Origin of the sequence: Paenibacillus sp. R14(2021), assembly GCF_019431355.1 — a bacterium.
GTDB lineage: Bacteria > Bacillota > Bacilli > Paenibacillales > Paenibacillaceae > Paenibacillus_Z.
The window spans coordinates 3087266-3144936 of the sequence record NZ_CP080269.1 but is presented as its reverse complement, the minus strand read 5'-3'; the positions used below and the strand labels follow the sequence as shown (position 1 = coordinate 3144936).

Annotated in this window: 52 protein-coding genes and 1 riboswitch (1 of these 53 cut by a window edge); of the genes, 40 read left to right on the top strand and 12 right to left on the bottom strand. The window is 55.0% G+C overall.

The window, feature by feature from the left end; genetic code table 11:
• Window positions 1-893, bottom strand: partial view of a ParB/RepB/Spo0J family partition protein gene (locus KXU80_RS14680; protein ID WP_219834021.1) — the 5' portion only. Its footprint begins 343 nt before the window's first position; the window shows 893 of its 1236 coding nt (coding positions 1-893); it begins with the start codon at window positions 891-893; the stop codon falls past the left edge of the window.
• Window positions 894-1081: 188 nt separating this feature from the next.
• Between KXU80_RS14680 and KXU80_RS14675 the strand changes: the two genes are divergently transcribed.
• The 4 genes from KXU80_RS14675 (at window position 1082) to KXU80_RS14660 (ending at window position 6620) form a co-directional block, all read left to right on the top strand.
• Window positions 1082-1954, top strand: a complete 873-nt coding sequence (locus tag KXU80_RS14675) for a VOC family protein (protein ID WP_219834020.1) — start codon at window positions 1082-1084, stop codon at window positions 1952-1954.
• Window positions 1955-2100: 146 nt separating this feature from the next.
• Complete coding sequence (locus KXU80_RS14670; RefSeq protein ID WP_219834019.1) at window positions 2101-3849, top strand: ABC transporter ATP-binding protein; 1749 nt, start codon at window positions 2101-2103, stop codon at window positions 3847-3849.
• Window positions 3842-5680, top strand: coding sequence for an ABC transporter ATP-binding protein (locus KXU80_RS14665; RefSeq protein WP_258171015.1), 1839 nt, complete (start codon window positions 3842-3844; stop codon window positions 5678-5680). Before KXU80_RS14670 ends, KXU80_RS14665 begins: the two co-directional genes overlap by 8 nt.
• A 268-nt stretch (window positions 5681-5948) precedes the next feature.
• Window positions 5949-6620, top strand: a complete 672-nt coding sequence (locus KXU80_RS14660) for a TerC family protein (RefSeq protein ID WP_219834018.1) — start codon at window positions 5949-5951, stop codon at window positions 6618-6620.
• A 674-nt stretch (window positions 6621-7294) separates the two neighbouring features.
• On the opposite strand, the gene KXU80_RS14655 is transcribed toward KXU80_RS14660, so the two are convergent.
• Window positions 7295-8140 (bottom strand): alpha/beta hydrolase, encoded by an 846-nt coding sequence (locus tag KXU80_RS14655; protein WP_219834017.1) that lies wholly within the window; start codon window positions 8138-8140, stop codon window positions 7295-7297.
• A 197-nt stretch (window positions 8141-8337) separates the two neighbouring features.
• On the opposite strand from KXU80_RS14655, the gene KXU80_RS14650 reads away from it, so the two are divergent.
• From KXU80_RS14650 to KXU80_RS14600, 11 genes are all read left to right on the top strand, one after another.
• Window positions 8338-9096 (top strand): hydroxypyruvate isomerase family protein, encoded by a 759-nt coding sequence (locus KXU80_RS14650; protein WP_219834016.1) that lies wholly within the window; start codon window positions 8338-8340, stop codon window positions 9094-9096.
• A gap of 45 nt (window positions 9097-9141) precedes the next feature.
• Entirely contained in the window at window positions 9142-9696 is a 555-nt protein-coding gene (locus KXU80_RS14645) for a GNAT family N-acetyltransferase (RefSeq protein WP_219834015.1), read from the top strand.
• A 120-nt stretch (window positions 9697-9816) separates the two neighbouring features.
• Window positions 9817-11175, top strand: a complete 1359-nt coding sequence (locus KXU80_RS14640; RefSeq protein ID WP_219834014.1) for an ABC transporter substrate-binding protein — start codon at window positions 9817-9819, stop codon at window positions 11173-11175.
• A gap of 60 nt (window positions 11176-11235) precedes the next feature.
• Window positions 11236-12273 carry a zinc-dependent alcohol dehydrogenase gene (locus KXU80_RS14635; protein ID WP_219834013.1) on the top strand — a complete coding sequence of 346 codons (1038 nt, stop codon included), beginning with the start codon at window positions 11236-11238 and terminating at the stop codon, window positions 12271-12273.
• A 46-nt stretch (window positions 12274-12319) separates the two neighbouring features.
• Entirely contained in the window at window positions 12320-12832 is a 513-nt protein-coding gene (locus KXU80_RS14630) for a phosphoesterase (protein WP_219834012.1), read from the top strand.
• Window positions 12829-13305: a pantetheine-phosphate adenylyltransferase gene (gene coaD / locus KXU80_RS14625; RefSeq protein ID WP_219834011.1), complete on the top strand. Its 477-nt coding sequence runs from the start codon at window positions 12829-12831 to the stop codon at window positions 13303-13305. The genes KXU80_RS14630 and coaD overlap by 4 nt, the downstream gene beginning before the upstream one ends.
• 87 nt (window positions 13306-13392) lie before the next feature.
• Window positions 13393-13472, top strand: a riboswitch (ZMP/ZTP riboswitch).
• A gap of 65 nt (window positions 13473-13537) precedes the next feature.
• On the top strand, window positions 13538-14386 hold the full coding sequence (locus tag KXU80_RS14620; RefSeq protein ID WP_219834010.1) for a bifunctional 5,10-methylenetetrahydrofolate dehydrogenase/5,10-methenyltetrahydrofolate cyclohydrolase: 849 nt from the start codon (window positions 13538-13540) through the stop codon (window positions 14384-14386).
• A gap of 462 nt (window positions 14387-14848) precedes the next feature.
• Window positions 14849-19264, top strand: a complete 4416-nt coding sequence (locus KXU80_RS14615; RefSeq protein WP_219834009.1) for an S-layer homology domain-containing protein — start codon at window positions 14849-14851, stop codon at window positions 19262-19264.
• Window positions 19265-19558: 294 nt separating this feature from the next.
• Window positions 19559-20137 (top strand): hypothetical protein, encoded by a 579-nt coding sequence (locus KXU80_RS14610; protein ID WP_219834008.1) that lies wholly within the window; start codon window positions 19559-19561, stop codon window positions 20135-20137.
• Entirely contained in the window at window positions 20130-20750 is a 621-nt protein-coding gene (locus KXU80_RS14605) for a hypothetical protein (protein WP_219834007.1), read from the top strand. The genes KXU80_RS14610 and KXU80_RS14605 overlap by 8 nt, the downstream gene beginning before the upstream one ends.
• A 186-nt stretch (window positions 20751-20936) precedes the next feature.
• On the top strand, window positions 20937-21728 hold the full coding sequence (locus KXU80_RS14600) for a phytanoyl-CoA dioxygenase family protein (RefSeq protein WP_219834006.1): 792 nt from the start codon (window positions 20937-20939) through the stop codon (window positions 21726-21728).
• An 85-nt stretch (window positions 21729-21813) separates the two neighbouring features.
• Here the strand turns inward: KXU80_RS14600 and KXU80_RS14595 are convergent, their stop codons facing one another.
• Window positions 21814-22389 (bottom strand): GNAT family N-acetyltransferase, encoded by a 576-nt coding sequence (locus KXU80_RS14595; RefSeq protein ID WP_219834005.1) that lies wholly within the window; start codon window positions 22387-22389, stop codon window positions 21814-21816.
• A 144-nt stretch (window positions 22390-22533) separates the two neighbouring features.
• Here KXU80_RS14595 and KXU80_RS14590 point away from each other — a divergent pair, with 144 nt between their 5' ends.
• Window positions 22534-22878: a DUF805 domain-containing protein gene (locus KXU80_RS14590; RefSeq protein WP_219834004.1), complete on the top strand. Its 345-nt coding sequence runs from the start codon at window positions 22534-22536 to the stop codon at window positions 22876-22878.
• A gap of 13 nt (window positions 22879-22891) precedes the next feature.
• Here the strand turns inward: KXU80_RS14590 and KXU80_RS14585 are convergent, their stop codons facing one another.
• From KXU80_RS14585 to KXU80_RS14565, 5 genes are all read right to left on the bottom strand, one after another.
• Window positions 22892-23092: a hypothetical protein gene (locus tag KXU80_RS14585; protein WP_219834003.1), complete on the bottom strand. Its 201-nt coding sequence runs from the start codon at window positions 23090-23092 to the stop codon at window positions 22892-22894.
• Window positions 23089-24186, bottom strand: coding sequence for a GerAB/ArcD/ProY family transporter (locus tag KXU80_RS14580; protein WP_219834002.1), 1098 nt, complete (start codon window positions 24184-24186; stop codon window positions 23089-23091). The genes KXU80_RS14585 and KXU80_RS14580 overlap by 4 nt, the downstream gene beginning before the upstream one ends.
• 12 nt (window positions 24187-24198) lie before the next feature.
• Window positions 24199-25317: a Ger(x)C family spore germination protein gene (locus KXU80_RS14575; protein WP_219834001.1), complete on the bottom strand. Its 1119-nt coding sequence runs from the start codon at window positions 25315-25317 to the stop codon at window positions 24199-24201.
• A 24-nt stretch (window positions 25318-25341) separates the two neighbouring features.
• Complete coding sequence (locus KXU80_RS14570) at window positions 25342-26763, bottom strand: spore germination protein (RefSeq protein WP_219834000.1); 1422 nt, start codon at window positions 26761-26763, stop codon at window positions 25342-25344.
• 371 nt (window positions 26764-27134) lie between these two features.
• A complete protein-coding gene (locus tag KXU80_RS14565; protein ID WP_219833999.1) occupies window positions 27135-27440 on the bottom strand; it encodes a hypothetical protein in 306 nt (101 codons plus the stop codon).
• A 593-nt stretch (window positions 27441-28033) separates the two neighbouring features.
• Here KXU80_RS14565 and KXU80_RS14560 point away from each other — a divergent pair.
• Window positions 28034-29365 (top strand): ArsB/NhaD family transporter, encoded by a 1332-nt coding sequence (locus KXU80_RS14560; RefSeq protein ID WP_219833998.1) that lies wholly within the window; start codon window positions 28034-28036, stop codon window positions 29363-29365.
• Between the two features lie 297 nt (window positions 29366-29662).
• Here KXU80_RS14560 and KXU80_RS14555 read toward each other — a convergent pair whose 3' ends face one another.
• Window positions 29663-29893, bottom strand: a complete 231-nt coding sequence (locus KXU80_RS14555) for a small acid-soluble spore protein H (RefSeq protein WP_219833997.1) — start codon at window positions 29891-29893, stop codon at window positions 29663-29665.
• A gap of 270 nt (window positions 29894-30163) precedes the next feature.
• On the opposite strand from KXU80_RS14555, the gene KXU80_RS14550 reads away from it, so the two are divergent.
• The 14 genes from KXU80_RS14550 to KXU80_RS14485 all read left to right on the top strand — a co-directional run bounded on the left by KXU80_RS14550 (window position 30164) and on the right by KXU80_RS14485 (window position 45558).
• Window positions 30164-31477 carry an ABC transporter substrate-binding protein gene (locus KXU80_RS14550; RefSeq protein WP_219833996.1) on the top strand — a complete coding sequence of 438 codons (1314 nt, stop codon included), beginning with the start codon at window positions 30164-30166 and terminating at the stop codon, window positions 31475-31477.
• A gap of 95 nt (window positions 31478-31572) precedes the next feature.
• Complete coding sequence (locus tag KXU80_RS14545) at window positions 31573-32424, top strand: carbohydrate ABC transporter permease (RefSeq protein ID WP_219833995.1); 852 nt, start codon at window positions 31573-31575, stop codon at window positions 32422-32424.
• On the top strand, window positions 32424-33251 hold the full coding sequence (locus KXU80_RS14540) for a carbohydrate ABC transporter permease (protein ID WP_219833994.1): 828 nt from the start codon (window positions 32424-32426) through the stop codon (window positions 33249-33251). The genes KXU80_RS14545 and KXU80_RS14540 overlap by 1 nt, the downstream gene beginning before the upstream one ends.
• 75 nt (window positions 33252-33326) lie before the next feature.
• Window positions 33327-33644 (top strand): hypothetical protein, encoded by a 318-nt coding sequence (locus KXU80_RS14535; RefSeq protein WP_219833993.1) that lies wholly within the window; start codon window positions 33327-33329, stop codon window positions 33642-33644.
• A gap of 101 nt (window positions 33645-33745) precedes the next feature.
• A complete protein-coding gene (locus KXU80_RS14530; RefSeq protein WP_219833992.1) occupies window positions 33746-34786 on the top strand; it encodes a LacI family DNA-binding transcriptional regulator in 1041 nt (346 codons plus the stop codon).
• 21 nt (window positions 34787-34807) lie between these two features.
• Window positions 34808-35368, top strand: coding sequence for a glycerol-3-phosphate responsive antiterminator (locus tag KXU80_RS14525; RefSeq protein WP_219833991.1), 561 nt, complete (start codon window positions 34808-34810; stop codon window positions 35366-35368).
• 58 nt (window positions 35369-35426) lie between these two features.
• On the top strand, window positions 35427-36914 hold the full coding sequence (glpK, locus tag KXU80_RS14520) for a glycerol kinase GlpK (protein WP_219833990.1): 1488 nt from the start codon (window positions 35427-35429) through the stop codon (window positions 36912-36914).
• 193 nt (window positions 36915-37107) lie between these two features.
• Window positions 37108-38790 (top strand): glycerol-3-phosphate dehydrogenase/oxidase, encoded by a 1683-nt coding sequence (locus KXU80_RS14515; protein WP_219839051.1) that lies wholly within the window; start codon window positions 37108-37110, stop codon window positions 38788-38790.
• Between the two features lie 320 nt (window positions 38791-39110).
• Window positions 39111-40277 (top strand): serine hydrolase domain-containing protein, encoded by a 1167-nt coding sequence (locus KXU80_RS14510; RefSeq protein ID WP_219833989.1) that lies wholly within the window; start codon window positions 39111-39113, stop codon window positions 40275-40277.
• A 48-nt stretch (window positions 40278-40325) separates the two neighbouring features.
• The gene (locus KXU80_RS14505; RefSeq protein WP_219833988.1) at window positions 40326-41522 is read left to right on the top strand and encodes a serine hydrolase domain-containing protein; all 1197 of its coding nucleotides are present in this window, start codon (window positions 40326-40328) and stop codon (window positions 41520-41522) included.
• 29 nt (window positions 41523-41551) lie between these two features.
• Entirely contained in the window at window positions 41552-42358 is an 807-nt protein-coding gene (locus KXU80_RS14500) for an ABC transporter permease (protein ID WP_219833987.1), read from the top strand.
• Window positions 42355-43137 (top strand): ABC transporter permease, encoded by a 783-nt coding sequence (locus KXU80_RS14495; protein WP_219833986.1) that lies wholly within the window; start codon window positions 42355-42357, stop codon window positions 43135-43137. The genes KXU80_RS14500 and KXU80_RS14495 overlap by 4 nt, the downstream gene beginning before the upstream one ends.
• A 5-nt stretch (window positions 43138-43142) precedes the next feature.
• The gene (locus KXU80_RS14490) at window positions 43143-44108 is read left to right on the top strand and encodes an ABC transporter ATP-binding protein (RefSeq protein ID WP_219833985.1); all 966 of its coding nucleotides are present in this window, start codon (window positions 43143-43145) and stop codon (window positions 44106-44108) included.
• 115 nt (window positions 44109-44223) lie between these two features.
• Window positions 44224-45558, top strand: coding sequence for an epoxide hydrolase family protein (locus tag KXU80_RS14485; protein WP_258171014.1), 1335 nt, complete (start codon window positions 44224-44226; stop codon window positions 45556-45558).
• Between the two features lie 247 nt (window positions 45559-45805).
• Here KXU80_RS14485 and KXU80_RS14480 read toward each other — a convergent pair whose 3' ends face one another.
• The gene (locus tag KXU80_RS14480; RefSeq protein ID WP_258171013.1) at window positions 45806-46741 is read right to left on the bottom strand and encodes a GH25 family lysozyme; all 936 of its coding nucleotides are present in this window, start codon (window positions 46739-46741) and stop codon (window positions 45806-45808) included.
• Window positions 46742-46922: 181 nt separating this feature from the next.
• On the opposite strand from KXU80_RS14480, the gene KXU80_RS14475 reads away from it, so the two are divergent.
• From KXU80_RS14475 to KXU80_RS14460, 4 genes are all read left to right on the top strand, one after another.
• Entirely contained in the window at window positions 46923-47516 is a 594-nt protein-coding gene (locus tag KXU80_RS14475) for an RDD family protein (protein WP_219833984.1), read from the top strand.
• A gap of 60 nt (window positions 47517-47576) precedes the next feature.
• Window positions 47577-48506, top strand: a complete 930-nt coding sequence (locus KXU80_RS14470) for a 5'-nucleotidase (protein WP_219833983.1) — start codon at window positions 47577-47579, stop codon at window positions 48504-48506.
• A 44-nt stretch (window positions 48507-48550) separates the two neighbouring features.
• Window positions 48551-49486 (top strand): SRPBCC family protein, encoded by a 936-nt coding sequence (locus tag KXU80_RS14465; RefSeq protein ID WP_219833982.1) that lies wholly within the window; start codon window positions 48551-48553, stop codon window positions 49484-49486.
• 104 nt (window positions 49487-49590) lie between these two features.
• On the top strand, window positions 49591-50430 hold the full coding sequence (locus KXU80_RS14460) for an SDR family oxidoreductase (RefSeq protein ID WP_219833981.1): 840 nt from the start codon (window positions 49591-49593) through the stop codon (window positions 50428-50430).
• Window positions 50431-50814: 384 nt separating this feature from the next.
• Here the strand turns inward: KXU80_RS14460 and KXU80_RS14455 are convergent, their stop codons facing one another.
• Both KXU80_RS14455 and KXU80_RS14450 read right to left on the bottom strand, forming a co-directional pair.
• A complete protein-coding gene (locus tag KXU80_RS14455) occupies window positions 50815-51381 on the bottom strand; it encodes a YheC/YheD family protein (RefSeq protein ID WP_219833980.1) in 567 nt (188 codons plus the stop codon).
• Window positions 51382-51764: 383 nt separating this feature from the next.
• Window positions 51765-52667 carry an AraC family transcriptional regulator gene (locus tag KXU80_RS14450; RefSeq protein ID WP_219833979.1) on the bottom strand — a complete coding sequence of 301 codons (903 nt, stop codon included), beginning with the start codon at window positions 52665-52667 and terminating at the stop codon, window positions 51765-51767.
• A gap of 137 nt (window positions 52668-52804) precedes the next feature.
• On the opposite strand from KXU80_RS14450, the gene KXU80_RS14445 reads away from it, so the two are divergent.
• The 5 genes from KXU80_RS14445 (at window position 52805) to KXU80_RS14425 (ending at window position 57412) form a co-directional block, all read left to right on the top strand.
• Window positions 52805-53659: a sugar phosphate isomerase/epimerase family protein gene (locus KXU80_RS14445; protein ID WP_219833978.1), complete on the top strand. Its 855-nt coding sequence runs from the start codon at window positions 52805-52807 to the stop codon at window positions 53657-53659.
• A complete protein-coding gene (locus KXU80_RS14440; RefSeq protein WP_219833977.1) occupies window positions 53653-54678 on the top strand; it encodes a Gfo/Idh/MocA family protein in 1026 nt (341 codons plus the stop codon). Before KXU80_RS14445 ends, KXU80_RS14440 begins: the two co-directional genes overlap by 7 nt.
• Window positions 54675-55292, top strand: a complete 618-nt coding sequence (locus tag KXU80_RS14435; protein ID WP_219833976.1) for a carbohydrate-binding family 9-like protein — start codon at window positions 54675-54677, stop codon at window positions 55290-55292. Before KXU80_RS14440 ends, KXU80_RS14435 begins: the two co-directional genes overlap by 4 nt.
• Before the next feature lie 342 nt (window positions 55293-55634).
• Window positions 55635-57122, top strand: a complete 1488-nt coding sequence (locus tag KXU80_RS14430) for an alpha-N-arabinofuranosidase (RefSeq protein ID WP_219833975.1) — start codon at window positions 55635-55637, stop codon at window positions 57120-57122.
• Complete coding sequence (locus KXU80_RS14425) at window positions 57122-57412, top strand: DUF6171 family protein (RefSeq protein WP_219833974.1); 291 nt, start codon at window positions 57122-57124, stop codon at window positions 57410-57412. Before KXU80_RS14430 ends, KXU80_RS14425 begins: the two co-directional genes overlap by 1 nt.
• The last annotated feature ends 259 nt before the right edge of the window (window positions 57413-57671 follow it).

The following is a 57671-nucleotide window of genomic DNA, read 5'->3' as shown; positions in this document are numbered from 1 at the left end:
CTGGCAGGCACCGCGCCAAGCGCTGCGCTGCCTAGGCCGTCCGGCGCCGCCGCAGCTTTCGCGCCGCCAGCCGCGCCTGCGGCCGCCGCAGCCGCTTCGGCGGCAAGACGCGCCCTCTCGGCCTTCGCCTCCGCCGCACGCTCCTCCTGCTCAGCTTTCAGCTCGGCGGCACGTTCGCGTTCCTTCTTGTTCTGCTGCACGGTGGACCAGGTTTGGAGCAGCTCGTAGCCGGATTTATAGAGCAGCTTGTCTTTCGTGCCCTCCGAGATGTCCTTGTCCTTGAACAGCTTCACGATCTTCTTCACGTCGCTGACCGGCATTTCGTCCCTTGCCACGATCAGCGCAAGCGGATCGCGGTACTCGATCGGCAGATCCTTAATGGGCAGCACTTGATCTTCCGTCAGCTTATCCTTGCGGATATGCGTGCCGCTGACGATGAGCTTACGAACGGCATTCCCGAATTTCAGCAGCTCGCATTTGTTCTTGATGTAATTCTCCGGCTTGCCAAGCTTTCCTGCCAGAAACTTCAAGGAGCTGTTGAACTTCGATTCGTTCATCAGCTTGTGGAACGCCTCTGCCTCTTCGATCGGGGAGAAGCCTTCCCGCGTCAGATTCTCGGCGATCTGCTCCAGATAAATGTCCATCTCATCCGTTGCCGTCGAGACAATGCAGGGAATGGTGGGCTTGTTCAGCATTTTGCTGGCTTTGTAGCGGCGGTTGCCATAAATGATTTTGTAGCGTCCGTCAGGCGTCGTCCGCACCTTAATGGGCGAGAGGAGGCCGAGCTCCTCGATGCTCTTCATGAGTTCCTCGAGCGCTTCCTGATCGAACTGGTAGCGCGGCTGGTCCGTATCCTCATCGATTAAATACATGTCAATGTGAACAATATCCATATGATTTCTCCTATCTTATACAGAAGACTGCGAAATTCGGCGTAAATGAGTCATCCGTATTATATAACATGCACCCATTGCCTGAAAATGTACCCGTAACCGTTTTCTTGGAAATTGGGTTCTGCCGGTCGATATGTTAGGATGCAGGAAGAGGGTTTAGCCATTCCATTTTGCAAGATAACGAGGTGATGAGGTTGTTGAATGAAATTGATGCGCAAACCGAGATTGGAACGGTCTATTTGCGGGTAAGTAATTTAGAGAAGTCGCTAGCCTTCTACCGGGAGGTCGTAGGCTTACAGGTGCTGTCCAGCACGAAAGGCGAAGCCAAGCTTGGCGTACCGGGCTCGGAGCCGCTGCTGCAGCTGCGCGAAATACCAGGCGCGCTGCCTCGTCCGCGCAGATCGGGCGCGGGGCTGTATCATTTTGCGCTGCTCGTGCCGAGCCGCCTTGCACTGGGACTGGCGCTGCGCAATCTTGTAGCGAGCGGCATTCATATCGGGCAGGCGGATCATCTCGTGAGCGAAGCGCTGTACATCGCGGACCCGGACAATAACGGCATCGAGATCTACCGGGACCGTCCGAAAGCGGAGTGGCAGTGGAATGAGAATGGCTATGTCCGCATGGCTGTCGACCCCATCGACTGGGACGGATTGCTGGCAGAAGCGGGAGATGCCCCGTGGAACGGATTGCCTGCCGGCACGAAGGTAGGCCATATTCACCTTCATGTCACGGAGCTTCCGACGTCGGAGCATTTCTATATCGATGTGCTTGGTTTCAGCATCACGTCGCAGTCGGCTAATTCCGCCCTCTTTATTTCGGCAGGCGGGTATCACCACCATATCGGGCTGAACGTCTGGGCAGGGGTGGGAGCGGAGCTTACGCCCGCGAATGTCCCCGGCTTGGACCGCTACGAAATCGTGCTGCCGTCGGAAGAGGCCCAGATGGCCGTCTTCGCCAGGCTGCAGGCGGCAAGCGTTCCGCTGCAAACCGACCGGGGGACGGTCATCGTTCATGACCCTTCCGGCATCCAAATTCATCTGATCGTCCGCGGTTCCGCCTAAAGGCAGACCCTGCGGCAGTCGGCCGCCTCCTGCAATCAGTGATATTGCGGGAGGCTTTTTCGGCGGTTATCAAGCCTTGTTTCCAGCTGCGCAATACTTATGGCATAACGATTTGCAAATTTGGGGGTTGGGGAAGGAGCTGTTCCATGGCAAGCAGACGCGGACTACTCATCGACTTTTTACGTTCCAAATGGTATATCTACGTCTCCGGTATTTCATTCACGATGGCAGCCAATTTGTTTCAAGCCTACTACCCGAAGGTACTCGGGTCGTTTACGGACCAGCTGCAGCAGAACGGGCTTACGCAGGAAGTGGTGCTGCATGCCAGCCTCGTGCTGCTCATCATCGGCATCGCTTATGGGGTGCTGGGCGGGATTGGGCAATTTCATATCATGTACGTCGGTCGATTGTTTGAGAAGTTTACGCGCAAAAGGCTGTTTAAGCATTTTACGAAGCTCGGCGAGCAATTCTATGCCAAGAACGGCGTCGGCAAGCTGCTCAGCTATGTTATGAACGATGTGACGACGGTGCGGGAGTCCATCTCCATGGGCGTGAACCAGACGGCCAACGCCACCATGCTGATCGTGTCGGCCGTTGCGATGATGGTGGTGAGCTCCATTCCGCCGCTGCTCATTCTGATTTGTATATCGCCGCTGCTCGCCATTCCTTGGATTGTGGTGAAGATGGGCCCGGTCATTCGGAAGCGGTCGCATGCCGTGCAGGAGTCGCTGGGCAAAATGACGGAAGCCGCGGAGGAGCAGTTCGGCGGCATCCGGGTGACGAAGAAATTCGCGGTGGAAACGATCATGAATCGCCGCTTCGGCGATACGGTGGATCGAATCAAGGACAATCAGCTGAAGCTGGTTCGCGTGTCCTCGTTCTTCCAAGCACTCATTCCCTTTCTCGGTGCCTTGTCGCTTATTATTACGCTCGCCTACGGCGGGTATGTGACGCTTACGGGACAGCTCTCCCTGGGCAATTTTGTTGCGCTTACACTCTATGTCCGGATGATGGTGAATCCGCTTCAACAGATCGGCAACGTCATCAATACGATTCAACGCTCCCGCGCCTCACTCGAACGCGTTAATGATCTTATGTCGAGGCAGCCGGAGATCGAAGAGCATGAAACCGCCGTCGATGCGGACTGGGCACGCAAGACGCTTGCTGTAGAGGAGCTGTCGTTTGCTTATCCAGGCGCAAGCAGGGAAGCGCTGCAAGAGGTTTCGTTTACGCTGGAGCCGGGCAAGACGCTCGGCATCATCGGCAAGACGGGCAGCGGCAAAACAACGCTCGTCAAGCTGCTGCTCCGCGTATACGATGCGCCGGCAGGGACGGTTAAGATCGGCGGCACGGATCTTACAGAAGTGACCATCGAGAGCCTGCGCAGCGGAATCGCCTATGTGCCGCAGGACGGCTTTCTCTTCAGTACGACGATTCGGGACAATATCGCCTTCTTCCGCAGAAGCACGGAGCTCTCCGTTGTGAAGAAAGCGGCGCTGCACGCCCAGATCCACGACAGCATCATGTCGTTCCCGGACGGCTTCGAGACGAAGCTCGGCGAACGGGGCGTAACCCTCTCCGGCGGACAGCGCCAGCGGACGGCGCTTGCGCGGGGCTTGCTTATGAACGCGCCGATCCTCATTCTGGACGACAGCGTCAGCGCCGTCGATGCCGTCACGGAGACAGGCATCATCGATACGATTCGCAGCGAGCGCAAGGGCAAAACGACGATTCTGATCGCCCATCGAATCAGTGCAATCAAGCATGCCGATGAAATCATCGTTATGGATGAAGGCCGCATCGTGCAGCGAGGAACGCATGATTCGCTCCTCGCGGAGCATGGCATCTACGCGATGCTGCACGCCATTCAAGAGGAGGGAAGCAGCGTTGGCTAAAGCGATCGATAATTGGCAGATGGACAGCAAGACCGATATCACGATGACGAAGAACCCGGACAAGAACAGCTCCGCGTACAAAGGGCTGTACGGTTATGCCAAGCCGCATATGTGGACGTTTCTGGCCGTATTCGGCTGCATTATACTTGCGATAGCAGCGGATTTGCTGCAGCCGTACTTAGTGAAGATCGCCATTGACGATCATCTCATGGCCGGCGACCGGCATGCCGCAACGCTGCTTGCGATCTCGGCTATCTACCTGCTGCTCTCGCTAGGCGGATTCTTGTTTACTTACCTGCAGAACAATCTGCTCCAATATGCGGGACAGAGCATTGTCGCTGCGATTCGGAAGCAGCTGTTCCGCCATATTACGAAGCAGTCGATGTCGTATTTCGACCGGGTACCTAGCGGCAGCCTGATCACGCATGTATCGAGCGATACGGAGTCGCTTAATCAATTCTTCAGCCAAGTGCTGCTGAGCGTGCTGCGCGACGGGCTGACGCTCGTGTTCATTATCGTGCTGATGTTCAAGCTCGATGTGACCATGACGCTGTACTGCCTCATTCTGCTGCCGATCATTACGCTGAATGCGATCGCCTTCCGCTCCTATATGCGCACGACCTATCAGATGGCGAGGACGAATTTGTCGCGTCTCGTAGCCTTCGTGGCCGAGAATTTGGCCGGCATGCACATCATCCAAATCTTTCACCAGGAGAAGGAGCAGCAGAAACAGTTTGCCGAGCGCAATCAGTCGTACTTCCGTTCCAATCTGCGCGAAATCCGCACGAACGTGCTGTTCAACCGTTCCTTCGATATGCTGGGCAACTTGTCGGTGGCGTTCGTCACTTGGCTGGGGGGGAATGCGGTGCTCGGCCATTCGATTCAGTTCGGGGTGCTGTTTGCGTTCATTACGTATATCCGTCAGTTCTTCCAGCCGATCAATAACATTACGCAGCAGTGGAATACGCTTCAGTCCGCGACGGTGTCGATGAACCGGATCTGGGGCATATTTGATACGGTGCCGGAGGTACAGGATAAGGATAAGCCGCTGGATGCGAGCGATAACGAGGCGGTCAAGGGCCGGGTCGACTTTAACGGCGTGAAATTCGCATATAAGGAAGGCTTGCCGGTCATTCATCATCTGGACCTGCATGTGCAGCCCGGAGAGATGATTGGCATCGTCGGCACGACGGGCGCGGGCAAGAGCTCGCTCATCAGCCTGCTGTGCCGGTTCTATGACGTGCTAGAAGGCAGCGTCGAGATCGATGGCATCGATGTCCGCGACCTGCCGCAGGAACGGTTGCACCGACTGGTGGGACTGGTGCAGCAGGAGCCGTATCTGTATTCCGGCAGCATCATCGACAATGTCCGGCTGTTCGACGAGACGGTATCGCGGGAGCAGGTCATCGACGCATGCCGGCTAGTCGGAGCGGATGTGCTGATCACGGGCATGAAGGATGGGTACGAAACGCTTTTATCCGAGCGGGGCAGCGGATTGTCCGCTGGGGAGAGGCAGCTGATTTCGTTCGCCAGAATCATCGTGTTCAAGCCGCGTATCCTCATTCTCGACGAGGCGACCGCGAATTTGGATTCCCATTCCGAGCAGCTCATTCAACAGGCGCTCGCGGTCGTGTCGGAAGGGAGAACGACGCTCGTTATCGCGCACCGGTTGTCCACGATTATGGGCGCGGACCGGATTATCGTCATGCGGCAGGGCGAGATCGTCGAGGAAGGCAGCCATCGGGAGCTGCTCGCGGAAGGCGGCTATTACGAGGAGCTGTATCGTCATTCGCAGGGGCAGCGTGAAGGAGCGGGTAAGCACGCGGGATAGTCGGGAATGGGTAGGGAACGCCTGAACCGAGTGCACCTGCTCATGCGAAGGCATTATGGGCGGATGGGCTGCTTGCATCCGTCTTGGCTTTCGGCGGCGAAGAAGCGACGTACGGAAGTTGCACGGTTATCCACAGTTTTGCGTGAATTGTGGATGATATGTGCATAATCATGTGGATAACTTTTCGAGGCGAATGGACAATCCCGTTTGTTCTATGAGATAATGAGTTACGATTAATTATGGGCATCAGAGGTTAGGGGCTAGAAGAATGGAATTGTTGCTGTTGATTTTGGAGATTTTGCTCGTCAATCTCGTTCTGAGCGGCGATAACGCCGTCGTCATCGCGCTTGCCAGCCGCAACTTGCCGGCAGAGAACCGGCAGAAGGCGGTTTGGTGGGGCGCGACTGCTGCAGTGGGACTTCGGATCGTGCTGACGGCGGTCGCCGTGTTCCTGCTTAAAGTGCCGTTTATCCAGATCGCCGGCGCGCTTCTGTTGTTCTGGGTCGCCGTGTCGCTGCTGAAGGATGACGGAGAAAGCAAGAACATCGTCGGCGCGCAGTCGCTCTGGAAGGCCATCCGTGTCATCGTTATGGCGGACTTCATCATGAGCCTCGACAACGTGCTCGCCATCGCGTCCATCGCGGAAAACAATATTTGGATTATGGCGATCGGCATTGCGCTCAGCATTCCGATTATTGTATGGGGCAGTCAGCTGATCATGGTGCTGCTGCACAAATTCCCTGTTTTCATCTACATCGGCGCCGGTATTCTCGGCTATACCGCAGGCGAAATGCTGGAGGAGAGCGATACGTTTACGTCGGCGCTGCGTAAAGTCGCGGAGTGGGCGGACAACCTGTTCCCGTTCCTGTGCGGCGTGCTTGTCATTGCAGTCGGTTATGTGCTCCAGAAGCGAGAGCGCTCGCGGGTGCAGGAAGCGTAGACAAGCCGGTATTGGCGTCATAACGAATAAGCTTGAAGTCCCTAGCTGGACGATTAAAATCCCCTTCACGCTGACACGCCTTCTTCATGGTTCCATGAGGAGGGAGTGGACGCGGAGGGGATTTTTGTATGGTCGATTTCGCAGCAGCCGCCCGTAACACATCGTGGGGCTCGTTACCCAAAATCGGGAGGTTGCAGCCTCGTTTAGAATTAGCTAAGCTTCTAGCAGAGGCTTGTCCTCTGGTTGAGATAACTGCATCATGCGGAGACGCTGCATAAATCGCGAGAAAGCATCTCGGAACTGGCCCTAGGCCCTGTTTCGGGATGCTTTTTGTTTTTGCGGGATGCGGATGTCTTGCGAAAATAAGCCGGAAAGGAGGGAATCTGCGTGGCAGAGCTCATATTAATCGGCGTCATTCGCGGGTTGAAGGTAGTCCTTACTCTGTTAAACTTCACGTTGCATGGGACGGATGACCGTCTATTGAAGTGTGTGCTTATTCCGTGCGTCGTATATGCAGCATTTAGTTTGAGCGTATTTGAAGTCTTACGTTTCGTTTTGAAATTTCTATAGGCCTACTGGCAAATGCAAAAAGAAGAACTCTCCCCGCCCATACCAGATGACGGGGAAGCTCTTCTCGGTTATGGGTATATCAATCCTATCCAGGTATTGTACGCTTAGGCGTTCGCAGCCCGTTCCTTCAGCCAATCCCGCATGACGTCGAACACTTCATCCCTGTCGAGCTCGTTGTGCAGCTCATGCTTGAGTCCGGTCCATTCCATGAAGGTGCAGGGCGCTCCGACCATGTCGGCGAACTGTTTGCTGGCCGTAAGAGAGGTGACCTTGTCCGTCCCGCCGTGCATGAGCAGGAGCGGAACACGCCACTCGGAAGCATGCTTCAGCGCCCACTGTCCCGCGCTTTGCACGCTGAGGAAGTATCGCGCCGTGATGGAGCCGTGGCCGAGCGGATCCTCCTGGTAGCGTTTGATCATAACGGGGTCGGAGGTTAAGTGGTCGCCGTTCATCGGCCTCTTGTTCGTGTAAGCGGGAAACAAGCGGTTGACGATCCGGGCAATGACGAGCTGCAGCGTCGGCGGATTGAACGCAAGCCGCAGCCACGGCCCCGTGACGATCGCCCCGGCGATGTCGGGCTTGCGGCGCAGCACGTAATTCAGGGTAACATTGCCGCCCATGCTGTGTCCGTATACAAATACGGGTACATGCGGATAGCTGTGCTTGGCCTCGGCGAGCATGGCATCAACACCGTCAAGCAGCATGTCGTACGAGCCGGTATGGCCGCGCTTGCCCTCCGTTTGGCCATGACCGACCTGGTCGAAGCCGAAGACGGCATAGCCCGCAGCCGTAAACATATCAGCCACGTGGCGATAACGCCCGATATGCTCCCCCATGCCGTGCACAATGGCAATGACACCTCGGAATGGCGCCTCCTCCGCCGGTTTCCATTCCGTAGCATAACGCTGCGATCCGTCTTGGCACCGCAGCTTGAAAATTCGTTCTTCCATTCCTCCGTCGCCTCCTCGTTCTCTTCATTGCTTATTCAAACTTTACCATACTAGAACCGCGATTATGAAATTCGATGTTGCCGGTTTCATTAATTACCGTGTTCAAGGCAGGAGATACGCGCATGGAGGAGAATTGGGATAGAGAAGAACGAGGCGCAGGACATCATTCATTGACTCGATGAGCAGGGGGCAAGCTTGTGAAATTATCCGTATGCATTGACGCCGTATACCACGGCAAGGATTTCTATGCAAGTGTAGAAGAGGTTGTGCAGCTGGGCTATGATGCGATCGAGTTCTGGTCGTGGTGGGACAAGGATTTGGAGCGGGTGGCAGATATGGTCCGGGAAAAAAGCTTGAGCGTGACGTCGATCTGTACCAAATTCGAAAGCTTGGTTGACCCGTCCCGCCGCGAGGCGTTCATCGCCGGACTGCAGGCATCCATTGCCGCAGCCCAAACCATCGGGTGCCGGGCGCTCATTGCCCAGGTGGGCGAGGAGCTGGCCGGCGTGCCGAGAGAAGCTCAGCAGCAGTCGATCATCGAAGGACTTAAGGCGTGCGCGCCGCTGCTAGAGGAAGCCGGCATTACGCTCGTGCTGGAGCCTCTGAATACGCAGGTCGACCATAAGGGCTATTATTTGTCCGCTTCGGAAGAAGCGTTTCATATCGTGCGCGAGGTTGGCAGCGCACATGTGAAGATTGTTTTCGATATCTACCACCAGCAGATTACGGAAGGGCATCTGCTTGCGAACATCCTGCCGAATTTACCGCTTATCGGCCATTTCCATGCCGCAGGGAACCCCGGCAGGCATGAGCTCAGCACGGGTGAGCTTCATTACGGCCGCATCTTCGAAGCCATTGACGCTGCCGGCTACAAGGGTTACATGGGGCTTGAATATTTCCCGGTGCAGGAGCCGGCGGTCGGCTTGAAGGAGCTGTTGGCCGCAGGCCGCTCGTAGCTACAGAGGTATGTCCAGGCTGTGCCGACATATATGGAGGAATGTATGAACGAATGGTTGATTGATTGCGGAGCGATTGCGCTTCGACCGTTCCTGGCGGAGGACTTGGACGCCTTTCACGCCATCACGCATGAACCGGAGATCGTGAAGTTTCTGCCGGGCTGGAATGTATCCAAGGAGACCCGGGCAGATTGGCTGACCAATTACGAGATTGTGCAGAATGATGCGTTTCTTCAGACGTTATCGCAGGGCGGGGACGTCGGCGATCTCCGGCTGCGGCTGGGTATGATTTTGAAGGAAACGGGGGCCTTCATTGGCTGGGTATGCACAGGGCCGAAAGACGAGCTTCCGCTGCCGAACCGTGAAATCGTCTATGGCATCTCAGGCGCGCATTGCGGACACGGCTATGCTACGCAAGCGGCGGCAGGGCTCATCCGCTACCTGTTCAACCAATGCGGGGTAGAGGTGCTGAACGCCGTCGCATTGCCGGCGAACGCGGCGTCCAATCGGGTGCTTGCGAAATGCGGCTTCAGCCTGGTTGGCAGCATTGAGATCGATGGCGAACTGCATCTGCAATATAAGCTGACGAGCGCAAAATAACTTCACCAGCTCGACGCTCGCGGACGTGAAGATAGGTCTGTGTAAATCAAGCCGTCAAAGGCTAAAAAGGGGCCAACGGCATGTCGATACATCCTATCAACAGAAGCGAATGGACAGGACATGAACGGGGCGAAGAGGGGATTCTCTATTAAAGCAACAAGTATGCTCAGAAGAGCGGCACTGGCCGCCGTCCTCGCGATGGCGGTTGAAACGGTTACCTCCTGCCAGAATCCGTTCAACAGTACGCCGCAGGAAGAAGCCGCGCATGAAGGGCACGAGGAGATTCAGCTTGAATTCTGGAACGTAGGCTTGGACGGTTCGACGGACAACACGAAGGACGTGAGTGCCGACAGCGCGCTGTATCGGTACGTGGACAAGTTCGAGAAGGAAAATCCCGGCGTAGTCGTACATGTGGTGAATTTACAAGCGGATCAAATTACGACGCTGCTTAAAGCGGCGCGTGCCTCCAAGAAAGGCCCTGACCTGATCGGGCAGCGGGCCGGGGGGGCGACGAATGATTTTCAAGATATTTTAACGCCGCTTGACCGGTATTTGACAGCAGAAGAGAAAGGTTCATACAGGGGCCTTGATATAGGGCGAGTGAATTTTCAGCCGAACGGACGTATTCAGGCGCTGCCGTATAACATAACGACCTATAACATTTTCTATAATAAAGCCGTGTTCGCGAAAGCAGGGTTTATGAAGACGCCGGTAATTAAGACATGGAACGACTTCTTGGCGTTGTGCGCGGAGCTGAAGGCGAAGGGGATTATGCCCCTCTTCGTCGGGGAGCAAGAGGGCTATACGGCGGCTTGGATGACGAGCGAATTTATGCTGGATATGCTCGGGCCTAAAGGGCTCTCGAAGCTGTACGCGCAGGGCTTGAAATTCAGCAGCCCTTCATTCAAGCAGGCCATTCGAACATGGAAGCAGGTGTACGACGACAAGTACACGAACCCCGACTATGTGACGCTGAGCAGCGAAGAAGCCATGCGGAAGTTTGGCGATAGCGGGGCGGCGATGACGATCAACGGCAGCTGGACGATCAACGACTTGATCAGTCAGCTGGGCGGCAATTTAGGCACGATGCAGATCCCGGCGATCAGCAAAAATGCTCCATTTGGGGACTATCTAGTTTCCCAGCCCGGTGCTAACATTAGTGTATCTGTATTCACCAAGCATACGGATCTAGCGGTTAAATTCGTTGAATTCATCACGAGCGGTGAATTTCAAATGGAATACTACAAGGACACGGGCGACATCCCCGCGAATACGAAGGCGGATCTCACCAAGATCGACAATGCCATCACCCAAGAGTCGTTGTCTTGGATCAACAAGGGCTGGACGAGTCTCGGCTTCGATACGCTTATTCCGGGGGAAGCAAGCAGCGAGTTCTACCGATTGGCATCGGCGGTTCTCTACGGGCGGGTAAGCGTAGACGAACTGGCATCAAGCATCGACAGCAAAATCAAGCCCTGACATCGAAGCGAAGCAGCCTTGGCAAAGGGCGACGTTAGAAGCGGAGAGGAGATTATGCAGATGCAGGCACTCATGTACGAAGGTCCTAAAGTCATGCAAATCCGGGAAGTCGGTCTTCCCGCCGCAGGAGAAGACGACATCGTGATCCGGGTCGCGTACTCCGGCATATGCGGTTCGGAGCTGAGCGGATACCTGGGCAAAAACACACTGCGCAAGCCGCCGATGATCTTCGGCCACGAATTCTCCGGCACGATTGCCGCCATTGGCGGCCGGGCGGAGGCGGGCGGCAGGTGGCGCATCGGTCAGCGCGTCACCGCGAACCCGCTCGTTACCTGCGGGCATTGCGAGCCCTGCCTTAGCGGCAGGCAGCAGCTGTGCTTGTCGCGCCAATTATTGTCCGCGGCGCTGCCTGGCAGCAACGCGGAATACGTGAAGCTTCCGGCCGCGTTCGTCTATGCGCTGCCGGATGAGGTGACCCTCCGGCAGGCCGCCATGACGGAGCCTGCCGCCTGTGCGATTCGCGCAGCGGAGCTTGCTGCGCCCAAACCGGCCGATACGGTGCTCATCCTCGGGATGGGCCCGATCGGCCTGCTTGCGCTGCAAGCCGTGCAGCAATACGGCGTGCGAGAGATTATTGTCGTCGATATGAACGAGGATCGCCTCGGTATTGCCCGCGCGCTGGGCGCGAAGCATCTGATCTGTCCCTCGGCCGTCGATACGCTGGAGGAAGTGAAGCGTCTGACGGGCGGAGCAGGCGTTAACGCTGCAATCGACGCCGTTGGCGCAGGCTTAACGCGCAAGCAGGCTGTGCTGGCCTGCAAAGGCGGCGGACGCACCGTATTCACGGGCCTGCACGAGGAAGAATCCGTGCTGCCGGTCAATATTGCGATACGCAGCGAGGTGTCGATGACCGGCGCGTTTGCCTATTCGTCCTTGAATTTTCAAACGGCGCTGAAGTGGATCGCGGAAGGCCGGATGGGGCTGTCCGAAGGGGTCGTGGAAGCGCCCCTGCACGAAGGCGGGTACTGGTTCGAGAAGCTGCTCAATCAACCGGGTCATGTCTCGAAGGTGCTGCTTGTTCCGGGAGGCACGTCCTAATACCGGGGCAGATGAATCCGATTACGTAGGGAGAGGTGGTCTCACGATGCAGAAGGTGTTTTTCATATCCGACCATCACTTTGGTCATCAAGCAATCATTGACTTCGAATCGAGGCCGTTCGCGCATGCGGAGGAGATGAACGAGTCGATGATCGAGAAGTGGAATGCGGTCGTCGGCAAAGAGGACAAAGTGTTTCATTTGGGCGACTTTTCATTCTTGAACCGAGAGCGGACGAAGGCGATCGTGGAGCGGCTGAACGGTTATAAGCATCTTATTCTCGGCAACCATGACCGCGGCCGTTCACGCAGCTGGTGGCTGGATGTCGGCTTCGATGAAGTGAGCGAGCATCCGATCATCTACAAGGATTTCTTCTTTCTCTCGCATGAGCCGATGTATATGAACAAGCATATGCCGTACGTGAACGTACACGGCCATATTCATGGGCAGAAGTATGCGGGCATCAACTATTTCAACGCCTGCGTGGAGCATTGGGACTATACGCCGCTTACCTTCGAGCAAATTCGCGATGCCGTCGTACCGAGCGAGGAACAGGCATGAGAGTTGTTTACGCAGGAAGCTTCGATCCCATTACACTGGGGCATATCTCGGTCATCGAGCGGGCGGGAAGCCTGTTTGAAGAGGTGCATGTCATTATCGCGAACAATCGGGGCAAAAAGCATGATTTCGATATCGCGCAGCGAACGGAGCTCGTGCAGCTATCCGTGTCGGGTATGGACAATGTGCGAGTTGTTCCGTACGAAGGCATCGTGGCCGATTACGTGAACGCGAATGACGTCAAGGCCGTCATTCGCGGCATCCGCAACTCCACGGATCTCGAATACGAGCTGCAGCTGGAGCAATATATGCGCTGCACGACCAAAGCGGATACCGTCTACCTCTCGCCGTACACGAAGGACATTCAGACGAGCAGCTCGCTCGTGCGGATGTTTATCCAATCGAACAAGATCGAGCAGGCCGAGGCCTATATGCATCCGGATGCGTATGCGAAGATGGTGACATATACGGTGTAGCGTCTGGCAAGCCCCGCTTATGCCGGAAGAAGCGGATAGATCGGGATTGATAGTCGGTCCTCCGCAGGACTATAATAATCGATAGAGGTAAGCGAGTGTGACTGGCGTAACGCGGGGAACCGCGGGGGAGCACATCGTTCATACGGCCGTACGCCTGGGCAGAGGTAAGGGGAGATCCCCTTGCCTCTTTCTGTTTTCTTGAGACCATCTCATTCTGGAAGGATGAACGAACATGGTAAACGGGGAAAAGTTGAATTTGGACGGCAATGCCGTTGCAGACAGCATTAAGCTTCAGTTGGAGGAACGCATCAAGCAGCTGAAGGAGCGCGGCATTACGCCCTGCCTGGCGACGATTCTGGTCGGGGATGATCCTTCGTCGGCGACTTACGTGCGAATGAAAGGCAATGCGTGCAAGCGGCTCGGGATTACGTCCATGCGCGTCGAGCTGCCTGCAAGCACATCAACGGAAACGCTGATCGCCGCCATTCGGGGGCTGAACGAGGATCGTTCCGTGCACGGCATCCTGCTGCAGCATCCCGTTCCGCACCACATCGACGAGCGCGCGGCGTTCGAGGCGATCGCGATCGAGAAGGACGTGGACGGCGTAACGGCGCTCGGCTATGCGCAGAACGCGTTCGGATTCGCGGATTATCCGTCGTGCACGCCTGCGGCCATAATGGCGATTCTGGCATATTACAAGCTGCCCGTTCGGGGCAAGCATGCCGTTGTTATCGGCAGGAGCCCCATCCTCGGCAAGCCGGTGTCGGCCATGCTGCTGAATGCGGATGCGACGGTCACGACCTGCCATTCGCGAACCTCGAACTTGGCCGCGATGGTGCGCCTGGCGGATATCGTCGTCGCGGCCGTCGGCAAGCCGAAATTCGTGCAGGGCGACTGGATCAAGCCCGGCGCGGTCGTGATTGATGCCGGGTATAACCCCGGGAATGTCGGCGATGCGGATTATGAGGCTTGCTTGGCGAAGGCTAGTGCCATCACCCCGGTTCCCGCGGGCGTCGGACCGGTTACGATTGCGATGCTGCTCAAGCACACGGTGCATGCGGCGGAGAAGTTCGGGGGTTGAGAAGGACTTTGCAGAATGGCTGTACAGCCTCGACATTACAATCTACGGAGGCTTTGAATTCAGCCTATGAACGACGATCAAAACGTTGTTTCTTAGCCAGAAAGCAATAGATGAGAGGCGAGGGGGTTCCCCTTGCCTCTTTCTGCTTATCAGGCACGGAGAGGAGGTAATCTTACGTCAATATGTGATAAATTATGACATAATGTTGTATCCAAATACCTAAAATAGGGGTTGAAACTAGTTCTATGGCAGTTAAATGATAAGTTTTAGCAAAGAAATGATTGATAAATGGAAAATGTTCGGGTATTATCTAGCTGAGTAAAGATTCAGAAAATTAAGTGTTTTGTGTGTAATTTAATTAAATATACTTATCTTCTTGTAGGTAGGACGGAAGTTCTTTTGGGTATATATGAACCTTTCTTTGAAAAGGGTTACATATAAAATTGATTTAGGAGGAAAGTCATGCATCATCGGAAGGTTGTCAGAAAAGCTCTATCATTATCGCTAGTATTAGCCGTACTCATTAGTTCGTTGTTCGGCAGCATGGCTTCTGCCTCGCCAAGCACGAGTATCGGCGTCGAGCCGGGAACCGCGCATGAACAACCGGCCGTCCAGAATGCAGCGGCTGCGCAGTTCGATACGCTGACGCCAAGCGAGACAAATGTTGCTTTCGCCTTATCGGAGGGAAGCCATCCGGTGACGGTCGAAGCGAAGTACAAGGATGGTTCGGCGAAAGACGTGACAACGCAAGGCGTCTGGATGTCTATGAATCCCGCCGTCGCCGTTGTCAACCGGGGCGTCATTACGGCCAAAGCGGCCGGAACGACGGAAGTGCGCCTCAATCTCGGCGACGCCGTCGTCAACGTTCCTGTTACGATCACCGCGGGCGCCGGAGCGCCGGAAGCGGCAGAGCCTTTGGAACCGACGCTTGTCACATACCTGCTGTCCACGTTGAACGTGTTCGTCGAGGCGGACACGAACTATCCGCTTCATCTGCATGGAACGTTCACGGACGGGTCAACGCGGGATATTACGGCCGATGCCGTCTGGAGCACGGACGATGCCGAGGTAGCGACCGTGTCACACGGCATGATCAAGGGCATTAAGGGCGGCGCTTCGACATTCATCCGCGTGAAATACGGCAGCATGCCGACGCTGTCGATCGCGGTCACCGTTCAGAAGGACCCGATTCCGTTTCAGTTGTTCGGTCTTCTGATGTCGGAAGACGTGCTGAAGATCATGGAGACCGACGTGCCGCATAAGATCTACGCGGACCTGGAATATCCCGATCAGGATCGTTACGAGGTGACGAATCTGGGCAAATGGTATTCGAAAGACGAATCCATTGCTACGGTAGACCAGAACGGCGTTATTACGCCGGTCGGCAAAGGCATGACCTATATTTATTTCGAGTATAAGTATACAGCGCCGTCCGGCACGGAAGGCGAAGACGGCTACGACGACGGCCTGCTCGTCAATGCCGTGCAGGTATTCGTCGGCGGACCGTTCAAGCTGGAGCGGTTTACGCCGGACATGATGGCGCAATTGGAGCTCGACACTCCTGTTTCGCTCCCGCCTCGGAGCTATCAGGAAATTACGATCATGGGCGTTTACTCCGAGGATCCTCGGACAGGCCAAAACTATAACGCCGATGACGTCACGGGCGATATTGAATGGACCGTAGCGGATAAGTCCATCGCGACCATCAACGATTCCGGCCGCATTTTTGCAGGCGGCAAGGAAGGCACGACGACCATTACGGGCCATTATTTAGCACTCGAACCCTTCACGTTCAACGTGACGGTAACGAAGGCAGCCGCCGCCAACAAGGTGCTGAATTTGGTGGCCGAGCCGACCTACGTGGAAATTAAGGATGGAAAACCTGTTCAATCGCCAATCATCAAAGCCATTTACAATGACGGCACGGTGGAGGACGTCACGTCCAAGATCGCGGGCAGCGACTGGCTCGCTTCCGATGCATCGGTAGCCTACCACAGCGACAACGGTACGATCGTTGCCGAATCCGTCGGATCGGCCGTTCTCGGCGCGATCTACAAGGATGAAATTGCTATTATTCCTGTCATCGTGAAGCAAGCGGAACCAAAGACGGCGGTCTCTCTTTCCGTGACCCCCGACTCTCTGAATTTGCAGCTCGGCAAGCATGAAGCGTTGTCGGTCGAAGCGGTCATGTCCGGCGGCGAGAAGCTGGATAAAACGCAGGCCGCTGTCTACCGCTCGGCCAACCCGCAGGTGGTCTCCGTCAACCGCAAGGGCGAGATCACAGCTGTCGGCAAAGGAACGGCAGCCATCGAGGTGTCGTATGGCGGACAGCAGCAATCAGTCACGATTGAGGTGGCAGCTTCCGAAGGATTGCCGCCGGTTACAGAGACACCGAAGCAGATTACCGGTGTTACCGTAAGCGATCCAAAAATAACGCTGGATGTTACGGCAGGTCCTCGCACGGTCACCGTTCAGGCTGCCTACAGTGACGGCACGAGCGCGGACGTAACGGCGCAAGGCAAGTGGTCGACGCAGGATGCCGGCGTGGTGACGGTCAAGGACGGCGTCTTGACGCCGGTGGCTCCTGGCTCTACCCGCGTGCATCTGGTACTGGACGGCGCGGTCATCGCGGTTCGGGTAACAGTTAAGGAAGGCGACTTCTCCTCCAACGTCAGAGTGGCGGACGAAGGCGCGGCAGCGGAACCGACGGTTGACGCGCTGCTTCTGTCAACGACGAAGATTTTGGTGCAAAAAGGGGCCAAATACCCCGTCCAGCTGCTCGCTGTCAAGAGCGACGGCACGACGGAGGACGTGAGCGACCAAGCAGCATGGTCGGTCTATGATACCGAAATTGCCGACGTGGTGAGTGAGAACGGCGCCGTCAGCATCCTCGGAAAATCGACCGGGAACGAGATTCCGCTTCCGGGCTATCAGAAGTTCGGCAGAACGACGCTTACCGTCGGATACGGCGATTTTACGCCGACGATCGTGAACGTGGCCGTTACCGAGCAGCCGGATCAGCCGGACGTGCTCGACATCGGCTTCCGGACTTACGAACGTTTGTGGTACTTCGACGACGCGTCCTTCAGACTGTACAAGGGGCAAGCGCCTTACGAGCTGAAGCCGTTCGCGTTGGATACGACGGGCGACACCTTCCCGGCGGAAGGCCAGTGGACGTTCTCGCAGCCGGGCATCGTGGATGTCAACGTGGACAGCGGCTTCGAGGCCTTAGGAACCGGAGAGACGGATGCCGTGTTCACGTACGAGCGTTACGGCTTGACCTATAAGCGTACGCTTCACTTCGAGGTCGTAGACCTGCAAGGCATCACAGCCGATGCGGACGAAGCGGCCGGCGTCTATTCTGTCGACGTTCATCCGCAAGGCTCATCGCTCGTCGCCTTGAAAGAAACGTATGTGGATAAAGACGGCCAATCGCATACCGATCCCCTGTCCGGGTTCGTCAATTGGCAGATCGATGATCCTGATCTCGTCGCCATGTACGACGAGCAGCCTTATGTTCGTTTTGTCGCCGGGACGAAAGAGGGCACGACACGGGTAACCGGCGATTACTTCGGCCATGAGATCGCGTTCGACGTGACTGTGACGAAGAACCCGATCAAGCCGAAAATCATGACGCTTGTCGCAGATCCGACGTATTACGTGTTCGATGACGCCGACGATCAGCCGGTCGCTCCAGTGGTCAAAGCCATCTACAGCGACGCGACTGTTCAGACACTGAACAATGCGGATTTGACATGGTTCAGCGGCGATCCGACGATTGCCGACCTCACGGAGGACGGCAAAATTATGCGGACGAACCGTAAAGGCGGAACCAACGTCGTCGGCCAATATAAGGGTATCCCGGTCAGGGTACCGGTCATCTCGACCTATTCGGATGCGACGCCGGTTGCTACAGGCTTGACCATTACACCTGATTTGACATCGATGACGGTCGGCGGAACGCAGCAGTTGAAGGCAACGGCTACGATGAGCGATCTGAGCGAGCCTGTCGTGACGGATCTCGCGATGTTCGAATCGAAGAATCCAGACGTGGTTACCATCAGCGAAGATGGGCTCGTCACCGCCGTTAAGCCAGGTACGGCGAAGCTGCGCGTTTACTATTGGGGCTTCAACGAATACCTGACGATTACGGTTACGCAGGCCAATACGGGCGGTTCGGGCCCGATTGTAACGCCTCCGACTCCTCCGGTAACGGACCCTGTTTCGGATCAGGCGCCAGTCACGCCGACGCCGGAAACACCTGTATTGAACGCTTCCGTGGATGGTGCAGCGGTGAAAGACCGTATCGGCAAAGCGAAGGCAGATCCGACGTCGGTTACGTTCAGCGACGTTCCGTCTACTTCCTGGAGCGCTTCGGCCATCGAATTGGCCTCGAAGGCCGGGTTTGTCCAAGGCTATGCGGACGGCTCGTTCCTGCCGAAGAAGAACGTGACGCGTGCTGAATTTGCATCGATGCTTGCGAAAGCACTTGGCCTGAGCGAATCGGCATCGGTCTCGTTCACGGATGTGAAAGACAACAACTGGGCGCATGGCGCGATCAGCGCGCTTGAAGCACTGGGCTTCATTAAGGGGTACGGCGACGGATCCTTTAAGCCGAACCAGCAGATTACACGTGCAGAAATGGTTGCGATTCTGGCTAAGGTCATCGACTTTGGCAAAGCCGCTCATAACAGCACGTTTACCGATTTGAATAACCATTGGGCAGCCAAAGCGATCGATGCATTGACCGAAGCAGGCGTCGTGAAAGGCAGAGGGGAAAATACCTTTGCACCGAACGCGAACGCAACGCGCGAAGAGGCTGTGGTCCTCATCCTGCGTGCGCTGAATGCGAGCTTGGACTTAGGGTTAACCGAATAAGCAGCTTGGCAAGGAGAGAAGGAAGCGCGGGTGCGCTTCCTTTTTTCTTTGTAACGGTTTCGCGCAGAATGGGGACTTGATGCAATTGTTCATAATGAAGTTGGAATTACTGTAACATTTAGGAAAGGGGAAACGTCTATGAGTCTATGGAATGAAACATGCGGGCTCCTGCATCTCCGAACATGAGAAGAGAGGCGACCTGATGTGATGCGATCCAAATGGGGCGAAATAGCCTTGGAGGTGCTTCCTCTTGAATGATAGAGCGTTTGATAAAATTAAAATGGAAGTGAAATCATGACCAAATATAAGGGATATATCCTTGCCGGCCTTGCATGCCTTTTTCTCGTACTGTATGTGGTTTGGAAGGTGGACCGCCCTGAAGTCGGTCCGGCAGGCTCCAATATTGATCCGAACAAGACAGCCGCCAAGGTACAGAACCCAATGCCAAGCGAAATGCCGAGTAATTTCGATTTCACGGTTACTTTCGGCGTGGGAGAGGTCAATAAGAATGAAATTAATACATACGACGGTACGGTTACCAAAGACCTGATCACGCGCGGGACGGCAACAGCACAACTAGCGTTAACTTTGGAAGAGAAGCGTGCCATCTATGCGAAGATGAGAGAGGTCAATATCATGGGCTTGCAAGATTTAGTTCCTGATAACCTGAACTGCGATCAAACCCCGTACAACGAAGATAGCTGGCAAATTCGCGTAAATGGAGAAACACACACATGGACGTGGTCCGATCGACATTGCAAAGTGACGAAGGATGCCAAACAGCTGTTAGCCTTACGTACGTTCATTCAACAAATGGTTGAGAACAAAGAGGCCTATAATGCCTTGCCCGAAGCGGAGGGCGGCTATGATTAAGGGACTGCTCCTAGGCATGCTTATGCTGCTAACCGCAGGCTGCACGCCATTATTTGAATCTCATGCACCTGAACAAGAAGCAGGTCCAGCAGTGATGACGCTGACGCCAGTCGATCTGTCCGTGGGTAAGGGGGCCAAATTCCGGCCGTTTCTAGGCGTGATGTCGGGTGCATTTAAATTACGCTATGAAGGAAATAAGCCGCATGCACGGTTAGATATCGATATTTGGAAAGACGGCAAGAAAGCAGCCTCATCCGGCTCTATCGGGGATTTGTTTTACAGTTCGGATGGCAGCGGAGGCCGTGAGATCGAAGTGATAATCGCTGTAGATACCGTTCCCGTCGAAGGAAAGGAAGAGCTCCGCATCGTTAAAGTCAATACGATTGATGACACAGGCTCAAGCCTGATGACCTTTACGGCGAAATGGGATAAAAGGTTAACGTCACGAGTACTGCTCCAGACTGCTGAACGGATTACATTTAAGGCGGATGAAGATGTTCATGTGTGGGGCATACAGGCCACGAGCACTGGAATGATTCGTACCGCGGATCTCTCAGAGGCGTCGCTAAGCGGTATCGAGTGGGGTCTTATTTTTACGCTGCGCTTCCAGTAAGTGATTGCAATAGCAGTTATGCGAAAGAACCTCCAAATCTGTTCAATTACACGGGCATCCGGCAGGCAATAAGCGCCTGAAGCGGCGATTTGGCAGATCGTCTTCGTTTTATCCCGTATCGTCCAAGAAGATAGCTCCGATCGGATGTAAAGTGAACGTATTCGATGGAGAAAAGGGGATACGAAAATGGTACATGCAAAAATGCAGCTTAGCGAGGATCAAGTGGCGTTCTATCGCGAGAATGGTTTTGTACAGGTTGACGGCGTGCTGTCGCCCGAGGAACTCGCCGAGCTTCGCGAGTATATGGACGAGACGATGAACAATGCGGGTGGCCGGGGGTTGCAGACCGACCAAGCCGGGGGCGCTTATTATAAAGTACTCAATCAGCGCGTGAATACCTGGCGGGATCACGGCGGAATGGCGCGCTTCGTGCTTGGGGAGCGGTTTGCGGATATGGGCAAGCAGCTGACGGGCTTCGAGGGCATCCGACTGTTCCACGATCACGCGCTGCTCAAGATGCCCGGCGATTCCAAGGTGACGCCATGGCATCAAGACCGTCCGTACTGGCCGATGAACGAGATGAAGACGCTGAACGCCTTCTCCATCTGGATCGCGCTCGACGATGTCGACGAGAACAACGGCTGCATGATGTTCGTGCCGAAATCGCAGAAGATCCGCAATCTCAAAGGCGTCGATCTAGTGACGCCGGAAGATATTTTCGCCCAAGAGGGCGCGAAGGAAATGGATCGCAACACGGCGGTCATCTGCCGGATGAAGGCCGGCAGCTGTACGTTCCACGACGGCATGACCTTTCATTTCGCGCATGCCAATGCAACGGATAAGCCGCGCCGGGCGCTGGCAATCATCTTCATGGAGGACGGCACGACCTACAGCGGCGTAGGCCATCCCATCACGGACGGCCTCGGACTAGCGGTGGGAGATAAGCTGCAGGGCGGCTTGATGCCGAAGCTGGCCTAGAGGCGCGATCGAAACGATAGCATAAAAAGGGAGGACCGTTTCTTCGGAATCGGTCCGTTCTCATATTGAGCGCTCCCCGTGCCGCCTAGTGCTGCAGGTGCTTCAGTTCCTTCGCCATTCGGCGATAATCACCGCCTCCGATCCGCACCATGTCTGCCTCCCTATAGCCGTTTCTAGCATACAGCCGGTGAGCGCGCTCGTTACCGGATTCCACGATCAATGCCGTCCGATTGAAGCCCTGCTCCAATGCGCGCTGCTCGGCGGCTGCCATCAACAGCGAGGCAATGCCCTGCCCTCGGAAATCTTCCGCAACCGCAAGGGCGTCCAGGTAGAACTCCCCGTCTCTGGCTTCGCGGATGATGCCGCTGTGTGCCTGCCCGAAATCGCGAAGGATTCGCCTTCGGAAGGGCTCGTCCAGCTTATCCGCCTCATTGCCGGAATAAGCGACAAGCATGCCCGCAGTTCGGCCGTCCCGTTCTTCCACGATGACATGCGTATAGCTGATGCGGTTGCCCGGCTGCTTGAAGAAATCGGTCAGCCGTGCAGTGGTCTCCGCCTCGTCCGGCGTACCTGTGAGAAGGTAAGCGATTGAGCCAATGGCTTCCATTATCAAGGGAATTACCTGCGGTGCATCGTCGCTAACGGCCGATCTTGTACTCAACTACGATCAGCTCCTCTGGAGGAATGTAGGGCGGTTACCTAATAGAACGGCAAGTATATGGAATAAATATACAAATAGTCATGGAATGGGATTCAAGTCAATACGTTAGACAGGAGGGAAATAACCGGCAGAGGCGGGATGCAAATGGATTGGTATTTGAAGGTGCTGCAAAATTATGCGGTCTTCACCGGAAGAGCCAGGCGCAAAGAGTTCTGGATGTTTATTTTGTTCAATATCCTGATGTCGATTGCACTGACGATTGTGGACCATATGCTGGGCACGTACCGGGTCTTGTCCATGCTGTATTCCTTGGCGGTTATTGTGCCGTCGATCGCAGTCATGGTCCGCAGGCTGCATGATACGGGCAGGAGCGGGTGGTGGTATTTGCTCGTCCTTATTCCTTTTGTCGGCGGCATTATTCTGCTTGTGTTTGCCTGCCAGGACAGCGACCCCGGATCGAACCGGTACGGCCCGAACCCGAAGCTCTGATTGAGACAGGTAATCAGAACATCATCTGGATAAGCCAGCCGATCAGCCGGTTTAAGTCCAGCGGGTGTTCCAGCAGAATGCTGGCCCACAATACCGCTCCGATAGAGGTAATCGTGAACAAAGCCGCCTTCTCCTTACGGGCGGCTTTGCTGCGCTTCATCGTGATAAGGCCGATCACCAGAAAGGCGGCATAAGCGATTAGCATGAGCGTCATGCATGTTCCTCCTTGTTCGTCTTCAACTTGGACAACCAGGTGGCTGCGAGCAGCAGCAGCGGAAACCCGATCCCGAACGGCAGGTAATACACGAACAAATACTTTTGCACCCATGCGGCATTCTGCATGACACTGCTGAACAGCATGGCATAGGCGGAGATGATCCAGACGAGTGGATAGGCGACGGCTGCGCGGCTGCGGATGCGGAATAATTGGCAAATGGCCAGCACCGAGAAATAGAAGATAATGCTCAGTTTAAAGAATACGAACAGCAGTGCCGCGACGGACAGAAAGGCTTCCAGATGCTCGATAACGCCTGAGAATTGCATTTCGCGGAAAATCGTATGTAGCGGGTAGGTGAGATGCGCCGAGCGGTAGACGCCGAGAATGCCGATTGTGAAGAAGGTAGCCATTGCCATCAGAATACCTGCCATTAGAATGCCGCCGAGGTAGGAGGCTCTAAGGCGGCTCTGAACCATCGGGAACACCATCATGAAGGCGACATTTTCCATGAAGGGGAAGCCGAGTGAATAGTTGGTTTGGACCATGGTAGGCCATATCTGAAAGACGGCGGGATATTGGAAGAACTGCCACTCCCACTCCTTAATCATGACGGTGAACGGCACCCAGAACGAAATGGTGAGAAGCGGGGCCATAAAAACGCTGACATACGAGATGGAGTCGGCACCTTGGATGACGGCGTATGCGCAAATCAGCAGCGCCATGAGATTGAATACAATCAGCGGCGTATTCGGCATCAGATTGATTTGCATATAGTCGCAGATGTTTCGGGTGACCCAGGACGCGATTTGAATGAAGAAGACGATATAGCAGATGGAGACCGCGCCGCCGGCATATTTGCCAAGCACTTTTCTCGAAATTTCCACAAGGGACAGCCCGGGATGCAGCTTGGCAATATAGAGCCAGAACAGGCCGGCAGCCAAGCCGAAGGCGCAGCTCCAGAGATAAACGACCCATGCGTATTGGTGGGCGCTAGCGATCAGACCCGAAGGGAGCAGGATCAAGGTCGTTCCTATCGTGAACGAGAAGGTCATCCAGAACATTTGCGATGCGCTTAGCTTCAGAGTATCCAAGAGAGGCAGCTCCTATTTGTAGGGTGTTGTCGTGTTTCCCGCCAGCGTCACTTTCGATTGGACGTTGAAGCTGACTTCGAATGCTGACCATTCCTTCCGGCCGTAGGAGGTGTCGCCTATGCCTAGCATGTCCCATTTGCGCGCCTTGCTTTGCGCAACAAAATCTGCAGCGAGCTGCTGGAACCGGCCATTGAAGGCTTGCTCGATTTCGCGTTGATTCGCCGGCGTCAGCGGGCTCTTCTGCTCATTGTCGATGAGCTGCAGCTCGGCCCTTACGTCCAGGCGCAGCTGCCGGGAGGAAGCATTCCACTTGCGTTTAACGCGGATATTCCTCGCCACGAGCCCCACGGTCTGCCCCTGAACCTGCACATTTGTGAAGAAGCGGTGGGCAATATGATTGAGCACAAAATACATTTCATACTGCGCGGAAGTGATTTTACCGACCATGCGGGCGCGGATAAACACGGCTCCACCGTCGATGCTGAAAATTTCCCGCGTGGCGTCGATGTCCTCCAAGCGATCCGAAGTCGCCCTAGACTGCTTCGCGTTAAAGTGGATGATCGGGATGATTACCGGCCTGTTGCGCGGAATGCCATTCAGGATGTCCTTCATCCGGGAAGGCGTTCTCAGCATGCCGAGGGATGTGGAGTGCCAGTCCATCATCAGGCGGATGTAACGGCCAGGGACGCGGTCAAGCAGCGTGAAGTTCTTCGTCAGCTCGGAGACGGATGAATCGGTGACAACGGTATAGACGCTTGTTCGCCGCTCCGGATTCATCTCCAAATAATTGATGAGTGCCATGATACCGTGCCGCGCATTCCGCTCGGACAGCACATAGCATTGAAGGTGGGAAGTGAAAACCCGCCTGGACATCTTTTGGCTGAACTCTTTGGGTACGTCCCCTATGTGCCGAGACTGAACCAAGTAGGTGTATACGGCCGCTTTGGCCGGACCCACCTGGCGCGCCTGAATGCTGGACGGGTTAAGCACCTGAAAGTAAGTAAGGAGATTACCTTTATCATCCCGATCTGCCGCAACCATGTCGACCAGCGCAAGCTGGTTGATTTCCCGTTTGTCCCAGCAGCCCGTGCACAGCGCCATCAGCAGAAGGAACGCAGCTATCCGTTTCATTGTCCTCCTCGCTTTCTTAACCGATTATCGTCGCAGCCTTCGCGGGCGGCGCCCTAGGAAGGGCCGCGGGGCACGGACGAGCGTATCTTTCCAGAACGATGGAACCGAAGGCGCGATAGGGGTCAAGTAACGGACGCCGAAGGAGCGCAGGGACGCCAAGTGGATCAGCAGAATGAACACGCCGCATATTAGCCCGTACAGCCCCATCAAGCCGGCGAGGCACATGAACGTAAACTGCACGATGCGCTGCGCGATGCCAAAGCCGTACGAAGGTGCGACGAAGTTGGAAATGGCGGTCAGCGAGACGACGATAACGGTAGAGGCGGATACGATGCCGGCCTCCACCGCAGATTGTCCGAGCACAAGTGCGCCTACGATCGAGATCGCTTGGCCGGCGATTCTCGGCATCCGAAGACCAGCTTCCCGCAGAATTTCGAAGGTGACCATCATCATACTGGTCTCCAGAAAGCCTGTGAATGGAACGCCTTCGCGCTGCGCGGCCAGGTTAGCCAGCATGGCAGCCGGCAGAATCTCCTGGTGAAAGCTGATGACGGACACGAATAAGGCCGGCACGAAGATGGAGAGCAGGAATGAGAACATGCGCAGCCATCGGAGCAAGGTTGCGATATCCGCGCGCTGATAGTAGTCTTCCGGAGCGGCGAACTGCTCGAAGAAGGTGATTGGCCCAGCGAGAACGATCGGCGTTCCGTCGGTAATAACGGCTGCCTTCCCTTCGAGCAGCTTGGCGGCAATAGCATCCGGCCGCTCGGTCGCCATCAGCTGCGGGAATGGCGTCAAGGTGGAATCCTGGATCCATTCTTCGATATAGGCGCTCTCGAGGATGCTGTCGGTTTGAATCGCCTGCAGGCGCCGCCGGAATTCGTCGACTAGGTTCTTGTCCGCCAGATGCTTCAAATATACGAGGCACACTCTGGTGTTCGTCTCGGTTCCGATGATCATGTTTTCGAAGACAAGATTGCCGCTCCGCACCTTCTTGCGGATCAGGGACAGATTGCGGTACCATTCTTCTACGAAACCTTCCCGGGGGCCGCGGATCGCCGCTTCCATCTCGGGCTCCGAGACGCTGCGCTGCTCGAAGCTGCACAAGTCGACCGCGATGGCGCGTTCGTCATCCTGCGTCATGATGATGCAGCAGCCTCCGAGCAGGGCTTCCTCGCATGCCGCGAAGCCGGTTAAGTACCTGACTTGCATGTGCTGAATGCACGCATAGAGCCGGCTTAAGTCGGTATCGTCCGGTGCAGCGGACGGAGGCGGGATCGAGGTCAGGAGCGGCCGGAAAACAAAGTTGTCTGCCATCGTGTTGTCCGTCAGCGAAGAGAGATACAGACAGGTGAATTCCACGCCGGTTTTTGATTGGAAGCTGCCCTTAAAAAAATCCGGAGCATTGTTGAATTTTTCACTAAAGCTCGCCGAGAGAGCGTTCATAATGGGATTTCCTCTCCTTCATGGTTTTACCATAACCAGTAGCAAGGGAATTTATGTAAGGGCGGCAGGCGAACGAGCGGTACTCGGACCAAGTGGATGACGAACTTGTAACGGGCAATGTCCAACCGGCACAGCAGTTTTCTTGATAATCCGAATACCGCCTGGTCCGTGCGTTTATTAATACCGTGAAAACGAACGCCAACAGCCAAGTGTTTTTACTCCGAAAATGTGCTGCAGATGCTTACTGCAGCCAGCGTGCAGTGATACAAAAAAAGAAGAGCCGGTAACACCGGCCCTCCTGTACGAAGTCCTTATGATAATTAAACGGATGATCGTCATCCGGTCGCCCTCTCCACGGTCGAGAAACCGATTTATCTTACATTGATCTGCTTTTGTAATTGATTTATTTGGTGCTTCATCTCCTCTATTTGTATCTGTATTTCTTTTTGCTGACGTTCTTGTTCTTGTTTTTCCAATTGAGACTGAATTTGTTCTTGTTTAGCTTGTTCAAGTGCAATAGTTTGGCCGACAGTCGTTATCACATCTCCGGCTGTTGTAAGCAGCTGTCCAATGAATTGTAGGATATCGGGCAAGTTATTTCCGGCTTCAACTAAGGTACTAACTACATCACTTTTTTGTTTTATATTTTTTTTATTCTTATCCATCTTGTTATCCATACATAGATATCCCCTCGACTTACCCAAAACTGATTGGTCGATCCATCAAGATAACTCGCTTATTGAAAGAATTCCTTACAGTTGTGCTTCAATTTATATTATGAGAAAGAGTAGCTATAGGGAACTGCAGCAGCCCGCAGGATGTTTCTAAGTACAAGGCGGGTATAGCTTCATGTGAGACTGGTATTTGTCGCCGAACGCGATGTTATAGCGGAAAAGGCGACGATCTCCGTTCCCGATTCAAATCAATATCAATACGGCATGTTCCATGTCTTCCTTGGGATTGACTTCAACCCCGCGGCCCGTTGCCGCGGGGCTTTTTTTGCGTGGAAACGGCTAACGGCATAGGCGCGAGTCTCTAGCAGGCAGACGTCATGCAGAGATAAACGTCAACAGTTGATAGGAGATGGTTTTCATAGAGTTGGGTATATCAACCAGTACGAGCTATATGTCCCACACGTATAAATACAGTATATTCATGTTCAATGAGGCTTCACATGGGAGGGAATCTATGAAAACCGTACAGCAACTAGAGACAATAGCTTGCACGATATCCAGCTTACGACATCGAGGATAGAAGAGAGGTCAACGTCATGCATGATTTAACGGTTGTCATTACGATCTGCACGTTCTTATTTACGATTGCATATCTGTTCTGGCGCCCCAACGTAAACGAAGCGATCCCGGCTATGGTCGGCGCGCTCATCGTTCTGCTGAGCGGCAGCGTCTCGCTGTCCGATCTGGGCCAAATCACCGAAACGATCGGCGGGGCGGCGGTTACGATCATAGCGACGATCGTCATGGCGATCGTGCTGGAGAGCTTCGGCTTCTTCTATTGGGCCGCGGATCTATTAATGAAGAAGGCCAGAGGCTCCGGCATCCGCCTGTTCTGGCTGACGAATTTGTTTTGTTTTCTTATGACGCTGTTCGTCAACAATGACGGCAGCATTCTGATCACGACTCCGATCCTGCTAATGCTGCTGCAAAACATGGGACTCAAAAACCATCAGAAAATACCGTATCTCCTATCCGGCGCCCTGATCGCAACGGCATCCAGCGCGCCGATCGGCGTAAGCAATATCGTCAATTTAATCGCGCTCAAGATCGTACACATGAGCCTCTATTTGCATACGGCCATGATGTTCGTTCCAGCCTCGCTCGGCCTGCTTCTGCTCACCGGTCTCCTCTACTTGACGTTCTACAAAACACTGCCCAAGACACTGCCAATCCGTGCGAACATGAGCCTGATGCCCGGCAGCCACCCGCTGCAAGGCGTGTTCGCTAGCGGGAGAAGCAACGCCTTCATGCGCAATGTGCTCATCTTCGTATTCTGCGTCAGGGTCAGCCTCTTCGCCGCTTCGTATATCGGATTTCCCGTTTCCTTGATGGCCGTGATCGGCTCTTCCGCTCTCTTGCTTTGGCGCTGGTTCTACTTGAAGATCACGCCGCTTGACATGCTGAAAAAAACGCCGTGGTACATTCTGATTTTTGCCTTCGGGATGTACGTCATTATCTACGGATTGAACAATATTGGACTAACGGATTACCTGATTAAGCTGCTGCACCCGATCGTCTCCGGCAGCCTGCTGAACGCAAGCGTTCTGATGGGCGCGCTGCTGAGCCTGCTGTCCAACCTGTTCAACAATCATCCCGCGCTGATGGTCGGAACGCTCACGCTCACGCATATGGGCCTGGACCCGCTCACGCTCAAGATTTCGTACTTGGCCAGCGTCATCGGAAGCGATGTCGGTTCCCTGCTGCTGCCGATCGGAACGCTCGCGACCTTGATGTGGATGCATATCGTCAGGAAAGGCGGCGTGAGAATCACATGGGGTCAGTATTTGCGAGTAACGATTGTCGTTATTCCGCTTACGGTCATCTTTACGCTGGTGCTGTTGTCTTACTGGGTAGCATGGTTATTCTAAATGAGGAGGACTAGCCAAAAAAAAGAGATCTTCAATAAAGAAGATCCGGAAGAGAAGTGAAATTGCACTCATAGCTTATGTTGCATACGCTGAATCCGTATGGGTCTTTCGTTAAATCCCGGTTTTCCGCACTGCCTGCCAGCGATACATGGGATTGATATCGAATTGTAACAAAACTGAAATATGGTTTTCATCTGCTATTCATGTTCAGGCTGTATGATGAAATCAACCCCCTATTATATAGATTGCCTTCGATCCGCGGCCCGTTGCTGCGGGTCTTTTTTTTTTTTGAGCCAGTTATTCGTGCTGCGGCGTGCAGAGCATAGAAATGCCGTCCGACTGGAACGGAGATACTTCCGTTAAGCTGCTGAGGGCTACGGTTTGCTCTTCGCCTGGCTGGTCCAGCGGGTAAATCCGGGCGGTGCCGGCATCGGCATCGACATGCTGAATGTAGATCGGAACGCCGTCGCAGGTCACATTGGCCATGACGGGCGAAGCTGTGATTTCTTGTGCGCGCTGTGTATTCATGTATGGTCCTCCCAAAGCATGTAGTGTCTAGACGCTTCATGTTTTGTTATTTTCACCGAAGTTATGCGAGTGCAAGCAAAAATTTATGCGGCAGCGCAGCACGAATCACACATGATTGAAGAGGTAAAAATATCGCTTGATTTTTAGTTAAAAAGTAAGTAAAATTCGAAATGTAGTTTTGGTAATCGCTTTCAAAAACATTATTTTTGTTTTTCAAGGATTCATTAGGGTAAAATTTTACCTAAATTATTTTACTGGGGGACGAACAGAATGATGAATGTATCAAAAATGTCCAAAACGGTTCTTTTGCTTTTGGCCGCATCGGCCGTGCTTTCCGCTTGCGGCGGCAACAAGAGCAGCAACGGCGCCAATGCCGGAGGCGGCAAAGATGAGAATGTCGAATTGACGGCATGGGCGTGGAACGTCAATGTCGGCGCGCTAAACGATGCGATGGACATGTACAAGAAAGACCACCCGAATGTAAGCATCAAAGTAGAGGATATCGGCCGCCTGGACGTTTACGATAAGCTGTCCACAGGGCTTGCTGCGGGCGGAGCGGGTCTACCCGATATCGTTCTCGTTGAAGATGACCGGATTCAAGGGTATGTCGATGCGTTCCCAGACAGCTTCGTTAATCTCTCTGACAAGGGATTCGACAAGAAAGCAGATCTGTTCCCGCCGTTTAAAAAGGAACTGGCCAGCAAAGACAGCAAGTTCTACGCGTTCCCGTTCGATGCAGGTCCGACGGGCATGTTCTACCGCAAGGATATTTTCGACAAGGCTGGTGTGAAAGCGGACAGTATCCAAACATGGGATGATTTCATTGCCGCCGCCAAAACGATCAAAGATAAAACCGGCGCATTTGCGGTACCGGTCGATAAATTCAAAGACGATGCCCTCTTCCGCATGATGCTTAACGAGCTTGGCGTGTACTACTTCGATAAAGACGGCAAAATCGACTTCAATAACCCAAAAGTGGTTCAAGCTTTGGATAAGATTAAAGCGATGGGCGACGCCGGCCTTGTGAAGGACGTTAACGGATGGGACGGCACCGTATCAGCGACCGTCGACGGTTCCGTGGCAACTGTTCCATTCGGTGCATGGTATTACGGTACAATCATTGACCAAGCAAAGGATACGAACGGTAAATGGGGCGTATTCCAGCTGCCGGCATTCGAAAAAGGCGGCAACCGCGCAGCTAACCTTGGCGGTTCCAGCTGGATGCTTCCTTCTGGCTCCAAGCATGAAGATGCGGCGTACGCGTTCGTAGAATATTTCGCGACAACGGATGCTGTTCAACAGAACGCAATGGAGAAGCACGGTCTGTTCCCATCCCTCCAAAGCGTGTATAAGACAGATCTATTCACGAAGGGGGTTGATTTCTTCGGCGGTCAACCGATCTGGAAGTTATTCGGCGATGAAGTGAAAGACATCCCAACGCCGTACTACACGAAGGATTATGCGGTAGCGCTGGATGAAGCGGTTAAAACGCAATCCGACGTCTTCAACGGCAAGAAGCCTGCCGATGCCCTGAAAGCAGCGGCTGACCGCTTGGCAGACCGCACGAAGCGCGAAGTGAAATAATCAATTTCTTAGAAACAAAAACGATAGGGGGTTCGGGGCAGCACAGCCTGAATCTTCTCTCGTTTTTCCTTGTAATAAAGAGGAGGAATATAAGGATGCGCACAAAAGGGTATGTCCCTTATTTATTTTTGGCCCCGGCGCTCGGTTTGTTTGCCGTATTTATGGCTTATCCGATTATTTACTCGTTCTTGCTCAGCTTCCAAACGGGAGCGGGCAAGCATATGTCGTTCACCGGATTATCTAATTATCATCGTTTGTTCAGCGACGAGTTATTTTGGACCGCGCTGAAGAACACGTTCGCGATCATGGTAATCCAAGTGCCGCTGATGCTGTTTCTTGCCATTCTGCTGGCGGCAGGCCTGAACAGCGTCAAGCATCTGACCGGCTTGTTCCGCGTCTCCTTCTTCATGCCGGCGGTAACGTCGCTTGTTGCGTATTCCATTATTTTCTCCCTGATGCTGATGGGTGACGGCATTATCAATCAATTCCTGACTGCGGTAGGCGCAGGAGCGGTGCCCTGGTTATCCAATCCGATCTGGGCTAAGGCTGCGCTCATCCTGGCGATGACCTGGCGGTGGACAGGCTATAACATGGTCATCTATTTGGCTGCCATGCAAAATATATCGGAGTCGCTCTATGAAGCGGCGAACATTGACGGCGCAACCCGAGTACGGCAGTTCTTCTCCATCACGATTCCGCAGCTGAAGCCGGTCATACTCTTTACGGCAATTTTGTCCACGATCGGCACGCTGCAGTTGTTCGATGAGCCGTATACGCTGACAAAAGGCGGGCCGAGCGATGCAACGCTCACCATCGGGATGTATTTGTACCAAACGGGCTTCCGTTTCTACGATTTCGGTTATGCATCGACGCTGGCTTACGTCATTGTCGTGCTGATCGCGGTGCTGTCCTTCATTCAATTCAAAGTAACGGGGGATGAGGAATAATGCGTACATCATCTGCAATTCGATCCCTGATTCTATATCTAGCTATGCTGATCGGCGCGGCCGTTTCCTTATTTCCGTTCTATTGGGCTGCGATTGCGGCCACCAATGAAAGCGGCAAGGTGTTCGCCAAACCGCCCGTTCTGGTACCGGGCAGCAAGCTTATTGCAAACGTTGTCCATTTGAACGATGCCATCGGCATAGGACGCGTTCTGTTCAATTCGATATACGTCGTCGTTATTTATACGGTGCTCAGCCTGCTGATCTGCACGATGGCCGGTTACGCATTCGCGAAGTTTACATTTCTCGGGCGCAATGCCATGTTTGCGGTGTTCCTGCTGTCGATGATGGTTCCGTATCACGCGCTTGTCATCCCTTTGTTCAAAATGATGGCGGCGTGGGGATGGCTAAATACGTATCAAGCGCTCATTTTGCCGAATCTGGCTTATCCGTTCGCTATCTTCCTCATGCGGCAGAACATGCTTGCCGTACCGGATGGGATGATGGAAGCGGGGCGCATTGACGGCGTATCCGAGTGGGGCCTGTTCACGCGCATTATTCTGCCATCCGTCAAACCAGCGCTCGCCGCGACTGCGATTTTCTTGTTCATGTTTCAATGGAATAGCTTCCTGTGGCCGCTGATCGCGGTGCAGAACAAAGAAATGTATACGTTGCCCGTTGCCTTGTCCAGCTTGTTCGGCTTATCCCGGATCGACTATGGTCAGGTCATGGCCGGGGTTACGATCGCGACGGCGCCGGTTATCGTATTCTTCTTGCTGCTTCAACGCCATTTTATATCCGGCATGCTGGGTTCGGCGGTTAAGGGTTGAACGTGATGCGGTTCACCGACGAAGACCTATACGGATGATCGTAATCCTCCTATTCATGGATAGGTGAGAAACAAGATGTATCTTGGCGTAGATTATTATCCGGAGCATTGGCCGGTTGAGCTGATAAATGAGGATATCGAAGGCGTCGCTGGTCTTGGGGCCATCAGGGACATCGGGGAGGACGTGCTGGAGGAGCTTGCCCGATCTATTGTCAATGATCGGGAAATCTGGCATATTGAAAGTGACAAGGGCGTCGAAGTCACGCTTCGGCAGGATGAAGCATCAGGCCGTAACATGTGGTTTCTGCTGAATCATATGGAGACGCCGAATACGTTTAGAGGCCGGGAGTTAGCGCCATATGAGAGCGGAATCGTAGAGGCTGAAGTTCTGTAAGTCGACTGGAATCGGCTTGGGGCTGCAGTTTCGGGCTCACTCGGGCGTCCTCCTTGGCAAACGGCTAAAGGGGTTTCTACGGGAAGGACTGGACGATTGATATGGCGACCATTAAGGATATTGCCGAGCAGGCCCGCGTTTCGATCGCGACGGTATCGCGGGTGCTCAATTATGATCCGGCTATTTCCGTCGCGGACGAGACGCGCAAGCGGATTTTTGAAATTGCTCATCAGCTCAACTACAAGACGCTGCGGGAGCGCGCCGGAACCGGCGCGGGCAGCAGTCCCGATAAGGAACGCTGCCGGGTCGGTCTCGTCAATTGGTATTCCGAGCACGAAGAAATGCTGGATCCCTACTATATGGCGATTCGGCTCGGCGTGGAGCGGGAATGTTACCAGCGGCAGTTCGAGGTCGTGAAAATGTTTCTGCAATCCGGTACAAACGGCGGCGACCCTCTTCATGAACAGTTGGACGGCATCATCGCCATCGGGCGCTTCGAGCAGGATGATCTGGATCAGTTCCCGTCGGATTTGGAAACGATTGTGTTCGTTGATTCATCGCCGGATGAGCAGCGGTTCGATTCCGTCGTCGTTGATTTGCGCAAATCGGTCGGCGAAGTATTGAATTATTTGCTGCAGCTCGGCCATAAGGCGATCGGCTATATTGGCGGCCACAATGTGGTGAACGAGAAGCCCGTCCAGGACGAGCGGGAGCGGGTTTTCGTGGAATGGCTGAAAGCGCGGGAGCTGTATGACCGGGAATTGGTGTATACGGGTGAGAACCTGTACTCCGAGGACGGCTACCTGCTGATGAAACGGGCAATAGAGCGCGGCGGAACCTCCAAGGCGACCGCCTTCTTCATCGAGAACGACTCCATGGCTGTCGGTGCGCTTCGCGCCCTCCATGAGGCGAAGCTTCGTGTACCCGAGGATGTGTCCATCGTCGGCTTCAACGATATTCCGATTTCAGCCTTCGTACAGCCGCCGTTATCCACGGTGAAGGTGCATATGGGTCACATGGGCGAGACTGCGGTTGAACTGCTTGCCCAACGGTTAAACAACCGTAACGCCATTCCTAAGAAGGTCGTGCTGCCGACGAAGCTGCTGCTTCGAGAGAGCTGCGGAAACCCCGTGCGCGGTTAATTATTAGGAAGGAGAAGGGCTATGCCGCTGTTAACGCTAGAGCGAAACGTGCTGCCCGCCGTACGTAAAATGAAGGAAGTGGAGGGGCTGCTCAACGCTCCCTTCTCCTGCTTCGTGCTGCTGGGCGGGCATCTCAGCCAAATCAAGCCGATCGTCGACATGGCTCGCGGGCACGGCAAGGACGTGCTGCTCCATGCCGATCTGATCGACGGCCTCAAGAATGACGAATATGCCGCGGAGTTTCTCTGCCAGACGATCCGTCCGGCGGGGCTTATCTCGACGAGAGCCGGCGTTATTCAGCGGACCAAGCAGAATAAGCTGACGGCAATTCAACGGCTGTTTCTGCTGGATTCCGATGCGCTGGAACGCAGCTATGCGCTGGTCGAGAAGACGCAGCCTGATTATATTGAAGTGCTTCCCGGCATCATGCCGGAAATCATTGCGGAAGTAAAGGAACGAACCGGCGTGCCCGTGATCGCGGGCGGCTTGATTCGCACGGAAGACCATGTGCGGCAAGCGCTGCATGCCGGCGCTTCGGCGGTAACGACATCCCGGCGGGAGCTGTGGACGTTGACATCGTAGACCGTCGGCTTCAGGGACAGTTGCGGTTCAAGTTCGTCAAAGCGCGAGGAGGGGAAAGATGGACACTTACATGTTGTCGCTTGATCAGGGTACGACGAGCACGCGTGCGCTGCTCGTCGACCGGAGCGGTGCCATTGCGGCAATCGCGCGGGAGGATCTGCCGCTGCAATATCCGCATTCCGGCTGGGTGGAAGCGGATGCGGCTTTCATCTGGGAATCGTCGCTTCGCGTCATGCAGAAGCTGCTGCGGGATTCAGGCGTGGGAGCGGATCAAGTTGCCGGCATCGGTATCACGAACCAGCGCGAAACGACGATCATCTGGGACCGCGCGACGGGCGAGCCGATTTATCCGGCGATCATCTGGCAGTCGCGGCAGTCGGCGGAGGTCTGCGATAGGCTGTCGGCGGCTGGTCATGAGACGGCGGTCAGGGAACGGACCGGACTGCGGATCGATCCGTATTTCTCGGGAACGAAGGTCGCCTGGATGCTGGAGCACGTCGATGGCGCCCGCGAGCGGGCCGAGCGCGGCGAGCTGATGTTCGGGACGATCGATACGTGGCTCATCTGGAAGCTGACGGGCGGAGCGGTTCATGTTACGGACGTTACGAACGCTTCGCGCACGCTGATGTACAACATCAACGAGCTGACTTGGGACGATCAACTTCTGGCCCTGCTGCAGGTTCCAAGGGCGATACTGCCTGAGGTCCGTTCTTCCTCGGAAGTGTATGGCCATACGGTCCCGGCGCTGTTCGGCGGTCACGCCATCCCGATTGCGGGAGCGGCAGGTGACCAGCAGGCCGCCTTGTTCGGGCAAGCCTGCTTCGAGCAGGGCAGCGTGAAGAATACGTACGGCACGGGCTGCTTCATGCTCATGAACACGGGCGATCAGCCCATCACTTCCAAGCACGGCCTGCTGACCACCATTGCCTGGTCCGCCTTCGGCCGCGTGGAATATGCGCTTGAGGGCAGTGTATTCGTTGCGGGGGCCGCCATTCAATGGCTTCGCGACGGTCTTGAGATGATCGCGTCGGCTGCAGAATCTGCAGAGATTGCTGCCCCTTCCGCGGACGGCGTCTATGTCGTCCCTGCTTTCGTCGGTCTGGGCACGCCGTATTGGAACAGCGACGTCCGCGGCGCAATGTTCGGTCTGACGCGCGGCACGACCAAGGCGCATATCGTCCGGGCGGTGCTGGACGCGCTCGCCTACCAGACGAAGGATGTGCTGAGCGCCATGGAAGAAGATTCGGGTCTCACGCTTCGCTCGCTGTCCGTCGACGGAGGCGCAGCTGCCAACGATCCGCTTATGCAGTTTCAGAGCGACATGCTTGGCGTTCCGATCGAACGTCCGGCGAGCAATGAATCGACGGCGCTCGGCGCTGCATTCCTGGCGGGCCTCGCAGTCGGCTACTGGAGCAGCCGCGAAGAGATCTGCAGCCTGCGGAAGGTTGATCGGCTGTTCCAGCCAGCAATGGACGAGGCGAGGGTGCAGACGCTGTACGGCGGGTGGAAACGGGCGGTTAAAGCTGCCATGGCGTTCGCAGAATGAGTATGCTATACTACCGATAAGTTAATAACATGGTTGGAGATATGGAGAAACCACGAAGATTGCTGATTCGATTTGCCTTGCGCGGGCGGACGAAATCAGCAGTTTTTCGTGGTTTTTTTGTTGGCGGGCAAGCGAAAGGCGCATTCATTGCGGGTTCCGCGTACATTAGAGTGGAGAAGGGCAGGCGTTGGCAATGGTACAAGCAGCGGGGACAGGTGCATTTTCGGCGGGGAACCGTTTATCGATATTGGAAGGCATGGCTCAGCGGCCGGTTGATGTGCTCATCATCGGCGGCGGCATAACGGGGGCGGGCATTGCGCTCGACGCTGCATCGCGAGGCCTCCGTACGGCCGTCGTGGAGATGCAGGATTTTGCAGGGGGCACTTCGAGCCGCTCCACCAAATTGGTGCACGGGGGGCTGCGTTATTTGAAGCAGCTGGAGATCGGCGTCGTAGCCGAGGTCGGCAAGGAGCGGGCCATCGTGTACGAGAACGGGCCGCATGTGACGACGCCGGAATGGATGCTGCTGCCGCTGTATGCGGGCGGATCGTTCGGCAAGCTGTCCACGAGCATCGGGCTGCGCGTGTATGATTTCTTGGCGGGGGTCAAACGGGGCGAGCGGCGCGAGATGCTGAGCGCGAAGCAGACCTTAGCCAAGGAACCGCTGCTGAAGCGCGAGGGCTTGAAGGGCGGCGGCTATTATGTGGAATACCGGACGGACGATGCGCGGCTGACGATCGAAGTCATGAAGAAGGCCGTTCGGCTCGGCGCTCATGCGGTCAACTATGCGAAGGTAGACAGCTTCGTGTACGGAGAAGAAGGAAGGCTGACGGGTGCCGTCGTTCGGGATATGATCGGCGGCGGCACGTATACGATCACGGCGGACAACATCGTGAACGCGACAGGGCCTTGGGTGGACGATCTGCGGGATATGGACCGTTCGAAGCAGGGCAAGACGCTTCGCCTGACGAAGGGCGTCCATCTCGTGTTCGACGGGGGACGGTTCCCGCTGCAGCAGGCGGTGTATTTCGATACGCCGGACGGCCGGATGGTGTTCGCCATTCCGCGGGAGGGCAAGACGTATTTCGGCACGACGGATACCAACTATGCGAAGGACACGCAAAACCCGACGATGTCCTATGAGGACCGCAGCTATTTGCTGAAGGCGGCCAACTCCATGTTTCCGAGCTTGAAGCTGACGGAAAGCGACGTGGAATCCAGCTGGGCGGGGCTTCGGCCGCTGATTCAGCAGGAGGGCAAGTCGCCGTCGGAGGTGTCGCGCCGCGACGAAATCTTCGTATCGGCGTCTGGATTGGTCTCGATTGCCGGAGGCAAGTTGACCGGCTACCGCAAAATGGCGGAGACGGTCGTGAACAAGATTGCCGAGCTGCGCAGGCAGGAAGGCAAGCGGGCGCTGCCCGCGAGCGGGACGAAGACGGTGACGATATCCGGCGGCGACGTCGGCGGGTCCGGCAACTATGCGTCGTATGTGCGGACGAAGACAGGCGAAGGCATGCGACGCGGGTTTACGGCTGACGAGGCGAAGTTCCTCGCGCAGCGATACGGCTCTAACGCGCCGGAGCTGTTCGAGCTGGCGGAATCGACAAAGCCGTGGGCGGCGAAGCACGGGCTGCCGCTTGTCATTGGCGTACAGCTGCGCTATGCGATGGAGTCGGAAATGTCGGCGAAGCCGGTTGATTTCCTCATTCGCCGGACGGGCGACATGTTCTTCCGGATCGCGGACGTTCGCAGATGGAAGGACGCGGTGATCGCGGCGATGGCGGAACGAAGCGGCTGGAGCGGCGAGCAGCAGCTGGCTTACGCGGCCGAGGTAGAAGCGAAGCTTGGCGAGGCCGTGAATCCGAAGCCGGAATAAGGGTAGAAGCTGATCGCCTGAAGACAAGCGAGATGCGCGAAAATACGAAGGCGATGAACGACCTCTTCATCGTCCGCCGATGGCGCAAAAAGCCAGATGGAATACGCTCCCGGAGCGTTCCGTCTGGCTTTTTTGCGCTTTCGTATATCCCGCTATTTTTCCCCATTTGTATCCCCAGATGTACCTTTTTTTCTCAAATGTCCCCTATTCCAGTATATGGATACGGGCTATAATGGAAAAACCCTTATGAACAGCAAGCGTTATTCTTATTATTGAAAGGGTTTACATTCTATTCGTCGCAGAGAGGGAGAGGACGTCATATGACAGCTTTACTTACGCTGCAGCAGGGAAGCGTGGATGCGAAGCCCGAAGAGGCAGGCATGGATCCGCAGCGGCTGGAGCTGCTGGATGCACATTTTGCACGGTTGATTGAAGCAGGCAAGCTGCAGGGCGCAAGCTACCTTGTCAGCCGTTACGGCCGGATCGTCGTCAACAAAGCGCAGGGCAAGCTGACGTACAAAGCGGACAGCGCGGAGCTCAGGACGGATTCCGTCCGCAAGGTATATTCGATTACGAAGGCCGTCGTTGCCGTCGCCATCATGCAGCTGTGCGAGGCGGGCAAACTGTATCTGCAGCAGCCGGTTGCCGGCATTATTCCGGAATTTGACACCAACCTGCACCGCTCCATCACGATCTGGCATTTGCTCACGCATACCTCCGGCCTGCGCGCGGACCCCGGCAGCAATGTCGAGCCTTATTCGCTGCCTTGGTACGAATGGTGGGTTAGGGAGAAGAAGGAGAAAGCAGATGCCTGGGAAAGCGCCGATTGGATCAAAATCATTCTCAGCGGCCCGCTCAGCGCGAAGCCGGGCGAGCGCTGGGCTTACTGCTCCGCGGGGTTCGTGCTGCTGTCCGAGGTCATTGCCCGCGTGTCCGGCATGTCCTTCGATGCCTATGTACAAACGCGAATTGCGGATTCCATCGGCATGAGCCGTTCCTCATTCCTCGTTCCGGAGGATCTGCGGGCAGAAGTCTGCTTCACGGGGCCGTGGGAAGAACAAGGCATTGTTAAGCCGGCCGACCTTTCGACGCTGCCGCCAAGAGGCGGAAACGGTTATTACTCCACGCTCGAGGATTTGCATAAATTCGGCCAAACGATGTTAAATGGCGGCATAGCGCCGGGAACGGGCGAAGTCGTGCTCGGCAGGCGCACCGTAGAGGCCATGGTACGCAACCAGCTGCGCGGCGTACCGAACAACTGCTGGGGCGGCGATGTGGCCGATACCCAGATGGCGCTCGGCTGGTCGCTGAATCATCAGGATATTTGCACGCCGGGGACGTTCTCGCATGAGGGCTACGGTCATTCGGGCCTCTATATCGATCCGGCGGAGCAGCTCGTCGTCGTCTATCTCGTGCCCAATCAGGCAGGCTGGCTGCCGGAAGCCGTCATTAACCCGCGCGCGATCATCTGGTCCGCGCTGCAGTAAGATCCGCCTTGAATGTTAATGCCACATTACCCTACGAAGGAAGGTTGGATGAATTTGAATCTGCTTGGCATACATACCGCAGAAACGGCGCTTACCCCGGCGGAAGCCGGTTATCGCACGGCCGCTTTGGAAGGCCTGGAAGTCTACCTGCAGCAGCTAGTTAAGGAAGGAAAGCTGCAGGGTGCCTCATACCTGCTGTCCAAGAACGGACAAGCATTCGCAATCGGTGCGGCGGGCAAGCTTCGGCACAATGAAGAAGCGGGAGGCCTGCTTCCTGATTCCATCCGCAGAGTCGCTTCCATTACGAAATTATTCACGCTCGTCAGCCTGCTGAAGCTGATGGAGGAAGGCAAGCTTTACCTGCATCAGGCGGTCAAGGATTGGCTGCCCGAATTTCAGCATCCCGTCTACGAGCGAATTACGATCCATCATCTGCTGACGCATACATCGGGTCTGGTACCCGACCCCGGCTTCCATCTGGAGCCGTACATGCTGGGCTGGTGGGACATTGACTTCACGTTCGACGACAGACCCGGCTCCGAGCCGGACCGTTCGCCCGAGGAGGAGACCGCGTTCCGCAAATCGCAGTGGATCAAATCCATTCTCGCGGCATACCCCGTATCGGAGCCGGGTAAAGAATGGCGCTACTCCTCGGCAGGGTTTGCCATTTTGGGTGAAGTTATCACCCGCGTATCCGGCATGCATTACGAAGATTACGTGCGCACCGCCATTATCGAGCCGCTCAGCTTGAAGCGGACCTTCTTCGCGGTGCCGGATGAACTGCAGGACGAAGTCGCCGTGACCGACGACTGGGATCTTTCGCGGCTGACGCGCGGCGGTGACCGCGAAATCTCGCCGCCGCGCGCCGGCGGAGGGCTGTACTCCACGCTGGCGGATTTGAACCGCTTCGGCACGATGCTCATGACGGGCACGCTGGACGGCAAGCGCATGCTGAGCCGCAAATCGGTGGAGCTGCTGCAGCGCGACCAGTTTCCACAGGGCATTCCCGGCTTCAACTGGGGTGCGGAAGAGCGGCATCATCACTTCGGTCTCAGTTGCACGGTGCCGACGCCGGTCGATCTGCATGGCCCGTCCGCTTTCTTGCATGAAGGCGCGGGCATGAGCATGCTTGTGATCGATCCTGCCGAGCAGTTCGTCGCGGTCATTTTCGTGCCAACGGCGGAAGGCTGGGTGCCGGAAGCTATCATCAACGTGCGCAATATGATTTGGTCCGGGCTGCAATAGCGGTCCTGCAGGGCGGGGGGAGCAACATCATGAAAGCACTTCGGATCCTGCGGGCGGTCGCGTTCGTCACCTTCAAGGAATGGGCTGCGTACCGCTCGCATATGCTGGCTACTTTGCTTGTGGGACCGGTTTATTTTCTCGTGCAGCTGTCGATCTGGAAGGCGGTCTTCGCGACGCAGGATACGATCGGCGGCATGCATATAACGGAGATGCTGAGCTATTACGGCATTGCAGCCATCATTACTTATATCGTCTTTGATTTTGCCGACTGGAACTTCCAGATGCTCATTCGTACGGGGAAATTCATGACGTTCCTGCTTCGACCGATGTCGCACCGGTATTTCGCCTTGTCGCAGAAGGTCGGCCACCGCACGCTTGGTTTCCTGCTGGAGTTCATTCCGGTGTATCTGATATTCCGATTCGCGTTCGGCATCTCGCTTGTGCCAGAGCGGCTGTTCTGGACGATTCTGTCGTTACTGCTCAGTTTCATGATGGTGTTCTTCATCAATTACTGCGTCGGCATGACGGCGTTCTGGCTGACGAATACGGGCGGGATTCGAAGCATTTTCCTTATTCTTCGCGATTTGTGCGCTGGTGTATTCGTGCCGCTGTCTTTCTTCCCAGATGCCGTGCAGCATGTGCTGCTCTTCCTGCCGTTTCAGTTTATGACCTACGTGCCGGTCCGCGTCTTCCTGGGCGATTACGAGCTGGCCGGCTATTCGATGTCGATTCCGGCGATCGTCGGTCTGCAGGCACTGGCCGTCGCGGTCATGTGGGGCGTCTCCGAACTCATCTGGCGCGCCGGCATCCGGCGGTTCACGGGGGTGGGCGCATGAGGGGCTCCATTGCTGCCTTCCTGTCCGTGATGCGAACCGTCGTGGCCAGCCGGCTGGCCTACCGCGGCGACCTCTATTTCAGCATGCTGGTGACGCTGCTGGGCGAGACGGTGCTTCCGCTTATTACGCTGCTGATCTACCGGTCGGGTGCTTCCTTCCCCGGATGGAGTCTCAGCGAAGTGATGCTGATCCAAGCGGTATTCATGCTGGCCAAAGGGCTAGCCTACCCGTTCTTCTTCGGCATGGTCTACAACACGCTGGACCGGGTGCAGGACGGCACCTTCGACGTGCTGCTGCTGAAGCCGCGGTCGGCGCTGTTCATGACGCTGGTGACAGGATTCTCCATCGACGGCCTCGGGCGGCTGCTCGGCGGGCTTGCGCTGTTTCTCATCGCACTGACCGGCGTGCATGTGCCTGGTGCTGCGGCGTGGCTGGGCTTTATCATGCTCATGGTCATGTCGGTCTGCATCCTGTTCGCCTCGGCGCTCTTCATGTCCGGCATGCTGTTCCATTGGGTCGGCAGCAGCCGGGTATACGAGATTCATGATTCGATCACGGCATTCGGGCGGTATCCGCGGACGATCTACGCGAAGCCGCTGCAATGGATCTTGACCTATGTGCTGCCGGTCGCCATGATCGCATTCCTGCCGGCATCGACGCTTCTGGGACGAGCCAATGCCGGACTTGCGGGCGCCATCGCGTTCAGCGTCGTTTTCTTGGCGGCTGGTCTGCTGTTCTGGCACGGCATGCTGCGCAAATACTCCAGTGCAGGCGGGTGACAACGATGATCGAAGTTAACGATTTACGCAAAACGTATACGACCTACGAGCGCGGCCATACGCTGCTCGATGCCGTGAAGAGCCTCGTTCACCGCAAAGAGGTGGAGGTCGAAGCGGTCAAAGGGCTCTCGTTTCGGGTGGAGCAGGGGGAAATGATCGGATTTCTCGGGCCGAACGGCGCAGGAAAGTCGACCACGCTCAAAATGCTGACGGGCGTTCTTCACCCCACCTCAGGCGAAGCCCGGGTGCTCGGCTATGTGCCGTGGAAGCAGCGCAAATCCTACGTCGCCCGCATCGGCGCCGTCTTCGGCCAGAAATCGCAGCTGCTCTGGGATATTCCGCCGCTGGATGCGTTTCATATGAACAAGGCGATCTACGGGCTCACGGAAGCCGACTTCCGCACTGCCTTGAACGATCTCGTGGATTTGCTGGACGTCGGCGCGGTCATGCGCAAGCCAACTCGCCAGCTGTCACTCGGCGAGCGGATGAAATGCGAGTTCATCATGGCCATGCTGCACCGGCCGGAGATTGTTTTTCTAGACGAGCCGACGATCGGACTCGACGTCATCGCGAAGGAAAACATCCGCTCCTTCATCAAGCGTATGAACGAGCAGGGCGTCACGTTCGTGCTGACGACGCATGACCTTGGCGACGTGGAGCAGCTGGCGAAGCGAGTCATGGTCGTGAATCATGGCGAAATTATATTCGACGACGGCATCGGCGCGCTCAAGGGAATGCTCGGCGACAAGAAAATCGTGCGCCTCGTCGCGGCATCGCCGCTTGCGGATGCGCTCGGCCCGGGCGTTGCGCTCTTGGAGCAGAAGTCGAGCCATGAGGTGAAGCTCGAGATCGACACCGCGGTCGTATCGCTGAACGCGTTTTTGCAGAATTGCAGCGCGAGCACGGTGATTGTAGATATGGCGATCGAGGAAGTACCGATCGAACGGGCGATCAAAGTGCTGTACGGGTGAAAGTAAGAAGAATAGCGATGGATAAGAAACGCACTTCGGATGGAACCTATGAGGAAAGGTATCCCTAAGCAAAATACCCTTAAACCCATTCCGATTGGAGCGTAACGACTAACTTATGAGCATGAGATACCGGCTTTGTTTGCCTGTTGTTCTGGCCTTGTCCCTCGGATTGACGGCCTGCGCCTCTAATGCCAATAGCAGCGGTGAGAATCCGCAAGCCAATCTCCGCAAATTCAGTACAAATCAGCAGCCGATCGATGTGAAGTCTACAGACAAGAGCGTGATCCGTCCATTTCATTTCACGGCTTCGGACGTGCAGCTCGCCGACTTGCGCAATCGCATCAAGGCGACGAGATGGCCGGACCGGGAAACGGTCCCGGATCAATCGCAGGGCGTACCGCTTGCGACGATTCAGGCGCTCGCGCGCTATTGGGCGACGGATTACGATTGGCGCAAGTTCGAGGCGAAGCTGAACGCCCTGCCGCAGTACACCACCAATATCGACGGCGTGGATATTCATTTTATTCACGTTCGCTCGAAGCACGCGAATGCATTGCCGCTCCTCGTTACGCATGGATGGCCGGGCTCGGTCGCCGAGCAGATGAAGATCGTTGGACCGCTTACGAATCCCACAGCCTATGGCGGGAAGGCGACTGACGCGTTCGATCTGGTTATTCCATCGATACCGGGCTACGGGTTTTCGGGTAAGCCGATTACAACCGGATGGACCCCTGACCATATCGCTAACGCTTGGGCGGTGCTGATGAAACGCCTCGGCTATTCGAAGTATGCGGCGCAGGGCGGCGATTGGGGCGCGATTATTACGGATCATATGGGCGCTCATGCCCCTGCGGGACTGGTCGGCATTCATACCAACATGCCCGGCGCGGTACCGGCATCGATCGATAAGGCGATCAATAATGGAGAGCCGATGCCTGCCGGCCTTACGGCCGACGAGAAGACTGCGTGGAAGGAACTGGCTTTCTTGTACAAGCACGTCGGCTATGCCGAAATGATGGGGACACGGCCGCAGACGCTGACCGCGCTTGCGGATTCGCCCGTCGGGCTCGCTGCCTTTATGCTTGATCATGACGCGAAGAGCCTGAAGCTGATCTCGAAGGCATTTGCCGGGCAGCCCGGGGGCCTCTCGAGAGACGATGTGCTGGACAACATCACGCTCTACTGGCTGACGAATACGGGGGTTTCCTCGTCGCGTCTCTACTGGGAGAACAAGGGCGCTCCCTTCTTCGCCGTCAGGGGCGTCAAAGTTCCGGTGGCCGTCAGCGTCTTCCCCGACGAGCTGTACGAGGCGCCGCGGAGCTGGACGAAGCAGGCCTATCCGAAGCTTATGTATTACCACAAGGTGAACAAGGGCGGACACTTTGCGGCGTGGGAGCAGCCGATGCTATTCGCCCAAGAACTCCGCATGGCCTTCCAGTCGCTGCGCTAGCCGGAAGCAGGAACTTTCGAACAAGCGAATTACAACAGGGATGACCCAAAAAACGAAAAACACGCCGTCTTTTCTATGGAGTCCGTTAAACCGTAGAAGGGATGGCGTGTTTTTGTGCTGCGGACATTCAGCCGCATTCGCTTCGCTAGATTCAGCGCAAATGACCCGCAAGAGGGGCACGTGGTAACAACGTGTCCATCTTACGGACTGCGGTTTTTATTAAAGGCAGCCATGCAGATTTCCATAATCAGGCCTTGTAATAAATATAAACCTTCTGCGTCTTGCTGTCCCATGTCACGGTACCGCCAAGGTACTCGCCTGTGGCTCTGACACTGACATAGGTAACGCTGTCGATGAGCATGTAATTCGTGATTACTTTGCCGCTTACGAAAGGCGTTCGGGTCGCGGTATCCCAGGTTATTGCCGCGCCGAGCGCATCACCAAGCTGTCTTAACGGGGCGTAGATGGACCCGTTCACGTTGCGGCCATATGCGGCGAGCATATCGTTGATGACGACCTTGATCGTATCGGTGTCACTCAAGGGAGTCACGATCTTAGGGGCGGTATATTGCTTGTAGAAGGCTTCCTCCATTGCGTTGATATCGACGTTCCCTCCGATGCCCTTCACCTTGCCGCTGGACGTATATTGAAACACCGACCAGGTGTCCCAGATGCCGTTATCCATCGGTTTATTCGTGCCGTAGTGGGCGACCCAGAGCGGCCACTGACCGAGCTTCTTCCCAAGGTAGGTCTTCGCGAAGCTGGCTCCCGTATAAATCATCGTCTTCTGTCCCGTCAATCGTTCGACTTCCTTCAGCCATTGCACGCACCAATCTGTCAGCTTCGAGGACGGTACATTGGCTGCATCGCCCTCCACATCCAGCGTATGGGGGAATTCGGATTTGCGGCCTTGAATGACAGAGACAAACTGTGCCGCTTCGGACAGAGCGTCGTTCCTCTCCGGATGCGCATAATGATAGAAGCCGATATGCAGCCCGGCTTTCAGCGCGCCATCCGCATTAACGGCCATGTTCGGATCCGTATAGGTCGTTCCTTCCGTTGCCTTGATCAACGTCCCCACGACACCATCAGAACGCACCTTTTCCCAATCGATCGTGCCCTGATGATGCGAAACATCAATGACCTTTAAGTGACTTGGGCTTCTCGCTTGCAAGTTCTTCACGGCTCCCTTCTATGAATGAAGTGGTTACTTGATAGTTTATGAGCCTTGAAAGCATGTTGTCCCTGTGCGGAAGCCTTAATGTGGCTGGGGGAGTGGGGGGGCGGATACAAAAAATGGATGTGGGAATATAAGGATGACTGGTATAATACATGCAAAAGCAAGCAGCTGACAAGGAGGCTCTATGAACGGACAAACGGAGCAGGAGAAGGTCTTATTCGTACAGCCGGGAATCGCAAACCCCCCGGTCCAGCAGCGGGTCTATCCCGTGAAGCCGTGGCAGCGGTTTTGGGCGCGCATGATGGATATTTATTTGTTTTTCATGATCGGTTCGCTGCTAGCGAGTGCTGTTATTGGGTTTGATTATAAAGGAAATCTCGGCTTGCTCCTGCTTACGACGTTGGCGTGGTTGCTCTGCTATGCGGTTATTGACGCGCTGCTGATGGCTGGACTTGGAACAACTGCGGGCAAAGCTGTCTTTCGCGTCGTGGTGCGCAGCGCGAGCGGGGGCAGGCTGACATTCAAGGAAGCATGGCGGCGCAATTTAAGCATGCTCTACTATGGGATGGGGCTGCAAATGCCGGTTATTATGCTATTGTGCATGTCCAGGGCGCAATACCGGCTTCGAACAGAAGGGACGACGCGTTGGGACAAGCATAGGTTTACCGTCGTTCACGGGGATCATGGCCTGATTCGCAGGTTCGTTTGTTTCCTGCTTATTGTCGGCTTTATTGTGCTGCGGGTCATTGATTTCAGCATTTTGCCGTTTCGTTTGTGATCGAGGTGTCATATCGAACCGTAAGTCCCAGATTCCAGCCAAAGGAGCTATCCAACCCCAATGCCTTATCCCATCGAGAATAAATTTGTAATCGCCGTCGCATCGAGCGCCTTATTCGATCTCTCCGAGTCGGATTCCGTCTTCCGCGAGAAGGGCGAGGATGAGTACCGGCTCTTCCAGCGGCAGCATGAGAACAGCATTCTAGGAACGGGTGTCGCCTTCCCGCTTATCAAGCGGCTGCTGCGTATTTTCGCTTCGTCCGAAGATCAGCCGGTCGAGGTCGTGCTGCTATCCCGCAATGACCCGGATACGGGGCTGCGCGTGTTCAAATCCATTGAGCACTACGGTCTTCCGATCAGCCGCGCGGTGTTTGTCGCCGGCAGCAATCCGTTTCTATACATGGATGCCTTCAACGCCTGTTTATTTCTATCCGGCAATTTGACGGACGTGAAGGAAGCGGTCGAGTACGGTTACCCCGCGGGGTGCATCTATCCGACGGATTATATCGACGATGAGGACGACGAGGAGCTGCGGATCGCGCTTGACTTCGACGGCATCATTGCCGATGATTCGGCCGAGAGCATTTTTCAGACAGGGGCGCTGCATACCTTCCACGATCACGAGAAGCGCAATGCGGGCGAGCCGCTTCCCGGGGGTCCGCTTATTCGATTCATTAAAGAAATCGTCAAGCTCCAGAAGCGCGAGAGCCAGAAGATGCATAGCAACCCTGGCTATAAGCCCAAGATCCGAATCGCGATTGCAACCGCACGCAATGCGCCTGCGCATGAACGGGTTATTACGACGCTTCGCCAATATGATCTTCGCGTGGACGAGGCGTTCTTCTTGGGCGGAGTGGACAAGGCGAGGGTACTGGATATTTTCAAACCGCATATCTTTTTCGATGATCAGGTCGGCCATATCGAGGGCGTGGCCCGGCGGTTTCCGTCCGTGCACGTGCCGTTCGGGGTGACGAACGCTATCAAGCGTTAAGGGAAAGGAGGAGCGGAGAAGAAATCGACAGGAGGAGTACGGGGTTGAAGGGGTATATAAAACGCGTACTGCTTGGCATCGCATGCGGAAATGCGCTGGGTGCGGCTCTAATTACGCTGAGTGTCTGGTACTTGTCCGAGGAGCATGGAGGGAACGGGGCGTTGATTCTTGCCGATTTTGTCATCATCCCTACGCTGATCGGACTTACCAATGCCTATTTTTTGCGCAAGGATAAGGTTGGCGCCGGCAGGTTCATGCTTTACGGACTGTATGATCTGATCATTATTATCCTTGGTGCGGCCTTATTCATGGGCGAAGGCTACATCTGCATCATTATTGTATCGCCGCTTATTTATTTTTTTCTCATGCTGGGCATTTTGACTGGAAGGAAATTACTATTCCCTCGGTTCGACGAAAGGGCTAATCTCTCTGTGGTGGCTGCGCTTGGCTCGCTGCTTGTCCTCAATCTCGTCACGGCATCGCCATCCGAGAGCAGTCTTGTCAGCGATTCCATTGTCATTCAAGCAAGCCCTGATGAAGTATGGAAACATGTCGTATCGTTTGAACCCATTACGGAAAAGCCGGATTATTGGCTGTTTCGGTTAGGGCTTCCGAGTCCGGTTCAGTCAACGGCGGAAGGCAACTTCGTCGGTGCGTGGCGTAAGTGCATATTCAGCTCCGGCATCGTATTCGAAGAGCGGATCTCGGAGCTTGAACCCGGGAACAAGCTGACCTTCGACATTACCAAGCAGCCGGATGATCCGGAGCTCATAGGACATCTGAATTTGCTGAAGGGGCAGTTCGTGCTAAAAGACAATGGAGACGGGACGACGACGTTGATCGGCAACAGCTGGTACGAATTAAAGATCAAGCCGCCGTTGTATTTTAATCTGTGGGCGGACAGCATTGTCCGTAACGTTCATCTGGAAGTGATGGCACATATTAAAGCGCTGTCGGAGCGCAAGCAGGCCTCGGTATAATGCTGCACACTAACCTGAGGACGTTTTCGCGCTGGTGAAATTGGGCACAACTAGTCCGTAGCGGCTATACAAAACGATACGGGACTATGAAGGAGACGAAGACAATGGGCAAAATCATTGCCATAACCGGGGCATCCTCTGGCATCGGACTGGCTGCGGCGCTGAAGCTGGCGGATAACGGATGGACCGTTTACGCCGGTTCACGCAACGTGGAGCGAGACCGGGAGCAGTATGGAGACCGGCGGAATTTGCATTTCGTGGAGATGGAAGTGACCGACCCAGCTTCGCTGGACGCGGCGTTCCGGCACATCGAAGCAGCGCATGGCCTGCTTGACGTACTGTTCTGCAATGCGGGCTTCGGGTATTTGAGGGCGCTTGGTCAGGCGGAGCATGCCGATATCGAGCATGTATTCGACACGAACGTCTACGGCGTCATGCACACGATTCGAGCGGGATTGCCGCTGCTGCGCAAAGCGGGCGCGGGCTACATCATCGCGACGACAAGCGTCGGCGGCTTGGTCGGCCAGCCGTTCAATGAAATCTACTGCGCGAGCAAATTCGCGGTGGAAGGACTGATCGAGAGCATGGCGACGTATTACAAGCCGGTGTTTAATATCGACTTGACGCTGCTGGAGCCGGGCGCGATCGCGACGAATTTCAACAACACGGTGCTCAGCCATGTGCAGCAAACGGGCGGCATTCTGGACGACGAGTACAGGCAAATGATTACGCGGTATATCGAGACGTTCCAAGCCCGCAATACAGCGCCGCAAACGGCCGAATCGGTCGCCGAGGTCGTGTGGGACCTGCTGCACATGGAGACGAAGCCGCTGCGGATCCGCACGTCGGAAGCGGCCGAGGCGTTCTGCAAGTTCAAGGTCGAACAGGACCCGACGGGTCTGGACGGGATGCTGAATACGCGGAAGCTGCATTTGCGGCTGTAGGTGTTGTGGTAGTGCATGTGAATATTGCGGACGCCGCTTGGTTGAGCGGCGTTTTTTTACGGCAATTCGAGCTTTATTTATTAACAAATCAATTCCATGAGGTGTATATGAGGCTTTTCAAAGAGAAGAAGGACAATTAAGAAATTATTGATCTGACTTGAAGGGAAGGGGAGTGAAAGGTGATTAGTGCTCAATGGTTCGCCGGATCCGTTCAGATAAACATGGAAAAGCCCCAAGCATATAAACCATATGCAAGGGGCTTTTCCTTTGAATCGCCGAAAAATCACGAAAGTATTTCGCTGAAATATCATTGCGCTAACATAACGATGTCTGGTCGGCATGTAACCATGCCAAGCCTAACCCATATACTAAATCCAGTAAGAATTAGCGTGTGTGCAAATACTGAGCATATAGTATCGGCCGCTTATAAACTGTAAATTGGTTGCGAATTCCATCATACAAATCCTTTTGCGGCTTTCCATTTAGTTCGATTATCCCAATATGATCATCGTTGTCCAACGCAAAATCTACGCTAAACTCGCCCAAATGGTAGGTTTCATTTTCATCCATTATTTCTGCGGATCTTAAACTTAAGTTATAGACCGATTGAATAATAGCCTTAACCTTATCGCGTGGATACAAATGCTTGAGAACATCCGTAGTTAAACATGCCTTTTCACAGATGCTGGTATTATAACTGCTTATATTAGCAATCCGGCTGATGACATTCGTTACGGACCATAAGCCTTTATCATTTTTTTGCACAAGCGCTCTGATATCGAAACTTTTATTGTTTAATTGTCGTATAGGGACTCCTTTTTGAATGATATAGGGAGTGGAGCCGAGAAGTTTTTGCATGCTTTCCTGAAATTGGATGACGTCTGTGGCAATGATTTGTGGTGAGAAATAGTGGTGACCAATGTGAATTTCCCCTGAATTCTTCAACTCCACACGGTATGCATTGTATTTTCTTCTTCATATTCTATTATTATGACTCTCTTTATTAAAAAAATGGAGGCAAGCGATGAACAAAAACCACGGTTTTGTAGGTATTGTGGTTGCAAACCGTAATCAAAGGAAGTATGTTCTTAAACGTTTGCTCCGCCGACAACTATTGTGATCAATGAGACTGGCATTTACAATATCAGTTGGGAAGTATTTCCTACCCCTGGAAATAGCGCTTTTGGATTATTCTTTGATCCTGCTGGAGTCTATTGTTATCGAAAAATTATAATCACAAATACGAATATGGCGAAACGGAAGGTTAATAAGAAATGAAGCCTTGGGGTTTATTCAACTCCCAAGGCTTCTTCATTTTCTAACGCGAAACGGATCTATCCTTCAACTCTCCCCGCTCGTGCAATAACCGATCGCGCATACTCAGACGGCGACATGCCAGTCGAACGTTTGAAATCGCGCGAGAAATAATGGATGCTTCCGTAGCCGAGCTTGGCTGCGATTTCCGTCAAATTGTACTGTCTCTCACGAATGAGCACTTTGGCTTCTTGGATCTTGAGCTGCTTGAAGTAGTCGATGGCGCCTGTTCCGGCGCGGGATTGGAAAATGTCCTTCAACCGGGTTTTCCCCACATGCATCGCCTGGCAGAGCTGGTCTAGAGAAAGATTGTCGGCAATATGTTCTCTCATATAAGCGACGATCCGCTCTTGCAGGTGCGAATCGGCGTTGTCTTTCTGCGTGAAGGTGAGCTGGGGCTTGTCCTGATCCGCGCTTTCGCTGCGCAGCAGCAGGATGAGCAGGACTTCCAAGCAGGCTTTTATCACCTGCTGCCCCGCATAGGGTGCATCGGGGTGCGAAGACAGCCGGTGGGAGAGGGGATCGTCGAAAGGCGGATTGAAGGTAAGGAAGCCTTCCTTCAGAATGAGAGCCAGCAGCCCCTGCTCGCGTTTGCCGAGCGGCATGATTTTATCTTCGAACCGGACCATATCCTCCGATGGGGATTCGAACGAGATGACGATCAGATTCGGCGGTCTGTGCCGAGCGGAGACGCGAACCGTATGAAATTCCCCCGGTTTATGAAAAATGATCTCGCCTTGGGAGAGCTGCACGATCCGGTCGTCGGCTCGTACTTCGACTTCGCCCTTGTCCACGTAGAGAAGCTCCCAGAAATCATGCTCTTCCCCCTCGAACACATATCCCTTGGCATATTCGAAGTAATGGAAGGAATATAACTTCGTGATCGTAATCGATTCGTGAAGGGCAAGCGAAGTGAAATCCATGGCGCGTCCTCCTTTCTATCCGGCGTTCCTTTCCTTCCATTCTAGCACAGCGGCAGTGCAAAAAATCCGGCTTTATTGCTAAATCCAATTCGGCACGCTTTTCCTATAATTAGAACCATAACAGGAGGTGGAGCGCCGTGAAAAAAGGAATTAACATCTGGTCGTTCGCGGAAGGAACGACAATCGACGAGGCGATGGCAATCGCCAAAGACGCAGGCTTTGAAGGCATCGAGCTGTCATTGAACGAGACGGGTCCGTTAAGTTTAGAGAGCAGCGTAAGGGAGATTGAAGATATTCGCAAGCTTGCCGAGGATAAGGGTATCGCGCTTACGAGTCTGGCTAGCGGCCTCTACTGGAGCTATTCGATGACCAGCGAGGACCGCGTGAAACGGGAGAAGGCGAAGGACATCGCCAAGAAGCAGCTTGAGACCGCAGCGATTCTCGGGGTGGACACGATTCTGGTCATTCCGGGAGCGGTCGGCGTCGACTTTATTCCGGATAGCGAAGTGGTTCCGTACGACAAAGCGTACGAGAATGCGCTAGAAGCCGTAACGGAACTGGCCGGTACGGCAGCGTCGACGGGCGTCTCCATCGGCATCGAGAATGTCTGGAATAAATTCTTGCTTTCCCCGCTCGAAATGCGGCAGTTCATCGACGCAACAGGATCGAAATACGTCGGCGCTTATTTTGACGTAGGCAACGTTGTGTACGCCGGCTATCCGGAGCATTGGATCCGGATTCTGAATTCGCGCATCAAGAAGGTGCACTTCAAGGATTATCGCCGGGAGAGCGGCGGCCTGTCCGGCTTCGTTGATCTGCTCGCCGGGGACGTGAACTATCCGGAGGTTATCCGCGCGCTGGAAGAGATCGGCTATGACGATTTCGTGATCGGCGAGATGATTCCGCCGTACAAGCACCATGCCAAACAAATCATTTACAGCACATCCGCTTCGATGAGCGCGATTCTGGGGAGGAACGAGGAGCTATGCTGAAAATCGCTCTGATCGGGCTGGGATTCATGGGCAGGACGCATCTGGATAATTATTTGCGGCTGGAGAAGGAAGGCGTGCCGCTGCAAGTCACGGCCATCTGCGATATCGATCCCGTGAAGCTGGAAGGCCCCGCCACGAGCGGCAATATCGACACCGCTTCCGACGAAGCGGTAGATTTCAGCCGTTTCCGCAAGTATGCAACCGTGGAAGAAATGCTTCGAGAAGAAGAATTAGATGCTGTGGATATCGCGCTGCCTACGTATCTGCACAAGGACGTGTCGATCCGCTGCTTGGAGGCGGGCCTCCATGTGCTCTGCGAGAAGCCGATGGCGCCAACTGCCGCCGACTGCGAAGAGATGATTCGGGCTGCCGAAGCCGCAGGCAAACAGCTGATGATCGGCCAATGCCTGCGTTTCTGGCCGGCCTATGTCTACTTGAAGGAAGCCGTTGAGAAGGGGACGTTCGGTAAAGTCACGAGCGCATCGTTCTTCCGCGGCAGCGGTACGCCGACTTGGGGGCCGTGGCTGCTCGAGGGAGACAAAGGCGGCGGCGCACTGCTCGATATGCACGAACATGATACGGATATCGTGAACTGGTTGTTTGGCATGCCGGATACGGTATCCTGCCAAGCGCTCAACGTCATTCCCGGATCGGGCTATGATATCGTATCGACCAATTACCGCTATGGGGATGGCAAAGTCGTCAACGCGCAGGTCGATTGGACCCTTCAGGGGGACTTTGGCTTCGAAATGAATTATAGGGTTAATTTCGAGGCAGGCAACGTGAGCTTCCGCGGCGGCGGCGTGCAGGTGAATCCGGGCGGCGCACCGGGGTTTAACCCGGAGCTTCCTGCAGACCAAGGCTATTACTATGAGCTCAAATATTTCGCGGAAACATTGATCGCCAAGCAGCCGCTTGCCGCTATACCGACGCGGAGCACGCAGGATTCCATACGGATCATTGAAGCCGAGCGTCAATCCGCATCGTTCTCCGGTGAATGGGTAGAAGTAAAGCGATGAGGGGCATGGACATCTACCGCTGCCTCCATGTAGGCTTGAAGGCAGCAGACAGCGGGGTGCCATGGGGCATTATCGAGCCGCTTGTATTATCCGATGTCGTGACTGGAGCTGCGCCTCGGCTGCGCACGACCGTGAAAGCTTGCTGGACCGATACGGATCTGTGGATTCGCTTCGAGTGCGAAGACGACTATGTCGTTGCGACTATGCGCGAACATGACGCGCCGCTCTATTTGGAAGACGTCGTGGAAATTTTCCTTGATGAAACCGGGCAAGGCACGTCGTATGTCGAGCTCGAGATCAATCCGCTTAACGCGGTGTTTGACGCGATTATCCAGAACGACCCCTCCGGTAAGAAGGAAGTCGATCTATCATGGCATGCGGTCAACATGGTCACGTGCGTGGAGGACCACGGAAGCGAGAAGCACTACGAGATTAGGCTTCCGCTTGCGAACTTCCGCCGTCTGCCGGCCGATGGGACAGTCTGGCGCTGGAATGCGTACCGGATCGATGACGACCGCGGCGGAACACGTCATTATTGGGCTTGGCGCCCGACGGGCAAGGTCGACTTTCATAGGCCGGAGTGCTTCGGAACGCTTGTTTTTGTAAAAGAATAGCTTTAGTCGTCCGACTTGCTCAGCAGTATGGCGTTCATCCTGTAGCAGGAGCTATTTCGTAAGCTGTCATTCAGCTGACGTTGAGAATTTATGTATGCAATCAAAATAAAGTAATACTGAGATACGCAGTTGAACAAGATAATCGTTCATCTTAAACTCTTGATTGCCACACGCGAGTGTAACAACTCCATGTGGTTTTTTTTATAAAGATGTTGATTCAACCGATCATCGATCAAATAAGCATTGAAAAATCCCCTGCCATCCTGTTTAATAGAATATAGAATCATAATTATATTCACTAATTAATATTATTATTAATTTAAAAGGGAGCTGACAGCTAGCATGACCAACCGCGTCGTCATCAACGCCGATCGTACACTGGGCACCATTAACCGCAACATTTACGGACATTTCGCCGAGCATCTCGGCCGCTGCATTTACGAAGGGATTTGGGTAGGCGAGGATTCGGATATCCCCAATACGCGCGGGATTCGTAACGATGTGTTGAAAGCGCTTCAAGCGCTGAGCATTCCTGTGCTGCGCTGGCCGGGCGGCTGCTTCGCCGACGAGTATCATTGGCGTGACGGCATCGGCGCGCGGGAGACGCGCAAGCGGATGATCAATACCCACTGGGGCGGCGTCGTGGAAAACAATCATTTTGGCACGCATGAATTCCTGATGCTGTGCGAGCTGCTGGGCTGCGAGCCTTACATTAACGGCAACGTCGGCAGCGGCACGGTGCAGGAGATGCAGGAATGGGTCGAGTACATGACGTTCGACGGCGAATCACCGATGGCCTCGCTGCGTGCGGAGAACGGACGGCAAGAGCCGTGGTCAGTGGGCTACTTCGGCGTCGGCAACGAGAACTGGGGCTGCGGCGGCAACATGCGGCCGGAGTATTACGCGGATTTGTACCGCAGGTATCAGACGTACGTGCGCAACTACGGCGATAATAAGATTTTCCGGATCGCGTGCGGCGCCAACGACTTCAATTACAACTGGACCGAAGTGCTTATGCGCGAAGCGGGCGGGTACATGGACGGTTTGACGCTGCACTATTATACGGTGCCTAACGTGTGGGCGGAGAAAGGCTCTGCGACAGACTTCGAGCCGAAGGATTGGTTCGGAACGCTACGCAAGGCGCTGGTGATGGACGAGATCGTAACCAAGCACAAGACGATCATGGACAAATACGATCCCGATAAGCGGATCAGCTTGATCGTCGACGAATGGGGGACGTGGTACGACGTGGAGCCGGGCACGAATCCGGGCTTCCTCTACCAGCAGAATACGATGCGGGATGCGCTCGTTGCCGCCGCGACCTTCCATATTTTCCACAAGCACAGCGACCGCGTGCGGATGGCGAATATCGCGCAGACGGTCAATGTCCTGCAAGCGGTCGTGCTGACGGAAGGCGGGCAAATGACGGTGACGCCGACGTACCATGTCTTCGAAATGTTCAAAGGGCATCACGACGCGGAGCTGCTGGACTTGGCTCATGAGCCGGCGCCGTACACGTATGACGGGGTATCCATCCCGCAGACAAGCGCCTCGGCATCCCGCGGGAAGGATGGCAGCATCTTGATCAGCCTGTGCAACCTCAGCCATGATCAAGAGGCGGAGCTGACGTTCGAACTTAGAGGGTTGGCGGAGAATAACGCGCCGATCAACGGTACATTGCTGCATGCCGAATCGCTGCAGGCGCATAACACGGTGGAGCAGCCCGAGCAAGTCAAGCAATCACCGTTCACCGCGGTGTCCCGCCAAGCGGACGGTACGGTGCGGGCGACGCTGCCGGCCGCATCCGTCGCGGTTCTGCGGATCGGGTAATGCAGGCCGGAGCGGAGAAGCGAGAGAACTGTAAGGGCTGCAGCGCGTCCGTCCATGTGACGGACGCGCAGATTGACCGGGTACTGAGCAAGCTGGCGCTGCATCCGGGCGATTGCGTCAGCGATGCGAGGTACGAGGCGAGACTCCGGCAGTGCACGGCCTGCCCGTCACTGCAGTACGGCTCGACGTGCGCGCATTGCGGCTGCTTCGTTCGCGTCAGGGCGAAGCTGGCAGTGAAGTCGTGTCCGCAGCCGGGCGGATCGCGCTGGAACGAACTCATAGCGGAGTAATAGGCTGCCTTCGGAGGTCATTATGAAATGACGCCGAGGCGGCTTTTTTTGCATGCAGAGGCTTGGTGGGATGATTTACTTCTATAGAAGCGTGTCGTCTTATGAAATTTTTATAAATGTGAATAAGCCACAATGGAAATACTGGTTAACCTAAGGGTGTCGTATCTGATTCTGAGATGGCTCGGTATCCGCAACTGATATTATGCACGGTGGTGATGGAGGTGTATGCTTAGTTGCGTGAAGTGAACTTGGCAACAAT

Coding starts and splice junctions, on each gene's coding strand:
- KXU80_RS14605 (WP_219834007.1), top strand. CDS start 20,130: ATGATTAAGGGACTGCTCCTAGGCATGCTTATGCTGCTAACCGCAGGC.
- KXU80_RS14585 (WP_219834003.1), bottom strand. CDS start 23,092: ATGACGCTCATGCTAATCGCTTATGCCGCCTTTCTGGTGATCGGCCTT.
- KXU80_RS14425 (WP_219833974.1), top strand. CDS start 57,122: ATGCAGGCCGGAGCGGAGAAGCGAGAGAACTGTAAGGGCTGCAGCGCG.
- KXU80_RS14660 (WP_219834018.1), top strand. CDS start 5,949: ATGGAATTGTTGCTGTTGATTTTGGAGATTTTGCTCGTCAATCTCGTT.
- KXU80_RS14655 (WP_219834017.1), bottom strand. CDS start 8,140: ATGGAAGAACGAATTTTCAAGCTGCGGTGCCAAGACGGATCGCAGCGT.
- KXU80_RS14470 (WP_219833983.1), top strand. CDS start 47,577: ATGCCTTATCCCATCGAGAATAAATTTGTAATCGCCGTCGCATCGAGC.
- coaD (WP_219834011.1), top strand. CDS start 12,829: ATGAGAGTTGTTTACGCAGGAAGCTTCGATCCCATTACACTGGGGCAT.
- KXU80_RS14460 (WP_219833981.1), top strand. CDS start 49,591: ATGGGCAAAATCATTGCCATAACCGGGGCATCCTCTGGCATCGGACTG.
- KXU80_RS14670 (WP_219834019.1), top strand. CDS start 2,101: ATGGCAAGCAGACGCGGACTACTCATCGACTTTTTACGTTCCAAATGG.
- glpK (WP_219833990.1), top strand. CDS start 35,427: ATGGACACTTACATGTTGTCGCTTGATCAGGGTACGACGAGCACGCGT.
- KXU80_RS14510 (WP_219833989.1), top strand. CDS start 39,111: ATGACAGCTTTACTTACGCTGCAGCAGGGAAGCGTGGATGCGAAGCCC.
- KXU80_RS14550 (WP_219833996.1), top strand. CDS start 30,164: ATGATGAATGTATCAAAAATGTCCAAAACGGTTCTTTTGCTTTTGGCC.
- KXU80_RS14545 (WP_219833995.1), top strand. CDS start 31,573: ATGCGCACAAAAGGGTATGTCCCTTATTTATTTTTGGCCCCGGCGCTC.
- KXU80_RS14640 (WP_219834014.1), top strand. CDS start 9,817: ATGAACGGGGCGAAGAGGGGATTCTCTATTAAAGCAACAAGTATGCTC.
- KXU80_RS14435 (WP_219833976.1), top strand. CDS start 54,675: ATGAGGGGCATGGACATCTACCGCTGCCTCCATGTAGGCTTGAAGGCA.
- KXU80_RS14450 (WP_219833979.1), bottom strand. CDS start 52,667: ATGGATTTCACTTCGCTTGCCCTTCACGAATCGATTACGATCACGAAG.
- KXU80_RS14620 (WP_219834010.1), top strand. CDS start 13,538: ATGGTAAACGGGGAAAAGTTGAATTTGGACGGCAATGCCGTTGCAGAC.
- KXU80_RS14615 (WP_219834009.1), top strand. CDS start 14,849: ATGCATCATCGGAAGGTTGTCAGAAAAGCTCTATCATTATCGCTAGTA.
- KXU80_RS14495 (WP_219833986.1), top strand. CDS start 42,355: ATGAGGGGCTCCATTGCTGCCTTCCTGTCCGTGATGCGAACCGTCGTG.
- KXU80_RS14570 (WP_219834000.1), bottom strand. CDS start 26,763: ATGAACGCTCTCTCGGCGAGCTTTAGTGAAAAATTCAACAATGCTCCG.
- KXU80_RS14525 (WP_219833991.1), top strand. CDS start 34,808: ATGCCGCTGTTAACGCTAGAGCGAAACGTGCTGCCCGCCGTACGTAAA.
- KXU80_RS14440 (WP_219833977.1), top strand. CDS start 53,653: ATGCTGAAAATCGCTCTGATCGGGCTGGGATTCATGGGCAGGACGCAT.
- KXU80_RS14485 (WP_258171014.1), top strand. CDS start 44,224: ATGAGCATGAGATACCGGCTTTGTTTGCCTGTTGTTCTGGCCTTGTCC.
- KXU80_RS14540 (WP_219833994.1), top strand. CDS start 32,424: ATGCGTACATCATCTGCAATTCGATCCCTGATTCTATATCTAGCTATG.
- KXU80_RS14475 (WP_219833984.1), top strand. CDS start 46,923: ATGAACGGACAAACGGAGCAGGAGAAGGTCTTATTCGTACAGCCGGGA.
- KXU80_RS14530 (WP_219833992.1), top strand. CDS start 33,746: ATGGCGACCATTAAGGATATTGCCGAGCAGGCCCGCGTTTCGATCGCG.
- KXU80_RS14505 (WP_219833988.1), top strand. CDS start 40,326: ATGAATTTGAATCTGCTTGGCATACATACCGCAGAAACGGCGCTTACC.
- KXU80_RS14430 (WP_219833975.1), top strand. CDS start 55,635: ATGACCAACCGCGTCGTCATCAACGCCGATCGTACACTGGGCACCATT.
- KXU80_RS14565 (WP_219833999.1), bottom strand. CDS start 27,440: ATGGATAACAAGATGGATAAGAATAAAAAAAATATAAAACAAAAAAGT.
- KXU80_RS14630 (WP_219834012.1), top strand. CDS start 12,320: ATGCAGAAGGTGTTTTTCATATCCGACCATCACTTTGGTCATCAAGCA.
- KXU80_RS14575 (WP_219834001.1), bottom strand. CDS start 25,317: ATGAAACGGATAGCTGCGTTCCTTCTGCTGATGGCGCTGTGCACGGGC.
- KXU80_RS14490 (WP_219833985.1), top strand. CDS start 43,143: ATGATCGAAGTTAACGATTTACGCAAAACGTATACGACCTACGAGCGC.
- KXU80_RS14555 (WP_219833997.1), bottom strand. CDS start 29,893: ATGAATACACAGCGCGCACAAGAAATCACAGCTTCGCCCGTCATGGCC.
- KXU80_RS14560 (WP_219833998.1), top strand. CDS start 28,034: ATGCATGATTTAACGGTTGTCATTACGATCTGCACGTTCTTATTTACG.
- KXU80_RS14600 (WP_219834006.1), top strand. CDS start 20,937: ATGGTACATGCAAAAATGCAGCTTAGCGAGGATCAAGTGGCGTTCTAT.
- KXU80_RS14610 (WP_219834008.1), top strand. CDS start 19,559: ATGACCAAATATAAGGGATATATCCTTGCCGGCCTTGCATGCCTTTTT.
- KXU80_RS14590 (WP_219834004.1), top strand. CDS start 22,534: ATGGATTGGTATTTGAAGGTGCTGCAAAATTATGCGGTCTTCACCGGA.
- KXU80_RS14635 (WP_219834013.1), top strand. CDS start 11,236: ATGCAGGCACTCATGTACGAAGGTCCTAAAGTCATGCAAATCCGGGAA.
- KXU80_RS14675 (WP_219834020.1), top strand. CDS start 1,082: ATGAGGTTGTTGAATGAAATTGATGCGCAAACCGAGATTGGAACGGTC.
- KXU80_RS14535 (WP_219833993.1), top strand. CDS start 33,327: ATGTATCTTGGCGTAGATTATTATCCGGAGCATTGGCCGGTTGAGCTG.
- KXU80_RS14645 (WP_219834015.1), top strand. CDS start 9,142: ATGAACGAATGGTTGATTGATTGCGGAGCGATTGCGCTTCGACCGTTC.
- KXU80_RS14500 (WP_219833987.1), top strand. CDS start 41,552: ATGAAAGCACTTCGGATCCTGCGGGCGGTCGCGTTCGTCACCTTCAAG.
- KXU80_RS14515 (WP_219839051.1), top strand. CDS start 37,108: ATGGTACAAGCAGCGGGGACAGGTGCATTTTCGGCGGGGAACCGTTTA.